Origin of the sequence: Teredinibacter franksiae, assembly GCF_014218805.1 — a bacterium.
GTDB classification, from domain to species: domain Bacteria; phylum Pseudomonadota; class Gammaproteobacteria; order Pseudomonadales; family Cellvibrionaceae; genus Teredinibacter; species Teredinibacter franksiae.
This window is the reverse complement of record NZ_JACJUV010000001.1, coordinates 1,295,343-1,352,169: the sequence shown is the minus strand read 5'-3', so window position 1 is coordinate 1,352,169 and position 56,827 is coordinate 1,295,343. Positions and strand designations below refer to the sequence as shown.

Sequence of the window (56,827 nt, the reverse complement as noted above, 5' to 3'; positions counted from 1 at the left end):
GGGCATTGATCCCGTTAGCCTGATTCGTTTTGATAAGGTTGTGGTGACGGTGTCTGCTGTTAAAAAGCTTGAGGAGGTGCTGGTATGAACCAGGAGCGCCTGTACAAAGTTTTGCTTGGCCCCGTAGTTTCTGAGAAAGCAGCGGTTGCTGCCGATATCGCCAACCAAGTGGTTTTTAAGGTTGTCCCCGATGCAGATAAGGCCGAGATCAAAGCTGCAGTAGAAAAACTGTTTAATGTGAGTGTTGAGGGCGTTCGTGTTCTCAATGTAAAGGGTAAAACCAAGCGCACGCGTTACGGGTTAGGTAAGCGAAGCGATTGGAAAAAAGCCTATGTCTCTCTGGCCGAAGGCTCAGAGATAGACTTCGAAGCGGCAGAATAAGGAGCGGACATATGCCTATCGTAAAACGCAAGCCTACGTCAGCCGGTCGTCGCTTTGTTGTAAGCGTAGTTAACCCTGACTTACACAAAGGTGCGCCATATGCGCCTTTGCTGGAAAAGAAATCTAAGAGTGGTGGTCGCAACAATAACGGTCGTATTACGACTCGTCATATTGGTGGTGGTCACAAGCAGCATTATCGAAAAATCGACTTCAAGCGGAATAAAGATGCTATTCCTGCAAAAGTAGAGCGTCTTGAGTACGATCCAAATCGCAGTGCGTATATTGCGCTGGTTTGTTATGCCGATGGCGAGCGTCGTTACATTATCGCTCCTAAAGGTTTGGCTGCTGGCGACTCGATTGAGTCGGGTGATGCATCGGCGATTAAGCCGGGTAATACCTTGCCGATTCGTAATATTCCAGTGGGTAGTGTTATCCACTGTGTAGAGTTGAAGCCTGGCAAAGGGGCTCAGTTGGCTCGTTCCGCGGGTACTTCTGTGCAGTTGGTTGCTCGTGAAGGCCAATACGCAACTCTACGTCTACGCAGTGGTGAAATGCGTAAAGTTGAGTCTGAGTGTCGTGCGACATTGGGCGAGGTTTCAAACAGTGAGCACAACTTACGTTCTCTGGGTAAAGCTGGAGCTAAGCGCTGGCGTGGTGTTCGCCCGACTGTTCGCGGTGTTGCAATGAACCCGGTAGATCACCCGCATGGTGGTGGTGAAGGTCGTACCTCCGGTGGTCGTCATCCCGTGTCTCCATGGGGTACGCCTACTAAAGGTTATAAGACTCGCAGTAATAAGCGTACTGACAACATGATTATTCGTCGTCGCGACAAGAAATAAGCGCCGGCTTAATAGCTAAAAAGAGGAAAGAACAGTGCCACGTTCACTGAAAAAAGGTCCTTTTGTAGACCATCATCTTCTGAAGAAAGTAGAAGTTGCGGCAGAAAAGAATGATCGTCGTCCTATTAAGACCTGGTCGCGTCGCTCGATGATTTTACCAGACATGGTTGGCTTGACTATCGCCGTACATAACGGCCGTCAGCACGTACCGGTGATGGTTGGTGAAGAAATGGTTGGTCATAAGTTGGGTGAGTTTGCGGCTTCCCGCACTTACCGTGGCCACGTAGCAGATAAGAAAGCGAAGCGCTAAGCGCGCACTTAGCGAGGAATAATGATGGAAGTTGCAGCTAAATTACGCGGTGCAAACATGTCGGCGCAGAAGGCTCGCCTAGTGGCTGATCAGATCCGCGGAAAATCAGTTGAAGAAGCGTTGGAAGTGTTGGCATTCAGCCTAAAGAAAGGCGCTGCTGTCATCAAAAAAGTTTTGGAATCGGCTATCGCGAACGCTGAGCATAATGAAGGTGCTGACGTTGATGAGCTGAAGGTGTCCACAATTTTTGTGGACGAAGGTTTAACGATGAAGCGCATTCGACCACGCGCAAAAGGCCGCGCTGATCGTATCCTTAAGCGTACTTGTCACATCACCGTTAAAGTAGCGGATCAATAAGAGAACAGACTTATGGGTCAGAAAGTACATCCTACAGGTATCCGTCTCGGTATTATTAAAAAGCACACCTCTACTTGGTATGCGAGCAAGGGCGATTACGCGGATAAACTGAACGAAGATTTAAACGTTCGTAAATTTATCAGAAAAACACTGTCTCACGCGTCCGTGAGCCGAATTGATATTGAGCGACCGGCCAATACTGCACGAGTAACAATACATACGGCTCGTCCGGGTATTGTGATCGGTAAAAAAGGCGAAGATGTTGAAAAGCTGCGCACTGCAATCAGTAAGCAGATGGGTGTGCCTGTGCACATCAACATTGAAGAAATTCGTAAGCCTGATTTAGACAGTGTGCTGGCAGCGCAAAGTGTAGCTTCCCAGCTGGAACGTCGAGTAATGTTTCGTCGTGCCATGAAGCGGGCTGTGCAAAACGCCATGCGCCAAGGTGCTCAAGGTGTGAAGATTCAGGTTAGTGGCCGTTTAGGTGGTGCAGAGATCGCTCGTAGAGAGTGGTATCGCGAGGGTCGTGTACCTTTGCATACATTGCGAGCTGATATCGATTACGCAACTGCAGAAGCTGCTACAACTTACGGCATTATTGGCGTAAAAGTATGGATCTTCAAAGGCGAAATAATTGGTGGAATGGAAGAAGCTGAATCCGCTCCAAAGAAAAAAGGCGCTAAATAAGCGCTTGAAGTAAACAGTTTTGACGAATAAGGGTTAGGCAAATGCTGCAACCAAAGCGTACAAAATTCCGTAAGCAAATGAAGGGGCGCAACCGTGGATTGGCACAGCGCGGCTCTAAAGTTAGCTTTGGTGAATTCGGACTTAAGTCGATAGCCCGCGGACGCATTACAGCGCGTCAAATTGAAGCGGCTCGTCGAGCAATGACTCGTCACGTTAAGCGTGGCGGAAAAATTTGGATTCGAGTTTTTCCTGATAAGCCTATTACTGAGAAGCCTTTGGAAGTTCGTCAAGGTAAAGGTAAGGGTAATGTTGAATACTGGGTCGCCCAGATTCAGCCAGGGAAAGTTCTATATGAAATTGAAGGTGTTTCTGAAGAGCTGGCTCGCGAAGCGTTTGCACTTGCTGCTGCGAAACTGCCTTTGGGTACAACCTTTGTTAAGCGGTCGGTGATGTGATGAATGCTACAGAACTTAATGGGAAAACAGCTGAAGAGCTGAGCCAGGAACTGCTTTCACAGTTAGAGGCACAGTTTAAGCTGCGTATGCAAAAGTCTACTGGCCAACTGAATCAGACCCACTTGATGAAGCAAAGCCGTCGCGATATTGCTCGCATTAAGACTGTTTTGCGTCAAAAAGCAGCAACCAAGTAGAGCGTAGGTAAAAGCAATGGCTGAAGCAGAAAAGTTGGTACGTACGTTAACCGGTAAGGTTGTTAGCGACAAAATGGATAAGTCGATCGTTGTTTTGATCGAGCGTCGTGTGAAGCACCCTGTGTACGGTAAGTACATGAGTAAATCTACAAAGATTAAAGCTCACGACGAAGACAACAGTTGTACTCAGGGCGATACAGTAACGATCGCCGAGTCTCGTCCTCTTTCGAAAACCAAGTCATGGACTCTGGTTAAAATCGAAGAGCGGGCAACCAGTATTTAAGTGAATCGCCGCTGACCGGCATTGTGTTTCGGTCACAGGGTTTTGGAGATAGACGATGATTCAAACAGAAAGTTATTTGGATGTAGCTGATAACAGCGGTGCTCGTCGAGTGATGTGTATCAAAGTGTTAGGCGGCTCACATCGTCGCTACGCAAGAGTTGGCGATGTAATTAAAGTTACCGTTAAAGAAGCGATTCCTCGCGGTAAAGTAAAGAAGGGTCAGGTGATGAAAGCTGTTGTGGTTCGCACCAAGAAAGGCGTTCGCCGCCCAGACGGTTCCATTATTCGCTTCGACGATAATGCTGCTGTTTTGCTGAACCAGCAGGAAGCCCCTGTAGGTACACGTATCTTCGGACCAGTAACCCGCGAGCTGCGTGGCGAAAAGTTTATGAAGATTATATCTCTGGCTCCCGAAGTACTTTAATCGGCGGCTGCGAGGTCAAGAGGAATTAGGTTATGCGCAAGATCAAATGTAATGACGAAGTGGTGGTAATCACCGGTCGTGATAAAGGTAAGCGCGGTAAAGTAAACCGTGTACTGCTTGATAATCGAATCATTGTCTCCGGCGTGCAGATGATTAAAAAACATCAGAAGCCAAACCCCCAGCTGAATGTGCCTGGTGGGATTGTTGAGAAAGAAGCTCCGATTCAGATTTCAAATGTTGCAATTTACAATCCGAGCACGCAAAAAGCGGATCGCGTAGGATTTAAAGTGTTGGAAGATGGAAACAAGATTCGTGTTTTCAAATCCAACGGCGAAGCTATAGACGCATAAGCGGACTGAGTGAATAAGATGGCCAGGCTGAAAGAAATTTATCGAGACGAGATCGCTCCAAAGCTCAAAGAAGAGTTGGGGTTGGGTAATGTAATGGAAATTCCACGCATCACCAAAATCACTCTGAATATGGGAGTGGGTGAGGCAATTGGAGATAAAAAGGTATTGGAACACGCTGTTGCTGACCTGGAAAAAATAGCCGGTCAAAAGGTTGTTGTAACCAAGGCGCGTAGATCCATTGCTGGTTTTAAGGTGCGTGAAGATTGGCCTGTAGGTTGTAAGGTTACTTTACGTCAAGAACGTATGTACGAATTCCTTGATCGTCTGATCAGTATTGCAATTCCGCGCGTACGCGATTTCCGTGGTATCAGTCCGAAGCAGTTTGATGGGCGCGGAAACTTTTCAATGGGCGTAAATGAGCAGATCATTTTTCCTGAAATTGAATACGACAAGATAGATAAACTTCGTGGATTGGATATTTGTATTTCCACGACCGCTCGTACAAACGAAGAAGGGCGTGCTTTGTTAAAAGCATTTAACTTCCCGTTCAAGGCTAGGAGTTGATTGAACGATGGCAAAGAAATCAATGATCGCCCGCGAAGCTAAGCGCACAAAGGCAGTAGAAAAGTTCGCCGCCAAACGCGATGCTTTAAAAGCAATTATCAAGAGCACTGAATCTACCGATGACGAGGTTTGGGGCGCGATGATTAAGTTGCAAAAATTACCTCGCGATAGCAGTCCCGTTCGTGGTCAGCTTCGTTGTCGAGTGACTGGCCGTCCGCACGCGGTTTACCGCAAGTTTGGTTTATGTCGTAACAAATTGCGTGAAGCTGCAATGCGTGGCGACGTGCCTGGCCTCGTTAAAGCAAGCTGGTAATCCCGGTTACTAGTAGGAGCAGAATTTTATGAGTATGCAAGACCCTATCGCCGATATGCTCACTCGCATTCGTAATGCGCAGATGGTTGGCAAGACTTCCGTTTCCATGCCTGCTTCCAAGTTGAAGAAGAGCATTGCAGGCGTGCTGAAAAGCGAAGGCTATATTGCCGAGTTCGCCGTCACCGATGACGTTAAGGCTGAGCTAAATATCGAGTTAAAGTATTTTGAAGGTAAGCCCGTAATAGCCGAGCTCGACCGTATTAGTCGTCCCGGCCTGCGTTCTTACGTTGGAAAGGGTGAACTTCCATCCGTTCGGGGTGGTTTAGGTATCGCCATTGTTTCCACCAGTCAAGGTGTTATGACCGATCGTGCTGCCCGTGCAGCCGGTGTTGGTGGTGAAATTATTTGTACGGTGTTCTAAGCGACCTCATTAAGAGCGAGCTTTTAACGGAATAAGATTAGACGGGTAACCAATATGTCACGTGTTGCTAACAGTCCAGTTCAACTACCCAAGGGTGTTGAGGTTAAGCAGAATGGTAGTGACCTCACCGTAAAGGGTGGCAAAGGTACACTGGATCTGCAAATCCACACTGCTGTGGAAGTAAAATTAGAAGATAACGTACTCTCGTTTGCCGCTCGTGATGGAGCCAAGGGCTCTCGTGCACTGGCTGGTACTATGCGCGCCTTAGTAAACAATATGGTTACTGGTGTGAGCGACGGCTTTGAAAAGAAGTTGGTTTTAAACGGTGTTGGTTATCGTGCGAAAGCTTCGGGCAAAACTCTAAATTTGACCCTAGGTTTCTCGCATCCGATTGATTACGATTTGCCAGAAGGTGTTTCTGCTGAGACACCGTCTCAAACTGAAATTGTCCTCAAGAGTGCAGACAAGCAACTGCTAGGTCAGGTTGCAAGTGAAATTCGTGCATTCCGTCCGCCGGAGCCCTATAAAGGTAAAGGTGTTCGTTATGCTGATGAATATGTACGTCGTAAAGAAGCTAAGAAGAAGTAAGTCGTAAAACGACTAACTAAGAGTAGGTTTTGAATATGAACGCTAAGAAGCAATCCAGGATACGTCGTGCTACCCGGTCTCGCTCAAAGATCCGTGAGCTGCGTGAAGTTCGCCTTTGCGTTAACCGAACCCCGCGCCATATTTATGCGCAAATTATCGCTGCAGAAGGTGATAAGGTTCTAGCGACGGCTTCAACATTAGATAAAGATTTACGTGGTGGTAAAACCGGTAACGCCGATGCTGCTATTGAAGTTGGTAAACTAATCGCTGAGCGCGCGAAGGCCGCGGGCGTAACTAAGGTTGCGTTTGATCGAAGCGGTTTTAAATTTCACGGTCGAGTGAAGGCGTTGGCGGATGCTGCTCGAGAAGGCGGATTGGAATTCTAAAGGTTGAATTATGTCGCAGCAAAACAACAAACGTGAAGATAGCAATGCCGAAGGCTTGCAGGAAAAACTGGTTCAAGTTAACCGTGTAGCGAAAACAGTTAAAGGTGGTCGGATTTTCGGTTTTACCGCCTTGACAGTTGTCGGTGACGGTAATGGTAAAGTAGGCTTCGGTCGTGGTAAGGCTCGTGAAGTGCCTATCGCTATCCAAAAAGCTATGGAAGCGGCTCGTCGCAATATGATCCAAGTTGAATTGAATGGAGATACTATTCAATACCCAACTCGCGGTCGCCACGGTGCTTCTAAAGTTTATATGCAACCTGCCTCACAAGGTACGGGTGTAATTGCCGGTGGTGCAATGCGTGCTGTTCTAGAAATTGCTGGCGTACAGAACGTATTGGCCAAATGTTATGGCTCTACTAATCCTGTAAACGTCGTTCGCGCTACTTTTGAAGCGCTTCGTGCTATGGCTTCGCCGGATTCGGTTGCAGCTAAGCGTGGCAAGTCTGTTGAAGACATTCTGAACTAATTAAAACGCCGATTTTAGGTAAAAAAGATCATGGCTAAGAAGACGGTAAAAGTTACTCAAATTAAGAGTTCAAGCGGTCGCCTCGAAGCACATAAAGCGTGCGTGCGCGGTTTGGGTTTGCGTCGTATTCGTCATACTGTGGAAGTAGAAGATACACCTTCTGTACGCGGTATGATAAACAAAGTTAATTACATGGTTAAGGTGGAAGGAGAGTAAGATGCGTTTAAATACTTTAAGTCCTGCTCCTGGTAGTACCACCAATAAAAAACGTGTAGGTCGTGGTATTGGTAGTGGCACAGGTAAAACTGCGGGCCGCGGCCATAAAGGGTTGAAAGCTCGTTCGGGTGGTAGCGTAAAGCCTGGTTTCGAGGGCGGCCAGATGCCATTGCAGAAGCGCTTGCCTAAGTTTGGTTTTACCAGTCGCGTGGGCCGTGTTTCAGCAGAGATTCGTTTGGCCGAGCTAAATAAAGTTGAAGCCGATGTGATTGACATTGAAGCACTACAAAACGCTGATTTGATCGGCCGTAATGTTAAGCGTGCAAAGGTCTTCCTCTCGGGTGAACTAAAGAAAGCTGTTACCCTAAAAGGTCTCGCTGTGACCAAAGGCGCCAAGGCAGCCATTGAAGCTGCTGGCGGAAAAATAGAAGAATAAACGACCTTATATATCAGGTTGAGAGGGGAATAGATGGCAACTCCAGGTAATATGCCTCTGGGAAATCAGAAAGGTTTAGGTGAACTATGGGTTCGCCTAAAATTTTTGTTTTTGGCGATTGTTATTTATCGTCTCGGAACACATATTCCGGTTCCAGGAATTGACCCAGAACAGGTGGCAAAACTGTTCAACCAAAATCAAGGCACGATACTGGGAATGTTTAATATGTTCTCTGGTGGTGCCATGGAGCGCATGAGTATCCTTGCTCTCGGGATTATTCCTTACATCTCCGCATCGATTATTATGCAGATGATGAGTGCGGTTACGCCTTCGCTTGAAGCGCTAAAGAAAGAAGGTGAGTCTGGGCGTCGTAAGATCAGCCAGTACACTCGTTACTTGACTGTTGCCTTGGCGACCGTTCAGGCCTTTGTCATGGTGGCGGGTATGGCGGGGCAAGGCATGGCCTACGCAGGCATGTCTTCCATCAGCTTTTTTGTGATTGCAGTCGCCTCTCTTGTGACGGGTACTGTGTTCATGATGTGGCTAGGTGAGCAAATTACTGAGCGCGGTATTGGCAACGGTATTTCAATGCTGATTTTCGCCGGTATTGTTGCCGGTATGCCGGGCGCCGTTGGTCAAGCTTTTGAAAGTGCACGTCAGGGTGATTTACACCCGCTAATGCTATTGTTTTTGTTGCTAGCCGCTGTAGCTATCGTGTGGTTTGTTGTGCGCATGGAGCGTGGGCAGCGCCGCATCACTATTCAGTACGCTCGACGTCAGGCTGGTGGTAGAGGGGGGCAGGGCCCTGCTCAAACAAGTCACTTGCCTTTGAAAATTAATATGGCGGGTGTAATTCCGGTCATCTTTGCCAGTAGTTTGTTGTTGTTTCCTTCGTCTATTGCTCAGTGGTTCGGTAGTGCGAGCGAAGGTAAGTCTGCAGAAATACTACAGGAAATTGCTTTGGCTATTGGTCCTGGTCAGCCATTAAACTTTGTGTTGTTTGGTACCTTAATCATTGTGTTTTGTTTTGTTTACACGGCGATGATGTACAACCCAAAGGAGGTTGCTGACAACCTGAAGCGTGGTGGCGCCTATATTCCAGGTATTCGCCCAGGTGAACAATCTGCTAAGTATATAGACAACGTATTGACCCGCTTGACCGTAGTTGGCTCCATATATATTGCAGGAGTGGCCTTGTTGCCTCAGTTCTTGATGGTGTCTGCTAATGTTCCATTCTACCTAGGTGGGACGTCGTTATTGATTGTTGTAGTTGTGGTGATGGATTTCATGTCTCAGGTTCAGTCTCATCTGATGTCCCACCAGTACGACTCAGTAATGAAGAAAGCAAATTTACAGAGTTATGGGCGTGGTAGTCGCTAAGCGAATATCAGTTCAGGTTATTTGGAGTAGTTTAAGATGAAAGTTCGTGCTTCAGTCAAGAAAGTATGTCGTAACTGCAAAGTGGTTCGACGTAAAGGCGTTGTCCGCGTTATCTGCAGTGCAGAGCCTCGCCATAAGCAACGTCAAGGCTAATATTCTTTAAGGTTAGGTGTTATCTAAGCCGGTTTAGGCGATGTAGGTAAAACCATTCGGGGTATCAAGCCCTGATAAATCGGAGGTGTTAACTGTCGCGCAGTTGGAAACAGCTGCGCTATTGCTTTTTTGTGGTTTTGTCGCTATCCTTCGCGCCCTTCGCGGTGCCAGGTGGTGATTACCGCTGTTAACACTGTATATCTTATCAAGTTGGAGTAAGTTGAATGGCTCGTATAGCTGGTGTCAATATACCAGACCATAAACATGCCGTTATTTCCCTCACTTACGTGTACGGAATTGGTAAAACTAAAGCCAAAGAAATTTGTGCGGCAACCAGTATCGATGAATCAACGAAGGTTGGTGAGTTGAACGAAGAGCAGATGGATGCTGTCCGTGGTGAAGTTGCAAAGCTTTCCGTGGAAGGTGATCTACGTCGTGAGGTCTCAATGAACATCAAGCGATTGATGGATTTGGGGTGTTACCGTGGTTTGCGCCATCGTCGTAACCTTCCTGTGCGAGGTCAGCGTAGTAAAACTAACGCCCGCACACGAAAAGGTCCCCGAAAGCCAATCAAGAAGTAAGCTTCAGGTTTTAACTCTAACTTATCAGTTTGGGAAATTTTACTATGGCGAAGCCAGGTGGTAAAAGCTCGACGAAGAAGAAGGTCAAAAAGACCGTCGTCGATGGTATAGCGCATATTCATGCCTCTTTTAATAACACTATCGTGACGATCACTGATCGTCAGGGTAATACTCTTTCTTGGGCTACCTCGGGTGGTTCAGGTTTTCGCGGTTCTCGTAAAAGTACACCGTTTGCAGCTCAGGTTGCAGCAGAGCGCGCAGGTCAAGCCGCTCAGGAGTACGGTTTGAAGAATCTCGATGTAGAAGTTAAGGGCCCTGGGCCCGGTCGCGAATCAGCTGTTCGCGCCTTAAATAACGTTGGTTATAAAATTACCAACATTACTGATGTCACGCCGATTCCACACAACGGCTGTCGCCCACCCAAAAAGCGTCGAGTATAAGGAGGAACGAAAGTGGCACGTTATATAGGTCCTACTTGTAAATTATCTCGCCGTGAAGGAACTGATCTGTTCCTGAAAAGTGGCGTAAGACCGCTCGATTCTAAGTGTAAAGCTGAGAATCCACCCGGTATGCACGGTGTTCGTCGTGGTCGATTATCTGATTACGGTGTCCAGCTACGTGAAAAACAGAAAGTTCGTCGTACATACGGTGTTCTTGAAAAACAGTTTCGCAGTTACTACAAAGAAGCTGCACGCCGAAAAGGTGCAACGGGCGAAAACCTGTTGAAGCTCCTTGAGGGTCGGTTGGATAACGTGGTTTACCGCATGGGCTTCGGCTCTACACGCGCAGAGTCTCGCCAGCTGGTATCGCACAAATCTATTTTAGTGAACGGCAAAACCTTGAATATCCCTTCCTACCAAGTACAGGTTGGAGATGTGGTTTCTGTTCGCGAAAAGTCAAAGAACCAACTGCGCATTCAGAACGCAATGGGTATTGCTTCCCAGCGTCCTGACATTGAGTGGGTTGACGTCAACTCTGATAATAAGGAAGGCACTTACAAGCGCGTTCCCGATAGAGCCGATTTGTCAGCCGATATCAATGAAAACCTTATCGTCGAGCTTTACTCTAAGTAAAGTTTCGTCAACAAGGTTTAACTATTAGGGATCACAATCACATACAGGTGCTTATATGCAGAGTGCGGTTAACGAATTTTTGACACCTCGTCACATCGACGTAACAGAATTAGCTCCAACTCGCGCAAAAGTGGTGTTAGAGCCCCTCGAACGTGGTTTTGGGCATACTCTGGGTAACGCATTGCGTCGTATCTTATTGTCGTCCATGCCTGGTTGTGCAGTAACCGAGGTAGAAATTGCTGGTGTACAGCACGAATACAGTGCAATAGAGGGTGTTCAGGAAGATGTAATTGAAATCTTGCTGAACTTAAAAAACGTTGCTGTTGTTATGCATGGTAAAGACCAGGCAACCCTGGTTCTTACCAAGCAGGGGCCCGGTGTGGTTACCGCTGGTGATATCCAGCTCGATCACGAAGTAGAGATCGCAAATCCAGACCTCGTTATTGCTAATATTAGCGCTGACGTAACTTTGGATATGCGTTTGGTTGTCTCTCGCGGTCGTGGATATCAGCCTGTTGATGCACGCCAGTCTGATGAAGACGAAACGCGAGCGATTGGCCGGTTGCCACTAGATGCTTCCTATAGTCCTGTTCGCCGATTGGCCTATACCGTAGAAAGTGCTCGAGTTGAACAGCGAACTGACCTCGACAAACTTGTGTTGGATCTTGAAACCAATGGTACGATAGATCCAGAAGAGGCTATACGTCGAGCTGCTACTATATTACAGCAGCAGCTAGCTGTGTTTGTAGACCTTGAAGGCGAAAAGGAAGTTGAGCCCGAACAGAAAGAGGATCAAATTGATCCAGTACTTCTGCGTCCGGTCGATGATCTGGAACTTACAGTTCGTTCTGCCAACTGCTTGAAAGCCGAAAATATATACTACATCGGTGACCTGATACAGCGCACCGAGGTCGAGTTGTTGAAGACCCCAAATCTGGGTAAGAAATCACTTACTGAGATTAAAGATATTCTTGCTTCTCGCGGTTTATCATTGGGGATGCGTTTGGAAAACTGGCCACCAGCCAGCTTGAAAAACACCGATTAATGTTGAGCGGATTTATCCGCTCTTGAACAAAATTGACTTGCTGCGATAGCAATCAGGTGAAGGGTTAGAGTCATGCGTCATCGTCATAGTGGACGTCAGTTAAATAGAAACAGTTCTCACCGTAAAGCCATGTTCCGTAATATGGTTAGTTCCTTGGTAGAGCACGAATTAATTAAAACAACCTTGCCAAAGGCCAAAGAGCTGCGCCGTTATGCAGAGCCGCTGATTACTCTTTCAAAAGTAGACAGCGTTGCGAACCGTCGTTTGGCTTTCGATCGCCTTCGTAACAAGGAGATTGTAGGTAAGCTCTTTAATGAGGTTGGCCCTCGTTACGAAGCTCGTCCTGGTGGCTACCTGCGGATTTTAAAGTGTGGATACCGCACGGGTGATAAAGCGCCTATGGCTTACGTGGAATTGGTAGATCGCCCCCGGGCTGAAGCACCTGCCGAGCAAGACGCCGAATAGGTCTTTTAGGATTACGATGAGCTTGGCTCACGCGTTTCTAAACAAATGACGCCGACACTGTCGGCGTTTTTTTATATCGGCGGGTTTTGAATACCTAAAAGATCACAGATCATATCTACGGTATCTTTTACGGACTGCTTAAAACCGCTTAATTCGTTGGATTCCGGTAGGGCTCCCCGTTTTAGCGTTTCTTCTAACTTTACCGCATTTGCTGTCAATAGAACGGCGCCAACGGTTCCGGATAGTCCTTTGAGTGCGTGTAGCCGTCTACTTGCATCGTCAATTGCCCGATCATTTATGGCGATATCGAATTCGCGAACAAGCTCTTGGCAGCGTATAACAAACTTCTTTAGCAGGCTTTGATAGAGTTTATTGTTGTCCATACAGTTCTTTAGCCCCTGCTGAACATTTAACACGCCTAGTTCATCATTCACGCCGATACTCGACGCCTCTTTAGTCGGTGTACTATTAGCTATATTTTTAGTCCCTTCATTCACCCACTTCGATAAAGTTTGAAAAAAGCGTTGGGGGTCAATGGGTTTTGATACGAAGTCATTCATGCCTGTACTTATTGCAGCCTCTCTGTCTTCTGGCATTGCCGAAGCGGTAAGCGCGATAATAATTGTATTCGCGCAGTGCCTATTCACTCGTATCATTCTAGTAGCTTCAATACCGTCCATAACGGGCATTTGAATATCCATAAGTACTAGGTCGATGGTATGGGCATCGACCTGTAGTAGAGCTTCTAGGCCGTTATTTGCGGTGTGAAACGTTTTACACTTGTAGCCAACTAATTCTTCGACGATTTGTACATTTATCTCATCGTCATCAACAACCAGGATATTAAGTGTTGAAAGCTGTGTAGCTAGTGGCTCAGGCAGTGTCAATAATGAAGGTGTTTTCACCCCGGATTGGTAATCGAGGCTCTCAAGTAAGCGGCCAAAATAGAAGGGTCGGCGGATCGTACCGTTTACTAAGCGACCAATGCTTTCCTGAACTCGGCCGTTAGAGTTTAACCAATATAAACTTAGATTTTGTAGCTGAATTGCCGTTAGTGAGTGGTGCCAGTTTTCGAATTGTTGGTGGTCAATGTGTTCATCAATGATCAATAAAGTCGTATTTTCATTGGTTGCCGGAAACGGATTTACTAGACTATAGCCGTCGGCGTTCATAGTATTTGCTCTGAGAATATTTAGCGTTGCATTCAATAATTTTTCGTTCGGTGAAACCACAAATACATTGGTGGCGCTAAGCTCTGGGATCTTACGTAGAGAGGAGCATTGGGCTAGCTCAAAGGGAAGTTCAATTTTTACTATAGTACCGCTGCCAAAATTGCTAGTTAAATTTATTTCCCCTAGCATTAGCTTACATAGTTCTTTGCAGATAACCAGCCCTAGCCCAGAGCCACCGTATTTACGTGTGGTGTCAGCGTCTGCTTGTGTAAAGACATTGAAAAGTTTATCAATCACTTCTTGGGGGATACCAATACCGGTATCGGTTATCGTAATATCCAACCATATTTTTTGATTTTCGTTGTCGGTTTTTTCTTTGGAGCGAGAAATGAGTAAATGTATATAGCCGCTTTCAGTAAACTTAAGCGCATTTCCTACGATATTATTAAGTATTTGTATTAGCCTTAGGTTGTCACCAAAAAGGTGTTGGGGTACGTCTGGCTGTGACTCAAAAATCAATTCCACGTCGTTGTGCTCTTTTCTCACAACATCGAGCAATGCGATCTGCCGGAACACATCATCTAAATAGAAGTCATGATCTACGATCGTTAGTTTACCGGATTCAATTTTCGAGAAATCTAATATGTCGTTGACAATATTCAGAAGTAATGACGTCGAACGACGAATTTTTAGTATGTAGTCTTGTTGGCTTTCTGACAAATTCGTTTCTAGACAGAGCTGGCTTAGGTTAAGTATCGCGTTCATTGGCGTACGTATTTCATGACTCATGTTGGCTAGAAAAAGACTTTTACTTTTGTTGGCCTGCTTTTCTCTAGCGGTGGCGAGTTTAGATTTTTCTGTTTGTCGTTTGAGCTGTGATGTTCGTTTTTCTACAAGTTTCGTGGCTCTAAAATTGACAAGACTTAGTGTGGTTAATCTCGTGTGAACAAAGAAGTAGATGGTGAAAACGAATAGGAAGACAAACGTTATAAGCGCGAGTGACATCCATTTAGCTAATTTTTTTGCGTGCTCAAGTAGCTTGCCTTCAGTAAATACTGTAAGAAATACTGACTGATTGATAAGGCCTGCGGACAGCTGTTTACTGATTGCTTTGGTTGGGAGTCCACGATTCACATTATTTTGTATTTTGTTCGTAATCAGGAAGGGATTTCCCGTTTGTTGCCCAAAGCTATCGGTTAGTTTTGAGTTAATGTCGAGGCCTATGACAATAAAGCCTGGTGTTGATGAGGGCGTGGAAGTTATGGCGGATACTGGATGTGTAGTTATTGCGATAATGCCAGAAGCCGTCTCCACCAATCCGGTTTGCGGCGTCCCTTCGCGTATAGAATTTAGAATATCTGTAAATGCCGTGCTGTACGCAGTGGCTTTTGTGGTTATAGTAGTGGTGTCGGTGTGATGGTTGTGATTGGCGTGCCACAAGGGCATTTTGTCGCCGGAGTAGAATGAAATAAAGTCTGCATTTACGTTACCGTGTATATCTTTCCAGTTAAAATATGCGCCTAGATTATCCGTGGGCTGGTTTTGTAGTCTAGGTTTTGCGTATTCGGAGGCAATCCAATAACGGGCAAAAGTCTCTAGACTTGTCAACTGAATATTAATCGCTTGGTGGATCAGTTCGTATTCGCGATTGGAAAGTTCGTCGTCGATATTTTCGTATTGAGGGATCAGGTAGTAGCGACTAAGTGTATATTCGACGAGAAAAAAGGCTGCAATAGCAAGAATCGTTGCAGCTGATATTTGCAGCGTTTTTTCAAGCGTGTTTGGATTCACATTAGATAAGCTTTTTAAGTTTTAATATGATTTCGCCGAATCTTGAGCACACAGCAAGCGCTTCATCAGCCGAGTGGTTGGCCTTTTTTTCAGCATTTTTTAGTGAGCCGATTAACATTGTTTCATGTTCTTCGTCTAGCATCATGTGGTTTATGTCTTGAATAATACTGTCAAATTCACGGTCGGCTATTCCGACAATTTCGCAAATATGTGAGCGAATGTTGGATTCGGCGTGCCTTAGGCTGTCTGCTGTTTCAGTGATTATTTCAAACAGTTTGTCGCGTTCAATCAATTGATTAGCGGTATCAATGTTCTCTGCACGCTTGCTAGTGATCTGAAGTAGGAGTGGTACGTGGTCTAATATTCTGCCGCGTAACATTGGATCGTTGGTGAGTTGCTTAATTAATAGGCTTGCTCTTTTTTCATTAACTTGAATTTTCTGGTCAATCGATACAATTCGGCCTTTTTCGCGCAGCATTGCCACAATATGGACTTCCATAGGCGTGCAGTCACCTTCACTGCCTAGGAAGATGTCTTGTTGGTCCGATTCAATAAAAGCCACGGCATCTTCCACCGAAAGCTGCTTAAGTGTACTTGTGAGTTCGCGGGCTAGACGGCTATGGTCAAATATGTCTAGCACAGCAATGGCATATTGAATTACCAGCCCGAGCTCGCCAGCGCTCATAATGGAATTCATTACGGCGCTGTTGAGTTCTATATTTTGTTGGGCGAGTTGGCTGGTCTTAGATTTTTGATCGATGATAAACGCAATTTTCGCGAGTAATTCAGTCGGGTTAACGGGCTTAACAATGTAGTCGTAGGCGCCAGCATCAAAACCGGCCATTCGCTCGTCATCGGTATCGAGTGCGGATATAAACACTACGGGTATTTTCGGTGATGTGGCTAACAGCTGTTTGCAGAGTTCAAGCCCGCTAATGTCCGGAAGGTTAACGTCCAGTAACACAATATCTATAGGGTGTTGCCTAAATTGGTCAAGGCATTGTGCTGCGGTCATTGCACAGTGTGTATCGTATGTAGGTGTAAGTATCGTCTGGATCAACTCAAGTGCGATTTCTTCATCGTCGACGATAAGAATAGTGGGTTTACTGCCATGATTGGTCATGAAGCCTCGCTGATTCTTACGTGGGTCTTAGTGCCTGTAAAAAATTATAGACTTCATTTATGGGGGCGGGTGTACGAATGGCACGCTAATCGTTTAAATGTGCGATATGCTGTAGTTTAATCGAGCGTAATTATTCACTCGTAAATGAATTTGGCGCGTGGTTGTATCTTGGCCCAGTTTGATTTTCCTAGGGTAAACGAAAAGTGAGAAACACTGCGTTTAAGCGCCATATGCATGGTGGGTTTTTTGGTGAATGTTGTGGCATTGAAATCAACCCGGCAGGAAGGGGCCAATGATGGTGTTGAGCTGGTTTTCTAGACAATACTGTCGCTTAAAGCTCTGATGTTGCTCGTGCTTTAACCTAAATAGAAGTACGTAAGAAAAAATCTGGGTGTGGTAAAGAATAGTGCACGAATTCGGGCTATGATTTAGGAAGTGATACCTAATAAAACGTGATACAAAGCCGTCCCGTGTCTTACTCAAAGGTTCTTTAGAGCTAGAGCAATTGAATTAATCATTTGAATCGTGTCCATTCATGCACAACATGTTTCCCATATTGTGCATGAATGTCAATTGTATGGCGTAATTTCAAACAACTGGCAGTTTGTTTGCAGGTGTAAATGTTATTTGTAAATTTATGGAAACACTATGAGCGATCTTGATCGGCTGATGTATTGGCGCGGAATTGCTGAGGAATACCAGAATTACAGGGGTGAGTCAGTCAGGGTTCCAATTGAAAATAGGTTGACGCTATTGGAAGCGATGCATGTAGATGTTTCCAGCCCTGAAGCTGTTGCTTTGGCGGCTAACGAGCTTGACGTAGAGCCTTGGCGGCATTTTTTCCCTCCCATGCAGACCTGCAGAATATCTGCGGGAGAAACCGCTCATTTTTACATCAATCTCCATCCGGCTCGGTTAGCTCGGCACATGGGCTGGGAGCTGCAAAATGCTAAGGGAGAGGTAGTCGATAGTGGTGCGCTTGTACCCGAGGGGGCCCCAGAAGTAGGCGATTATATTTTTGAAGGTGAGCGTTTTTCTCGTCGACGGGTTTCAACCCACATCGTTACGCCGGGCTACTATCAATTGACAATAATTTTCGATGAAAACCCATTCCCTGTTATTAATGGGTACATTGACCCCCGGAATATAGTCTCCATTGAATCTACATTGGCCGTGGCGCCGCATACTGTGTTTCAGCCCGCTTGGCAGGATAAAGCCAAGCCTTGGGGTTTTATAGTTCAGTTGTACACGCTTCGAACAGAAAGTGATTGGGGTATAGGTGATTTCAGTGATTTACAATTGCTTATAAGAAAGTCAGCGGCAATGGGGGCCGATCTTATTGGGCTTAATCCTGTGCATGCGCTATTGCCCGATGTAGAAACCTATAACAGCCCCTACAGCCCATCCGACCGTCGATTTATTAACGCGTTATACATAGACCCTGTTTCAGAACAAGATTATATTCGCGCCGCTAGCCTGCACACCGAAATAGCGGTGGAGTCTCGGTTGAAGGCGCTAACATCGCTCCGTGAAAAATCATTGGTAGATTACACGGCGGTTAAAGACTTGAAGTATCCAGTTTTTGAAGCGATGTACAGACATTTTTGTAGCGAAGAGCTGGATAGCGGTAGCGAGCGTGAAGCGGCATTTTTAGCGTTTCTAAATGAAGGTGGGATTGCCTTACAGCAGTATGCGCTTTATGAAACAGCACGAAACCGCTGGCAGCAAGCGCACTTTTTTGCCGATATTGATGATCAGGTGTTGTCGGCCGAACCCGATTCAGCTAGCTATAAAGCGGCTTTGGGGAAGTATCACGAACCGGTCTTGTTTCACTGCTATATGCAGTGGGTTGCCCATTGCCAGCTAGGTGCATGCCAGAAGCTTGCAGAAGATAGCGGTATGCGTGTAGGGCTAATACGAGATCTTGCTGTGGGTGCCGATGGCGGTGGTGCTGAGGCGTTCTCCAACCCGCAGCAGTTCTGTCGCGGTGTCTCGATAGGGGCACCGCCAGATCCCTTGGCGGAGCAGGGGCAAAATTGGGGGTTGCCTCCCATGGACCCAGCGTACCTGCGTACATCGGGATATGCGCACTTTATTCAAGTGCTGAAAGAAAATATGTCACATTGTGGTGCGCTGCGTATCGATCATGCGATGAGTTTGATGCGATTGTGGTGGTGTCCACCAGGTATGACGGCCAATCATGGAGCATACGTTTACTACCCTTTTGAGGATATGCTGGCTCTTCTATGCCTCGAAAGCCACCTAAATGGCTGTGCTATTATCGGTGAAGATTTGGGCGTAGTACCACACGAATTTCGCCAAGCAATTTCAGCAGCCGGGATCTTCAGCAATCGTGTCTTTTACTTTGAAAAAGAAAATTACAGCACCTTCAAGCATCCCGAGAACTACGATGTGCATGCGCTAGCCATGGTGAACAATCACGACGTGCCAACATTGAAAAGTTGGTGGGATGGTAGCGACCTTGTGCTTCGAGATCGTCTCGATATTTTTGAAGAAGGTGTAGATTACGCCTCCATGGTAGAGCAGAGAGCCCGCGATAAGAAAGAGGTGTTTAACTTTTTGTCAGGCCAGAAGCTGTTGCCAGAAAGCTGGCAAGCACTTGATGTAGAGCAAATCGCCGACGATAGTTTAATCTATGCAATATTGATTGCTGTGAGTAATGTGGCTTCAAAATTGTATGTTATTCAGCTGGAGGATGTTTTGTTAATGGAAGATCCTGTGAATGTGCCCGGCACGTTTAAAGAACACCCAAACTGGCAGCGAAAGCTGAATCGTACAATCGAAGATATATTTGATTCCGCCGCGACGATTGAGCTGCTTAGTGCTATAGACTCTATTCGTAGAAATCATTAACCCAAAACAATTAACATGAGAAATGGAATTATATGGACACCCTAGCAACTGAAGTTATCCAGTCTATCGTTGACTCCAATTGCGAGGATATATTTGCTTACTTGGGCTGCCATGAAATAGACGATGGTCAGTGGGCGTTTCGAGTGTATCTACCAGAAGCAGAAGATGCCGAAATTTTTGATTATGATTCAAAAAAGCTGTTGCTTAAGCTCACAAAAGTACACGGTGGCGGGTTCTTTTCTGGGGTACTCAAGGCTGAGCGTGTGCCGAAGTATTTGATTAACGGTTGCTTTCAGGGGCAGTGGCTACTGCAAGAAGACCCCTATCGTTTCGCTTCAACGCTAGGTGAGCAAGATTTATATCTATTTGGTGAAGGTACGCACGAGAATGCCTATAACTTTATGGGCGCACAATTAAAAACTATCGATGGCGTAGGCGGGTGTAGCTTTGCGGTTTGGGCGCCGAATGCGAAACGTGTATCGGTTGTTGGAGACTTTAATTTTTGGGATGGTCGAAAGCATGGAATGCGTAAACACGTACCCAGCGGTATATGGGAAATTTTTATTCCCGGTGTTGATGAAGGCGCACACTATAAATTTGAGCTGAAAGCTTCTGACGGTAGTTTGTTGCCGCACAAAGCGGACCCCTACGGTTTTTACGCCCAGAATCCACCGGAGCAGGCCTCCAAGGTTTACAACAACCGGCGTTACCAGTGGAAGGACGATACCTGGAACCAGCGCAAGTACCAGTACACGAAGTGCGATAAACCTATATCAATATATGAAGTTCATCTCGGTTCCTGGCGGCGTGTTCCTGAGGAAAATAATCGATATCTCAGTTACCGGGAGTTAGCGGAGCAGCTTATCCCGTATGTAAAAGAGCTGGGTTTTACGCATCTGCAGCTAATGCCGGTAAGCGAATACCCGTTCGATGGTTCCTGGGGGTATCAACCGATAGGTCTTTTTGCGCCCACTAGTCGTTATGGTACGCCCGATGACTTCAAATATTTTGTTGACCAATGTCACCAGGCTGAAATTGCCGTATTAATTGACTGGGTGCCGGGCCATTTCCCAACGGATCAACATGGGCTAGGCCAGTTTGATGGTACTCCCCTGTACGAGCATGCGGATTCTAGGCAAGGATTTCACCCAGACTGGAATACCTTTATATACAATTACGGCCGGAAAGAAGTTAGCAATTACCTCATGGCAAATGCCCTTTTTTGGCTGGATGTGTTTCATATCGATGGCTTACGAGTAGATGCGGTGGCTTCGATGCTGTACCTAGACTACAGTCGAAATGACGGCGAATGGGTACCCAATTGTTACGGCGGTCGTGAAAATTTAGAAGCCATTGATTTTCTCCGGCATGTAAACGTGCGGGTCTATAAGAATTTTCCCGATGCGATGATGGTAGCTGAAGAATCCACTGCTTGGCCTGGCGTATCTAAACCGGTTGAATTTGGAGGACTCGGTTTTGGCTTCAAGTGGAATATGGGCTGGATGAACGATAGCCTGGATTACATCTCAAAGCAGCCGGTGCATCGTCAGTTTCATCATCATGATATGACGTTCAGCCTTTACTACGCGTTTAGTGAAAATTTTATTTTGCCATTGAGTCACGATGAAGTGGTACACGGTAAAGGTTCAATTTTAACGAGAATGCCTGGTGATACCTGGCAAAAATTTGCCAATATGCGCGCGTACTATACCTTTATGTGGGCGCATCCAGGTAAAAAGCTATTATTTATGGGGTGTGAATTTGGCCAGGGCCCGGAATGGGATCATGACAATAGTTTGTGCTGGCACCAGCTAGCACTCACAGAGCATCAGGGGTTACAGAGACTCGTTCGCGATTTAAATCACTTGTACAAATCAACGCCTGCACTTTACGAAGCGGATGGTGAAGAGCAAGGTTTTGAGTGGGTGGAAGCCGATGATCGGCACAACTCCGTGTTTGCCTTTTACCGCAAAGCAAAAAGTGCTTCTAGCAAAGTACTCGTTATTTGTAATTTCACACCGGTGGTGCGTGAAAACTACCGCGTTGGCGTTAGTGAACAGGGGGTTTACAGTGAAGTTTTAAATACTGATAAATCTGATTACGGTGGCGAAAACGTGATAAACCCCGAACCTAAGTGTTCGGAGCCTGTGCCTTGGCATTATCGGGATCAATCAATTCAAGTAACTTTGCCGCCTTTAGGGGCTGTTATATTAATGTGCGAATAAAAATTATGAACATAGGCCTTCGAGAAAATCAGTTGTAATGAATAACTTTACTGCTAGCAAAAACTTTGAGACAAGAGATGGATACGCCCACACTATGGGCGCTACCTGTGAAGCCAGCGGCGTGAATTTTGCTCTATTCTCTGCTCATGCTACCCGCGTAGAGCTCTGCTTGTTTGATGAGATTGGTCGTGTAGAAGTGGCACGAATCGAAATGCCTGTTTGTACAGATCAAGTTTGGCATGTTTTTGTTGAAGGTGTTGGTTCGGGCACCCTGTACGGATATCGTGTGTATGGTGCGTATGATCCAAATCGAGGTCATCGATTTAACCCCGCAAAATTATTACTCGATCCGTATGCTCGATATATAGATGGTGAATTTCGCTGGTCATCGGGTGTATATGGGTATGATACCGAAAGCCCCGCGCAGGATTTGGAAATCGACACTCGAGATAACGTCGCAGAGGTTCCAAAGTGTGTTGTTGTTTCCGATGCAGACATGACCTTAGACGATTTACCCGAGCCGAACACCAATAGGCCTGAAATTCCGCCGAATAAAACCGTTATTTATGAAACCCATGTAAAAGGCTTTACACAATTAAATTTGGATGTTCCTGCGGGGGATCGCGGTAGTTTTGCTGGTTTCTGTCACCCTGATGTACTGAAATACATTCGTGACTTAGGGGTGACAACAATCGAATTGTTACCTATACATGGTTTTATCGATGAGTCATTTATACAGAATCATGGCTTATCGAATTACTGGGGTTACAACACGCTCCATTTTTTTTCCCCTCATACCGGGTATACGGTGAGCGGTCATCCTAGAGAATTTAAGCGCATGGTCAGCGCCATTCATGAAGCCGGCCTAGAGGTTGTACTTGATGTGGTCTATAACCATACGGCAGAAGGTAATCACTTAGGGCCAACACTCAGTTTTCGGGGTATCGACAATGTGTCCTATTATTGCCTGCAAAACCAAGATCAACGCCTTTATGTAAACGATACCGGTTGTGGTAATACGCTGAATGTTCGCCATCCTCGGGTATTGCAAATGGTGATGGATAGTTTACGTTATTGGGCCGATAACATGGGAGTAGATGGTTTCAGGTTTGACCTCGCCACAGTTCTTGGTCGAGAGTCATATGGCTTTGACCCAGGGGGTGGGTTTTTCGATGCGGTACGGCAAGATCCTGTGTTGGCAAAAGTAAAACTTATTGCAGAGCCTTGGGATATAGGTCCGGGGGGTTATCAGTTAGGTAATTACCCTAGCGGTTGGAGTGAGTGGAACGATCGTTATCGCGACACCTGCCGACGCTTTTGGAAAGGTGACCCAGGGGTGCTACCAGAGTTTGCTCGACGCATCCATGGTTCAAGCGATTTGTTTGAGCATTCGGGGCGCGCACCATCCTCTAGTATTAATTTTATGACCAGCCACGATGGGTTTACGTTGCACGATCTAGTTACTTACAACGATAAACACAACGAAGCAAATAAGGAGCACAATCGCGACGGACATCATGCGAACTTTAGTGCAAATTACGGCGTAGAAGGTGAGACAGACGATATAAATGTAAATGCGACACGCCAGCGGCAGCAAAGAAATATATTCGCTACCCTGATTTTTTCACAGGGAACGCCCATGCTATTGGCGGGTGATGAACTAAGCCGAACACAGGGTGGCAACAATAACGCTTATTGCCAGGATAATGAAATTAATTGGCTTGAATGGCGCGACAAGGAAAAAAATGGGGATCTGCATTCCTTTGTTCGAAATGTTTTGGCGTTGAGGAAGCGGTTGCCCCTGCTTACTTCTACCCATTATATTCATCGGCCGGACGAACCTGAGAGCGAGATTAAAAGTGTTGTACGGTGGGTTAGTGCGGCCGGTGAAGATATGCGAGAAACACATTGGACCGAGCAGAATGTCCATACCTTAGGCTGGGTGCTTGAGCAGTACCCCGTCATTTGTCCCATCCCAGAGGAAGGGCAGTCGGTGAAAAGATTGACAGGATTAAAGTCGCGCATACTTTTATTATTTAATGCAGGGAAAACCGACGTGGAGTTTTGCTTGCCGGTTGGTACGCCCGATCTCGACGGTGTTGAAGCCCTTTATTGGCACGAAGAACTCGACACCTTTGAGCCTGACGGTATCCCAAAAATTAATCGTCAGGCGAAAGGTGCTACGGTGCATTTGCGCGCACAGTCTATGCAAGTGCTCGTAGCAAAATTTGATAATTAGCTGAAGCTCATGAAGTAGTGAGGAACGTCGTTATGGATAAAAAATTGTCAGAGTTTGTGCTCAGCAATGATCACAGCCAGGTAGCAGAAGACTTACATCGCCATTTTAATTTTACCCTTGGTCGGTTTAATACAGACGACCTCAGTGGCTACATGATGACCGCGCTCGCACTTACCGTTCGTGACCGGTTGATGGAACGCTGGCGCGTAACCAAAGCACACGAAGATGGTGCGAAAATCCGAAAAGTCTATTACCTTTCTTTGGAGTATTTATTAGGTCGAAGCCTTGGAAATGCAATTTTAAATCTCAATATGCAAGACTCTGTTCGTCAGGCTCTGTCTGAATTCAGTGCAAACTTAGAAGATATTGAGATGGAAGAAAAAGATGCCGGATTAGGGAATGGCGGTTTGGGGCGGTTAGCCGCCTGCTTTATGGATAGCTGTGCAACGCTGGGTTTACCGGTAATTGGCTATGGTATTCGCTATGAATATGGCATGTTTCAGCAAAAATTTCTGGAAGGAAAGCAAATTGAGCAGCCCGATCACTGGCTAATTGCGGGTAACCCATGGGAAATTGAGCGAAATAGGCATACGCGGCGTGTAAAGTTTTACGGTTATTCAGAATACTATACTAATGACGCTGGAAAACTTTGTGCTCGCTGGACCAATACCCAAGATGTGTTGGCTGTGCCCTACGATATGCCCATTCCTGGATACAAAAACGACAAGGTCAATACGCTTCGATTGTGGAAAGCGGCTGCGACTGAAGAATTCAATTTGCAGGAATTCAACGAAGGTGATTATGCCGATGCTGTGGCCCAAAAAAATCTGGCTGAGCAAATCACCATGGTGCTTTATCCTAATGATGCTAGCGAAAACGGAAAGGAATTACGGCTGCGGCAGCAGTATTTTTTGGCGTCCGCTAGCCTTCAGGATGTCTTAGACGATTGGGTATTGGAACAAGGGGATGGCTTTTCCCAGTTTGCCGAGTACAACTGCTTTCAATTGAATGATACTCACCCCACATTGGCTGTTGCCGAGCTTATGCGCCTGCTAATGGATGAAAGAGGCTTGGGTTGGGATGAGGCCTGGTCTATCACAACCAAAACCATGGCGTATACCAACCACACACTGTTACCTGAAGCACTGGAAAGGTGGTCGGTACGTTTACTAAAAGAGTTGTTGCCTCGCCTTTTGGATATTATTTACGAGATTAATGCACGCTTTCTCGCGGTAGTGGCCCATCGTTGGCCCGGAGATGTATCGCGTCAACAGCGTATGTCAATAATTGAAGAAGGTACCGACCCTCAGGTGCGTATGGCGTATCTTGCCATTGTGGGAAGCTACTCAGTTAATGGTGTAGCAGAATTACATTCCAAGTTGCTTACTACGGGTTTGTTTCGAGATTTTTACGAGCTGTGGCCAGAAAAGTTTAATAATAAAACTAACGGCGTGACGCCTAGGCGCTGGCTGGCCCATTGTAATCGTGGTCTGGGTGATTTGGTTACCGAAGCTATTGGCCCTGGATGGAAAACAAACTTACAAGAGCTTGAGAAGCTTCGGCCATTGGCTGAAGATTCGACCTTCCGGCAGAGATGGGCCGACGTTAAGCGCATGAATAAAGAGCGATTGCGTGAGCGAGTTATACAGAAGTGTAATGTGAAATTTGAGCTGGATAGCATTTTTGATGTTCAGGTTAAGCGTATTCACGAGTACAAACGACAGCTGCTGAATATCCTACATGTTATACATTTGTACGACCGCATTACCCGCGGTGATACAGAGGGTATCGTTCCTAGAAGTGTTTTGTTGGGAGGAAAGGCTGCGCCGGGTTATACCATTGCTAAATTACTTATTAAATTTGCGAACAATGTTTCAACGGTCATAAATTCGGACAAAACTGTAAATCCTTGGCTGAAGCTGGCATTTCTACCGAACTATCGTGTTAAGTCGATGGAAATAATTTGCCCTGGTACAGATTTGTCAGAGCAAATTTCAACGGCAGGTAAGGAAGCATCGGGCACCGGAAATATGAAGTTCATGATGAATGGTGCTTTGACTATTGGTACCTACGACGGCGCCAATATAGAAATTTTGGATGCTGTGGGCGATGACCACTTTTTTCTTTTCGGCTTGCGAGTGGAAGATATTGCAGAGTATGGTCTGCATAATCAGCCCAACATGATTATTGAACAAGATGAAGATTTAAAGCGTGTATTGCGATTGATTGAATGTGGTCATTTTAGTTTATTTGAACCGGGCATTTTTGAACCTATCTTACAGACGATTCGAAATCCCCATGACCCGTGGATGGTTGCTGCGGATTTTCGTAGTTATATCGATGCACAGGAACGTGCCGCGCAAGCATACAGCGATGAAGACAGCTGGTTCCGTTCAAGTATATTGAATACGGCCGCCAGTGGCTATTTTTCCAGTGACAGAACAATAGCGGATTACGCTCGAGAAATTTGGAAGCTTTAATTTAATTGGCTGCCGGTCGTGAGCCTGATTTAAAAAGTGTACGGTGCAAAAACAGTACACTTATCTTTTCGGACAATGGAGGAAACTGATGTTAGATCCGAACTCTCGTTATGTGAGCCGTTTGACTAGAGACACCATGGCTTTAATATTGGCTGGTGGTCGTGGTAGTCGATTACATGAATTAACGGACTGGCGGGCTAAACCAGCGCTGCACTTTGGCGGAAAGTTTCGTATTATCGACTTTCCCCTGTCGAATTGCGTAAATTCGGGTATCCGAAAAATTGGTGTGCTTACACAGTACAAGGCGCATTCACTTATTCGACATTTGGTGCGTGGGTGGAGCCACTTTAAAAAAGAACTGGGTGAATATGTTGAAATTTTGCCAGCATCTCAGCGCTATTCACCTAACTGGTACCAGGGTACTGCAGACGCAATTTACCAAAATTTAGATATTATTATAGAGGAAGCACCGAAGTACGTTATCGTACTTTCTGGCGACCATGTATATCAAATGGATTACGGTTCAATGCTGGCGTATCACGTCGATAAAGGAGCGGACCTCACCGTATCTTGCATCGAAGTGCCCCTGGATGAGGCTGCGGGTGCCTTTGGTGTTATGACTGTCAATAATGACAACCGAATTGTCCAGTTTGATGAAAAGCCGAATAATCCCACCGAGCTTGAAGATTTACCCGGTATGACTTTGGCATCTATGGGTAACTACATTTTTAATACTGAGTTTTTGTGTGAACAGCTAAGAAAAGACGCGGAAGACCCAGACTCTGAGCATGACTTTGGCAAGAATATTATTCCGTCTATTATAGATAGCTGTAATGTGCGTGCGTACCGATTCCGTGACCACGATACCGATGAAGCGTCTTACTGGCGAGATGTAGGTACATTAGATTCTTTCTGGGAGGCCAATATGGAGTTGGTTTCTCCATCGCCACAGCTGAATTTGTACAACCATGATTGGCCAATATGGACCTACCAAACACACTTACCCCCTGCGAAATTTGTCTTCGATGACGATGATCGTCGTGGCTATGCCGTTGATTCTATGGTTTCTGGTGGTTGCGTGATCTCCGGTGGGCGGGTTCAAAAGTCGTTGTTGTTTTCTGATGTGCATGTCCACTCTTTTACAAGTATCGAAGAGTCGGTATTGTTACCTGAGGTGGAAGTTCATCGTCACGCAAAAATAAGGCGTGCAATTATTGATACTGGCTGTGTCATTCCTGAGGGAATGGTTATTGGGCATGATCATGAGCATGATGCTGCGCGCGGCTTCCGGGTTACTAAAAAAGGTGTTGTATTGGTGACGCGTGAAATGCTGAGCCAAAAACTAGCCGTTCGATAAATTTAGACTATATGACAGATAAGAAACACATTTTGATGGTTGCTGCGGAGAATGACTTTCTTCCCGGTGCCAAAGTAGGGGGGGTGGCGGACGTGTTGCGCGATCTACCTCCCGCTCTGGTTAAGCAAGGGCAGAGCGTGGACGTTGTTGTTCCTTCTTATGGATTTCTAGCACGCTTACCGGGTTTGCGCACAGTGGCTGAGTTCGACGTCCATTTTGCGGGCTTTGGTCAGCGGGTAATGCTACTTAAAACTGAGCAGAGTAACGGTGGGGCGGTTAACTATATAATGCATAGTCCGGCGCTTGCACCTAAAGGTGAAACGGTATATTGCAACGATAGTTACGGGCCTTTTGCGACGGATGCAACTAAGTTTGCTTTCTTCTGTGCTTGTATTGCTAAAGCCTTGAGTGAGGGAATTTTTCCGCGCCCAGATGTGATTCACTGTCATGATTGGCACAGTGCTTTTTTATTAATACTACTTCGGTTTTTACCCGAGCTGGAAGCCTTCGGCAATATTCGCAGTGTATACACCATCCATAATTTGGCTATGCAAGGGGTTCGTCCGTTTCGAGATGACGATTCTTCCTTTGAGAGCTGGTATCCCAGCCTTCATTATAACGGCCAGCTAATCTGCGACCTTCATAATCCGCACTGTGTAAACCCGATGCGAGCGGCCATTCTATTAGCCGATAAGATTCATACTGTGTCGGCGACATATGCCGATGAAATATTGCAAACGTCGGATCACGCAAACGGAATATTTGGCGGCGAAGGTTTGGAAAGCGACCTGTGTGTACGAGCGCAGCAGGGCGATTTACTAGGCATTATAAATGGTAGCGAATACCCCAAAGGTGCTCGTTATGCTGCCCCGGCAAAAAAGAAAGTTTTGAGTTTGGCTCAGAATGCGTTGGTGCTATGGGCGAGTAAGCAGTCGCACATGTCGAGTGCGCATTTTGTAGCCGAAAAACGCCTTCAGCATTGGGCTTTGAAAAAAACACGGGGGTTTACACTTACCTCGGTGGGGAGAGTAACGGACCAAAAAGTAAGGCTGTTGGCTACTTTTGTTGCGCCGGGTAAAACAGCGTTGGAGGCAATGCTGGATAGCCTTGGCGATAAAGGGCAATTTATTTTACTTGGCAGTGGAGAGCAGCACTACGAAGAATTTTTACTCGGGGTGAGTGGTCGCCATGAAAATCTTATATTTCTTAATGGTTACTCTCACGAGCTGTCATTAAATCTGTATCGCTACGGGGATCTGTTTGTTATGCCCAGCTCCTTTGAACCTTGCGGCATTAGCCAAATGCTATCGATGCGCGCGGGGCAGCCTTGCCTGGCAAATCAGGTTGGAGGTTTAAAAGATACTATTAAGTCGAATGTAACAGGCTTTTGTTTTGCTGGAGAAAATGCCGTAGCTCAAGCCAAGGCACTGGTAGAAGCGTTTAATCAAGCGAAGACTTTATATGAAACCAAACCTGAACAGTGGAAAAAAATAGCCACTGCTGCTGCAGATGTACGCTTTACCTGGGAGCAAAGCGCCCGTCAATATGTGGAGCAACTCTACGCTTAATCAGAGGTTTAATGACCCTTTTCAAGCATCGGTTTCAAAAAGGTGCCCGTATGCGATTTTTTACTGCGGGCAACTTTTTCTGGTGTTCCTTCAGCAATAATTTGTCCGCCGCCGCTGCCGCCTTCGGGCCCTAGGTCAACAATCCAATCGGCTGTTTTAATTACATCCAAATTGTGTTCGATTACAATAATCGTATTGCCGTGATCGCGCAGGCGATGCAGTACGTTGAGTAACTGTTGAATGTCGTGAAAGTGTAAACCGGTTGTAGGCTCATCGAGAATGTAGAGTGTTTTTCCAGTATCTCGTTTGGATAATTCTCGACTGAGCTTTACCCGCTGTGCTTCACCACCGGATAGTGTGGTGGCTGCTTGCCCTAGTCGAATGTAAGACAGGCCCACATCCATGAGTGTTTGCAGCTTTTTTGCAATTGACGGTATTGCATCGAAAAATTCTCGCGCATCTTCTACTGTCATGTCCAAGCACTGGTGAATATTTTTGCCTTTGTATTTTATCTCCAGTGTTTCTCGATTATAGCGTTTACTTTTGCATACGTCGCAGGGAACGTAAACGTCCGGTAAAAAGTGCATTTCTACTTTTACTAAACCATCGCCCTGACAGGCTTCGCAGCGACCACCTTTTACGTTGAAACTGAAACGACCTGGCTTATAGCCGCGTGAGCGTGCTTCTTGCGTGCCAGCGAATAGTTCGCGCATGGGCGTGAAAATACCAGTGTAGGTAGCGGGATTGGAACGTGGGGTGCGGCCAATGGGGCTCTGGTCTATATCGACACATTTATCGAGTTGATCGAGGCCTTCTACGGCTTCATGGGCAGCCGGTGTAAGCGTGGTCGCGCCGTTTAGGGCCGTTGCCGCCAGCGGGTAAAGGGTTCTATTGATTAGGGTGGACTTTCCGGAACCAGAGACACCGGTAATGCAGGTCATTAGGCCTATGGGAATCTGCAATGTTACATTTTGTAAGTTGTTACCCGTTGCTCCTGAAAGCACCAAAGATTTTTCGGTATTCGGTTTATGACGAATTTTGGGCACTTCGATTTTTTTCCTACCGGAAAGGTAGTCGGCGGTAATGGAGTTTTTTGCTTTGATAATCTGTTTATAGGTTCCCGCTGCAATAACTTCTCCGCCGTGTACTCCGGCTCCTGGGCCGATATCGACAATATAGTCTGCGGCGCGAATAGCTTCTTCGTCGTGCTCTACCACAATAACGGTATTGCCTAGGTCTCGAAGATGGGTGAGGGTGTGCAGCAGGCGATCATTATCTCGCTGGTGTAGGCCAATGGAAGGTTCATCGAGAATATACATAACACCTACAAGGCCCGCGCCAATTTGACTGGCCAGTCGAATACGCTGTGCTTCACCGCCGGAGAGTGTTTCAGCGCTGCGATTTAACGAAAGGTAATTTAGCCCCACATCAACTAAAAAACGGAAGCGGTCGCGGAGTTCTTTTAGGATTTTTTCTGCAATTTCTTGGCGGGCGCCGGTAAATTGCAGATTTAAAAAGTACTCGTGTGCATCTCCAACGGGGAATTCGGTAATTTCTGGTAGCGTTTTATTGTCCACAAACACATGGCGAGCGTCTTTTTTTAGTCGGGCCCCGTCGCAGTCGGGGCATTTCATGGTACAAAGATATTTAGAAAGTTCGTCGCGTACCGAGCTGGATTCAGTTTCACGGTAACGGCGCTCGAGGTTGGGGATTACGCCTTCAAAAGTATGGTTACGGTGGTAAGTGTCACCGCGATCATTGGCATAACTAAAATCAATACTTTCACCGTTGGAACCATGCAAGATAACTTCTCGATGTTTTTTTGCTAGTTTGCCCCAGGGCTTATCGATATCAAATCCATAGTGTTCTGCGAGCGAGGTGAGCATGTGAAAATAATAAAGGTTACGTTTGTCCCAGCCCCTAATGGCCCCTTCAGAGAGTGAAGATTCTGAAAACTGAACAAGCTTTGTTTCGGCAAAAAACTGTTTTACACCTAAACCGTCACAGCCGGTACAGGCCCCGGCGGGGCTGTTAAACGAAAACAGGCGAGGTTCCAGCTCTGCGAGGGAGTAATCACATATGGGGCAGGAGTGCTTGGCCGAAAATACCTGGTCGTTTTTGTCGCCTTCCATGTCGGCAATAATGGCAATGCCATCGGCTAGGGCAATGGCAGTTTCGAACGACTCAGCTAATCGTGTTTGTATGTCATCGCGAATTTTAAAGCGATCTACAACTACTTCAATTGTGTGCTTTTTACGTTTATCGAGGTCGGGTAAATCGTCCAAGTCGACAACGATGCCATCGATTCTTGCGCGAATGAACCCGTCTCGCCTCAAACCATCGAAAACGTGAAGATGCTCTCCCTTGCGCTCACGAATGATGGGTGCAAGAAGCATAGTTTTACTGCCCTCGGGAAAGGCCATTACCTGATCGACCATTTCAGAAACCGTTTGTGCTGCTAGAGGCTCTGCGTGTTCTGGGCAGCGGGGCTCGCCTACACGGGCGAACAGCAAGCGCAGATAGTCGTATATTTCGGTAATGGTACCAACGGTGGACCTAGGGTTGTGCGAGGTGGATTTCTGTTCTATTGAAATTGCCGGGCTAAGCCCTTCGATATGGTCAACATCAGGCTTTTCCATCATCGATAAAAATTGGCGGGCATAAGTCGAAAGAGACTCAACGTAGCGGCGTTGGCCTTCAGCGTAAAGCGTGTCGAAGGCGAGCGAGGATTTACCCGAGCCGGAAAGGCCGGTTATCACGATCAGCTTGTCTCGGGGTAAATCGATATCGACATTTTTGAGGTTGTGGGTGCGCGCACCACGTACAACGATGGTATCCACGTTTATATAATCCGAATTGGTTGGCCAGCGAGCCGGAAATTATACGCGTAACGGGTGAAGAAAGCTTAGCGGTGTTGGACGGCGAGTTGTGTCAGTGTTGGACGTGCCGGTTTTTCACGGCATAGAGCATATGTACTGGCGTTTTTGGTATTAGTGCATCTGTTTACATCGCCGTTTTCGGGCATTGGTGGCCTTCATGGCATTAGTACATCTGTGTACATCGCCGTTTTCGGGCATTCGTGGCCTTTGCGGCATTGGTGCATTTGTGTACATCGCCGTTCTCGGCCTTTGCGGCATTGGTGCATTTGTGTACATCGCCGTTCTCGGCCATCCATGGCCTTCACGCCATTAGTACATCCATGTACATAAAAAAACCCGGGTCGCGATGCGAGCCGGGTTTGATTTTTTATTGTGATTTACTTAGTCCTCGAGATCGTCCATATCACGAACCCAATTGCTCGCTTCAAGACGGTTTCGAACACCAATTTTTTTGTAAACATTATAAAGATGGCTTTTAACCGTATGTTCACTTACTGATAGCGCTTCAGAGATGTCGGCGTTGGTAGCGCCGTCTTTAATCAATTTTAAGATTTGTTTCTCTCGCTTGGTCAGTTTGACATTTGGACGTTTAATATTGCTGGGGGCTTTGCGGTTTTTGTCCAAGAAAGTATGGAGCAAACGGCGAGGCACCCAGAAATCACCCTCAAGAAGGCATTTTAGTCCGCGGATGAGCTGTTCCTGCTCGGAATCAACATAGAACAAACCGGAGACGCAGGGCCAGTCTAGGAGTGTTTCCTGTTCGCTCTCGTACTCGGCGTTGAGTAGGGCGGCTGTTACATTGTCAAAGGAATTCTGGGTTTTGCGAACGGAATCGCTTAGGGCTTCGAGGTCCTGGCCGTTGCAATCGATCAGAAGGATATCGATATTGCTGGGAACTGAATCTATTTCTCGATGAACACTGCATTCCAATTTCAGTTCTTCGCCAATTAATTTGGCCAGCAGGCCGGTTTGCAAGCTGCTGTTGGCTGAAAAGAGAACGATATGTTGACCTTGTTCCGCGGTGTCTGACTCTAATATAGACACATCATTACCTGATTTTTTGTTAACTGGACTTCCGTTCAAGCACTGCTCGGAAGCGCTGACTTATTGTTGTTATCATCCCCTGTCTCGGAGATTCATCGATCATTGTAACTCAAAACCGATAGATGCAGTACCAAAAAGACTTATTAAATAGGTGCCAGCACCCGTGTAAACCCAACCTTTAGTGCGGGAAATGCGATTGCTCGAGGGGTTTTTTGCTCTAAAAGCGGTAAATACATCGTTTTTAAATTCATACTTACTTGTACATAAAACGATCTGTGCTGGCCGGGAGTGTTTATTTGCGTACATGAGAATGTGTATCGCTCGACATTGGCTGCTAGAATCGCCCTCTTTTTTCAAACCAGAGGAAAATCTACATTGCATTCGCAAGTTAGAACCGTGGTGTCGCTGGCATTGTTGTATGCGTTCCGAATGTTGGGCCTGTTTATGGTTCTGCCGGTGCTCATGCTCTACGGCACGGGCTATGGTGGTTCTTCGCCGTTCCTTCTGGGCATGGCGTTGGGCATATACGGGTTAACGCAGGCTATTTTGCAAATTCCCCTTGGTTTATTGTCTGATATTTGGGGTCGTAAGCCCGTAATCTTTATTGGGCTCGCGGTGTTTGCCTTGGGCAGTTTGGTGGCGGCAACGGCCAGTTCGATTGAAGGGTTGATTGTTGGTCGAGCCCTGCAGGGGAGTGGTGCGATAGCAAGTGCAGTAATGGCGATGGTCGCCGACCTTACTTCTGAAGAAAATCGCACCAAAGCTATGGCGGCCATCGGCGCGTCTATTGGCCTGTCTTTTTCTGTTGCCATGATTATAGGGCCCGGTATTGCTTCGCTGTGGGGGCTGTCGGGAGTCTTCTCTCTGTCGTCTGTGCTAGCTCTGGCCGGTATGCTTATATTGTTATTCCTCGTTCCCAGGCCTCCCAAGGCTCCTGCGTCCCATAGAGATAGCGGCGCAGTGCCGGCGTTAATATCCAATTGCCTGCGTAATGGCGAGCTTTTGCGATTGAACTTGGGGATATTTGCTTTGCACTTTGTGCTAATGGCAGCTTTCGTTGTGGTTCCCCGACTGCTTGAGCAGACGTATGGCGTGGCGCGAGGTCATCACTGGCTGGTGTATCTGTTGCTTTTGGGTATCGCTTTTATAGTGATGTTGCCAATTGTTATTTTTTCTGAGAAGCGGCGAAAAATTAAACCCGTGTTTATTGGTGCGGTTGCGGCACTCGTGCTGAGCTTGCTAATGCTTGGGGGAACTGAGCTGGGTATGGTTACTTGGTTCCTCACGTTGCTGTTGTTTTTTACGGCGTTCAATCTATTGGAGGCAAGCCTGCCGTCGCTGGTAAGCAAGCTTGCCCCGGCCGGGGGGAAGGGCACGGCGATGGGGGTATATTCCACTTGCCAATTCCTTGGTGCCTTTGCCGGTGCGGCTAGCAGTGGTTGGATGTTGCAAAGTTATGGTGCGGCGCAGGTGTATATGCTGGCAGCGGCTGTGGTTGGGGTTTGGCTGTTATTTGCTGTGTCGATGAAACCGCCCAAATACCTCAGTAGTTTAAGTGTTGGTGTGGTTGGTGAATTCAATGCCACGGCGGATATTCTGGCTGTTGCTGGCGTGGAAGAAGCCTTGCTTGTGCAAGAGGACGAGCTGCTTTACCTTAAAGTGGATAAGCGTGTGTTCAATGAGGCAGAATTAAAGCAGGTTCTGCAGGCGCATGGTCAATCGCCGGATGAATAGCGTGAGCCAATCCGTTAGAATCGACGACCAGATTTGAGATTAAAAATACAGGAGAAATATCGTGGCCAGCAGAGGCGTGAATAAAGTAATAATAGTGGGCAATTGTGGTCAGGATCCAGAAACAAAATATATGCCTTCTGGTGGCGCGGTCACTAATATCAGTGTTGCAACATCGGAAGCTTGGAAAGACAAGCAAACAGGCCAGCCGCAAGAGCGTACAGAGTGGCATCGTGTTGTATTTTTCAATCGTCTTGCAGAAATAGCCGGTGAATACTTGCGTAAGGGCAGTAAAGTGTATGTAGAAGGTGCGCTGCGTACACGTAAGTGGCAGGGCCAAGATGGGCAGGACCGCTACACAACTGAAATAGTCGCCAGCGAGATGCAAATGCTCGATACCCGTGCTTCAGGCGATAGCCAAGCATACGGTGGCGGCTACCAGCAGGCTGCTCCAGGGCAAGCACCATCGGCTCCTCCCCAGGCGGCTGCGCAACAACCGATGCAGCAGCCGGCTCACCAGCCTACGCAACAAGCTGCTCAACAACAAGGGCATCAACCTCCCGCCGCAGCCCCGCAGCCTTCTACGGCTTCACATGCGGCGCCACCGCCCGCCATGGATAGTTTCGATGATGACATCCCGTTCTAGAGGTCACCTAGGGCTAGTTTTGGTCCATTGGAATAATAAGGGGCGTCATTGAGTTACCGTATTCTCGTTAAAGGGGCGGAGTTTGATTTCGCCAATATGTTTTTGGGGGTAATGGAAGATTACCCTTTCGTGCTGCTTACGCCTTCGGCCGAGAGTTTGGATTGGTCTGACAATACCGCTGTGCTGGGTTACTTTAACGAGAAATCCCCTAGTTTAGTTATCCAATTTCCGTTCAAGTGTAATACGGCCAGTGAGGACGACATTGCAGCAGCGGAAGCACTTGCAGAGGCTTGCGCTTCTAAATCTGTACCCTTTATTCAGCTCTCTTCGTTCTGCGTTTTTGGTGAGGCCTATAGCTCAGCCGGAGTCGGAGAAACGGCAGAGCCTGCGCCTGAAGACGGGGTCGGCTTGCGGCTGTTACGTATGGAGCGCGCGGCGTTGCTATGCCCCGTTGCAATCGTGTTGCGCCTGCCTTGGGTTACGGACCTCGTCAAAGGCTGTCTATTTGACCGACTAATGCCACAACTACTGGAAAATAGTCTGCCGCCTGTTTCAGATCATCATCGTTTTAACCTTGTGTCTGCAGGCTTTGTTGTGAGAACGCTTATTGCGCTTATTCACCAGGTTTTCTGTGGTGCAGAGAACTGGGGGGTTTTCCACCTTCGCAGTTCGGATATGAGCTCAGAGGCTGAGTTTGTCGATGCCACAATACGAATATTGCACTCGGAGGCTGGTTTGAAGCTGGATATGCCGCAAGTGATTTCAGGCAAGGAGGAGGGGCGTTTATTGGTGGGTAGTGGCAACCTTAACGGTTGTCGCTGTACCGACGATTTCGGTGTTCAGTTTCCTTCCTGGCGACACGGATTCAAGTCCCATGTACGCCGCTGGCTGCACGATCACAAGCTAGTACCGGATTTACGTCAAGTCGCGCGTTGAATAGGGTTTAGCGCCATAGTTAAAAATATTTGAATAAGCAGTAGACATAAAAAAAGCGCCGCAAGGGCGCTTTTTTGCCTTCTATGGCTTTTAGCCTTCGAACTTCTTAAATATTAGTGTGGCGTTGGTGCCGCCGAAACCGAAGCTGTTGGACATTGCGATGTCAATATTGGCTTCTTTCATTTCCTGAGCGATATTTAGCCCTTCTGCATCCGCATCAAGTTGCTCAATATTGGCAGAACCGGAGACGAAGCTGTGTTGCATCATCAGCAGTGTGTATATCGCCTCTTGAACACCTGTGGCGCCTAGGGAGTGGCCAGTAAGTGACTTGGTTGAGCTGATGTGTGGTGTGTTGTCGCCAAAAGTCTCTCTAACTGCACGTAGTTCCGCTAGGTCACCCACAGGAGTACTGGTGCCGTGTGAGTTAATGTAGTCGATTGAGCCGTCGACGGTGGCGAGGGCTTGCTTCATACAGCGTACAGCACCTTCGCCGGAAGGGGCGACCATGTCATAGCCGTCTGACGTTGCGCCATAGCCAATGAGTTCGGCGTAAATTTTTGCTCCGCGAGCCTGCGCGTGCTCTAGTGATTCAACAACCAGACAGCCGCCACCGCCGCCAATAACAAAGCCATCACGACTGGCGTCGTAAGGGCGAGAGGCCGTTTCTGGTGTGTCGTTGTACTTGGTCGAAAGGGCTCCCATAGCGTCGAACAGGCCGGTAAGTGTCCAGTGCTCTTCTTCGCCGCCACCGGCGAAAACGATATCCTGTTTCCCCAGTTGGATCAGCTCCATCGCATGACCTATACAGTGGGCGCTGGTGGCGCACGCAGACGAAATGGAGTAGTTAACGCCTTTGATTTTGAAGGGTGTTGCCAGGCATGCGGAGGTGGTACTGCCCATCGTTTGGGTTACGCGATAAGGGCCTGCGCGTTTTACGCCGCGGCTGCGAATGGTATCAGCTGCATCCACCACGCTAGAGGTTGTTGCGCCACCGGAGCCAACAACAAGGCCGGTGCGCTCGTTAGAGACCTGATTGGCCTCAAGGCCCGAATCGGCAATTGCCTGCTCCATGGACAGGTAGGCGAAGCCAGCGGCGTCGCCCATAAAGCGCAGTACTTTCCGGTCGATATAGTCGCTGAGGTTAATATCGACGCTACCACTGACTAGGCTGCGAAAGCCATGCTCCTGATAGCTTTCATTAAAACGAATACCTGACTTGCCTGCTTTCAGTGAAGCCAGTACGGTTTTGATATCGGTACCTATGCATGACGCAATGCCCATGCCGGTAATAACCACGCGTTTCATATTCATCCTCGTATTCTGTTTGGAAGCCGCTGTTCTATGTCAAGCTGCGGCGTAGCAGGGCTCTGTTTTAGCGCCCGTTAAAAAGTGTCGGTATTACTGAATAGGCCAACGCGTAGATCTTTTGCGAAGTAAATTTCTTTGCCGTCGACAGCAACGCGTCCATCGGCGATGCCCATAATCAGTTTACGCTCGATAACGCGTTTAAGGTGAATATGGTAGGTAACCTTGCTCGCAGTGGGTAAAATTTGCCCAGTAAACTTTACTTCGCCAGCACCAAGCGCGCGGCCTCTTCCAGGGTTGCCTTTCCATGCCAAAAAGAAGCCGACTAGCTGCCACATAGCATCCAAGCCTAAGCAGCCTGGCATTACCGGGTCTCCGGGGAAGTGGCAGTCGAAGAACCACAGGTCTTCCTTAATATCCAGTTCGGCAATTATTTCGCCTTTGCCGTATTCACCGCCTGTTTGGCTGATCAGTTTAATGCGATCAAGCATCAGCATATTGGGAACGGGTAATTGTGCGTTGCCCGGCCCGAACATCCGGCCGTGCCCGCAATCAAGCAATTCTTCCAGAGAGTAGGACGATTTTGGTTCAAAAGAGTTCATGGCAATGCAGTTTCCATAGGCTGTTGAGGTGAATAAGCGGGATTCTCCGCTTCCCGAAAAAGGCGCCATTCTACCCTCTGTATAGTGCATGTCCAGTAACCTAGCGAGCAGATTGTCGATTCCTTGTGCCAGAAGCCTATCCTGGCAGCGTTTGGAACATGAAAGTCACAGGGAGTGTGGTATATTTCGTGCTGCTATTTTTGAGGGCGCTTACAAAGGGTGGCCCAATATTTCACACGATGTTCATAAGTTACACAAGGTAGAGTTTACTATGATCCGCAAATGTTTATTCCCTGTCGCAGGCTATGGCACGCGATTCCTGCCCGCAACTAAATCCATGCCAAAAGAAATGTTGCCCGTGGTTAATAAGCCATTGGTGCAGTATGGCGTAGAGGAAGCGCTGGAAGCAGGGTTGACTGAAATTGGGTTTGTTACTGGCCGTGGTAAGCGCGCCATTGCCGATCACTTCGATGTTAGCTACGAACTGGAACATCAGATCGCAGGTTCCTCCAAGGAGCAGTATTTGTCGTCGATTCGCGATGTAATGGCTCATGGATCTTTCTCGTTTACCCGTCAAAGCGAAATGCGTGGCCTGGGAGATGCCATTTTGAATGGTCGCCGGCTGATTGGCGATGAGCCCTTTGGTGTTGTGCTGTCAGACGATCTTTGCGTTGCCGACGAGGGTGTACTCTCTCAAATGGTGAAACTCTACAACCAATTTCGTTGCAGTATCGTTGCGGTGCAGGAAGTGCCGGAAGCTGATATCAGCAAATTTGGTGTGATCGCGGGCGAACAAATAAAAGACGGTATCTATCAGGTTAATGAAATGGTGGAAAAGCCCGCGCCGGAAGATGCACCGAGTAATCTTGCGATAATTGGCCGCTATATTTTAACGCCAGATATTTTTGAAATTATCAAAAATACGCCGCCGGGGAAAAATAATGAAGTTCAGCTTACCGATGCATTAATGACGCAGGCCAAAAACGGTTGTGTGCTTGCATATAAGTTTAAGGGGCAGCGATTTGACTGCGGTTCTGTTTCAGGGTTTGTCGATGCGACGAACTTTGTGTATCAAAATATTTATTCTGAAATATAAGGGCGGGTAGTAGCTAAATGAAAATTGATATTACGTGTTTTAAAGCCTACGACATTCGTGGCCGTGTCCCGGAAGAGTTGAATAATGATGTGGCCTACCGCGTAGGGCGGGCATTCGTAGAGTTTTTAGATGCTAAGAGCGTCGTGGTTGGTCACGATATTCGTCTCACCAGCGCCGAGCTGACCGACGCCTTGGTTAAAGGCATTACCGAAGCCGGTGCGGATGTCATTCATATTGGGCAAGTGGGTACGGAGGAGGTGTATTTTGGCACTTTCCACCTGGGCGTAGACGGCGGTATTTGCGTGACGGCTAGCCACAACCCTATGGACTACAACGGTATGAAGCTGGTCCGCAATGGTTCTAGGCCTATTTCCGGCGATACCGGCCTTGTCGATATTCGAGCAATGGCAGAGAAAGGCGATTTCAAAGCGTCAGCCAAAGTGGGCAGCGTAGAAAAGCGTGATATTCGCGCAGACTATATTGAGCACCTGCTTGGCTATGTCGATACCACTCAACTGAAACCGTTGAAAATAGTGTGTAATGCCGGTAATGGCGGTGCAGGTGCCGTTTTAGATGGTTTGGAACCGCACCTGCCGTTCGAATTTATTAAAGTACATCACAACCCTGACGGTTCTTTCCCTAATGGTATTCCCAACCCCATTCTTCCAGAGAAGCGTGGGGCGACGATTGATGCGGTGAAAGAAAGTGGCGCGAATCTTGGGTTTGCCTGGGATGGAGATTTTGATCGATGCTTCTTCTTCGATGAAGATGGCACCTTCATCGAGGGCTACTATGTCGTTGGCTTGCTAGCGGATGCGTATCTCAAGAAAAATCCGGGAGCCAAGGTTGTTCACGATCCGCGCTTAACCTGGAATACCATAGATTTGGCTGAAGCTGGCGGTGGTAAAGCCATTGAAAGTAAAACGGGTCATGCCTTTATCAAAGAAAAAATGCGCGAAGAGGATGCTGTATACGGTGGTGAAATGAGCGCGCATCACTATTTTCGTGACTTTGCCTACTGTGATAACGGCAACATTCCTTGGTTATTGGTAACCGAACTTATGTCCCGAACAGGTATGAAATTGTCGGAGCTGGTCAATGACCGCATCGCCAAATTCCCCTGCAGTGGTGAGCGCAATAATACCGTAAATGATGCAGCAAAAATTATTGCGTCTATTGAGGAACACTACAAACCCACAGTTAAAGTACTGAAAAAGGTCGATGGTTTATCGATGGAGTTTGATCAATGGCGTTTCAATATTCGTTCTTCCAGCACCGAGCCGGTATTGCGTTTGAATATTGAGAGTCGTGGCGATCAGTCGCTTATGGAAGCAAAAACGGAAGAGCTTTTGCGGTTGGTGAAAGAGTTTGACGCCTAAGGCTTTAAGCTGCAATACGACTAACAATAATTAAAAAACCGGCGCAAGCCGGTTTTTTTTGGATGAAGATTATTGCGGCCAAATAGATTTTTGGGCGCCGATTTTTTAGAGTTGAGTTAGGAGCGATTCAATAGTAGGCGATCAATAGACACTTCACCTCCGCCTTTCTTCAGCAGGTAAAGCAGTGGTGCCAGCCATAACAGGTGAGTGGCCCATAAATCTGGATAGACAAAAATTTGAATGACCAGTGTCATAAGTATCAACGCAAGTGCGCTAAAGCGTGTAAGCATCCCAATCAATAGGAGTATCGAAACAAAAAATTCTGCGAGGGTTGCCAGGTAGGCTGCAAATTCGACCGGTAGCAGCGGTAGCGCGTACTCGTGTTCAAATAGCATGAAAGTGCTCGGGCTCAATTCCCAGAAGGCCCATTTTTGTCCGAATAGGCTATCACCTTCCAGTTTTAGCTGCACTGACGTCCAGAAAATCATAAATATAGAAATACGTGCAGCGAGATTGACGAAAAATTCGGGTACCAGGTCGCCAAGGGATTTCGCTAATTTATCGAGGGACTTTAGGGGCTTCATGTCGTTTTCTCTAGGTTTATGATCAGGCCGCTGGTGATTATAAAATTGACGGCTTCACCGGGGTCAAATTCAACTTGGTTTGTATCGGCCTGACTTGTGGCAGTCTCCAGTGCTCCAAGTAATGGTTTGCCAGACATTAACGCTTGCATTAATGTCCGCATGGGCAGGCTCAATTGATATGTTTTAACTTCTACATCAGGTCTGACAATTAGAACGCTCTGCGGTTCTGAGTAATTAACGGTTTCCCCCTGCTGGTTATCTAACGCGGTTTGCCAAATGCTAAAAATCGCAAAGTCAGAGGAAATTAAACGGACGCTTGGGTGCAAAATAAAACGTGATTCTGCAAGGTGGGCGTTATCTTGCGTGGCAAAATAATTTGGCGTGAGTGGCGTTGCGTCCTTGGCAAAGTAGGCCGTGTGCTGGGCCCAGTCGAATCGCGCGATGTCGGCGAGGTACGGAAGGCTTTGTGTGTGCTCAAAGCGGCGAATAAATTGCGGGAAATCATGCCCCAGAAAAATCATCGCTGGTTGCTTTGGGGGGTGTTGCTGAATGTAGGCGCTAGCCAGAGCCCGAAAAAAATCCTCGCCTACCAGTTTTTCAATGGTACTGAATGTTTCTTTGAGTACGTCGCTAGTGGAAGCAAAAAAATTATTGCGGTAAATACTGATTCGCTCCTTAAACTCGGCATTACTGTACTGCTTGAAATGTTGAACGAGTGCATGAGGGCTTTTCTTAGCCATAACGCTATGCGCAAATGCTTGCTGAAACGCATCCAGTTTCATCGGTATTTAGCCTGCTTTTTTTCCGCTTTTTCCGCCTCGCCAACGAGATTGATTAACGGTGGGATATCGCCATCCCATTCTATCAGTACAGGCGCAGGAACTTGGGTGATGCTGAGGAAGTATTCAAAGAGCTGCCATACTTCGGTTTTTACTTCGGAGCTATGGTCGTCGATACGCAGAGTTTTTCCATTATTTAGCGGTGTGATTGAATGACCGGCTAGGTGTATTTCGCCAATACAATTTTTGTTTATGGTGTCTATGTAATGGCTTGGATTGAAATCGTTGTTCCAGGCTGAAACAAATACATTATTTATGTCTAGTAATAAGCCTGCACCACTTCGTTTACATACTAGATTTATAAAGTCTTCTTCGAGGAATTCGTTTTCAGGAAAGCTAATGTAGGTGGACGGGTTTTCGATAAGGATTCGTCGCCCCAGCTGAGTTTGTACCTTTTCTATATTGTCACACAGTATTTCGAGGCTTTCTTTGGTGTAGGGCAAGGGCAATAAATCGTTGCTGTATTGCTGGTTCCAGTGGCTCCAGGCAATGTGCTCGGAAACCTGTGCGGGTTGATAGCGCTGGACAAGTTTTTGAAGGGCGTTTAAGTGTGATTCAGTAACACCGTTTGTGCTGCCCAGAGACAGGCCTACGCCATGCATCGATAATGGGTAGTACTCACATATTTTTTCCAGATATCGATGAGGTGGTCCACCCGCACAAAAATAATTTTCAGGATGAATTTCGACCCAGCCAATATCGGGTTGGGTCTTAATAATATCAGTGTAATGTTGCGGTTTTAAGCTAATGCCGCTGTGGGGGGGAAGGGAGTTCAGCATGAATCACGAGGCTGTTATATGGCCCGCTTAGCAGGCCATTGGGTTGTTACTATTTGTCTGTTTTTGGGGTGAGGCTACCGCCTACAATTGCGTCACATTTTCCTTTTGGCAGGTAAACCCATGCGTCGGAAATGGCGTCTTTTTTCGCTTGGCCCATACAGCTCGTGCCCTGACTTTTAATGGCGCAGTCATTTTTGCCTGCTTTAACAATGCCGTAGCATTTTTCCATTTTCGCTTTATCGCCTGCCATAGCATCGCCGGCTGCGGCCATCAGAACACCGGTGGCAATAGCGCTGGAGAGAGCAACAGCTTTAGACATTTTCTTCATTGGAAACTCCTGTTTCGAGTGGGATTTTGGATCTTTAAGTATTGTTTTCAGTGGTTAACTGTAACTGATCTGACTTGAGGGTTTAGCAAAAGTTCAGCTAAAGAGAAAAATAGTTAGTAAATTTGCGGGTGATTTAGTCAGCATAAAAAACGCGGCCTTAACCGCGTTGTTTAGTATAGCCGCAGATGTGTAGAGGCTTATAAGCTTTTATTACGCTCGTTGAACTTTCTCACTAGGGTTTGGGTTGATGAATCCCAGTCTCCGGGAATATCGGTAGTATCGATGGCCGTCGCAATGTGAGTGCCCAGTAATTTGCCCAATTCTACACCCCATTGATCGTAGGAGTTGATTGCCCAGAGTGTACCAAGGGTATACACCTTGTGCTCGTAAGCGGCTATCAACGCGCCTAGTGTTTCCGGTGTCAGCTTCTCCATTAGCATAGTGCTGCTGGGGCGGTTGCCCGGGTGTACTTTGTGTTCTGCTAGTTTACGGATGTCATCTTCACTTACACCTGAAGCACGTAGTTCTGCTTCGGTGGTTTCCAGGTTGCGGCCAGACATAAGAGCCTGACTTTGGGCTACGCAGTTGGCAAAAAGGTACTTGTGCTGGTGATCGATGGGGTGGTGAGCTGTCAGTGTGGCAATAAAGTCGATGGGAACCATAGTGGTTCCCTGATGCAGTAGCTGGTGAAATGAGTGCTGACCGTTAGTGCCTTCGGTTCCCCATACAATGGAGCCTGTTTTGTAGTCTACTCGAACACCGTCTTTCGTTACGCTTTTGCCGTTGCTTTCCATTTCAAGCTGCTGCAAATAGGCTGGCAGTAGTTGCAGGTGGTAGGCGTAGGGCAGAATGGCCTGGGTGTCTGTGCCGAGGAAGTTGCTGTACCAGAACATCAGTAAGCCCATCAGCACGGGGATATTTTTCTCGAGCGGTGCTTCGGCGAAATGGTTGTCCATTGCGGCGGCGCCATGGCGAAGTTTGTTGAAGTTGTCCATGCCTACGGCGAAGGCGATGGGCATACCAATGGCGGACCATAGAGAGTAGCGTCCGCCTACCCAATCCCAGAGTGGGTATACGTTTTCTGCGTCAATACCGAACTCCACAGCCTTATCAACTTTGGAAGAAATGGCAACGAAGTGATGGCAAAGCTGATCTTGAGCGCAGCCGCTATCCAGCATCCACTTGCGTGCACTTAAGGAGTTTTCGAGAGTTTCCAGGGTGGAAAATGATTTTGAGGCAATTAAAAACAGGGTGCTTGCTGGGTCTAGTTTTTGCGTGAGGTCATAAATTTCGGCACCGTCAACATTGGCCACAAAATGTACATTAACGTGACCGGTGTGGAAGGGGGTGAGTGCTTTGGTGACCATCCTCGGGCCGAGGTCTGAGCCACCGATACCAATATTGACAACATCGGTGATCTTGTCGCCTTTGTGGCCTTTCCAGTCACCGCTATGTACCGAATCTATTAACTTCGCCATTTTTTTTAGTGTTTCGGCAACACATTTTTGCTCGTCAGTTTTGGCGGCGCCGATAAAGCGCAGAGAGGTGTGTAGGGCGGGGCGGTTTTCGGTGTTATTAACATGATCGCCACGCATTAATTTTTTAATGGCGCCCTGCAAGTCTGCCTGGTTGGCCGCGTCAATTAGCTGCGCGAGGGTTTTTTCATCGATATGGTTTTTAGAGAAATCGAACTGCAGGCCGGTGGCGGCTACGGTATAACGGGCGGCGCGATTACTATCCTCTGAAAATAATTGTTTCAGCGTGCGCCCTTCCCAAGAGCTGGCGGTGGCAACTAGGTCGTTCCAGTTGGTGTAAAGGTCGGCAAGTGTTTTCTTTTGCATTGATGGGCCTCTTTGGCAGGTAGGTCGTTAGTATTTTCCCGCGCTACCGTGCGAAACGTGTGCGTTTAGGTGGTTCGTTCAACCGAAAAGCGCGTGAGATCTGCCAGTGCAGATCGGTAAGCGGTAGCCGACAGCGCTTCTATTAACGTGAGCGCTTTGTCAGCGTGTGCGCGAGCACACTGCTTGGTGTAATCCAGTCCACCGTACTGCTGCACGATAGAAACTATTTGTTGCAGTTTATCGATATCGCCGTCGCGAATGGCCTGTTTGATCAGTTCAGACTCGTGGCTAGGTGCATGCTTTATGGCGTGTATGAGGGGCAGTGTGGGTTTACCTTCGGCGAGATCGTCGCCCACATTTTTACCCAGCGCTTCAGCATCACCCTCGTAGTCTAGGGCATCATCAATCAATTGAAAGGCAACGCCCAAGTGGTAGCCGATTTGACGGCACGCATCCTGTTGGGCGGGGTTGGCATCAGCAATAACGGCCCCAATTTCACAGGCCGCCTCGAACAGTGCGGCTGTTTTTTTGTGGATAACGGTCAGGTAGTTGGCTTCTGTCACACCCGGGTCTTTGGCGTTTACTAATTGTTGGACTTCACCTTCGGAAATGACATTTGTTGTGTTGGATAGAATGCTCATTACATTCATATTGCCAATGGCAACCATCATCTGAAACGACCGGGAATAAAGGAAGTCGCCAACCAGTACGCTGGGTGCATTGCCCCATTCAGCGTTGGCGGTAGGTCGTCCGCGGCGCAGAGAGGAAACATCGACAACATCATCGTGGAGCAAGGTGGCTGTATGAATAAACTCAATGATTGCGGCTAGGTTTATGTGCTGTTTGCCCTGATAGCCCAGCGCATTAGCAATAAGCAAAACCAGCAATGGTCGCAATCGCTTACCACCGGCATCGACAATGTAATGGCCGATGTTTTCCACTAGATCCACATCGGAATGGAGCTGTTCAATAATAAGCTGATTGACCGCTTCGAAATCGGATTGGGCAACCTTGTGGAATGACAGCATTGGGGGTAGCTACCTATTGTTTTGCTGGGAGTGTGTGCCGGAGGCAAACCTTTCGGCGGGCCCTAAAAAAAGCCCGTTTTTAAACGGGCTTTTTTTGCTATGGCGATACAGTGTTTAAAGTACGTCTATGGCATTCAGGTCTGCAAAGGCCTGCTCAAGGCGAGCAACCATAGTGTCCTGCCCTTTGCGCAGCCATACGCGAGGGTCGTAATATTTTTTGTTTGGCTTGTCATCACCGTCAGGGTTGCCGATCTGAGCTTGCAGGTAACCTTCGTTGGCGATGTAATACTCACGAATGCCGTTCCAAGTGGCCCACTGGGTGTCGGTGTCGATATTCATTTTAATCACGCCGTAACCAATAGATTCCTGAATTTCTTCCTGAGAAGAACCGGAGCCCCCGTGGAAGACAAAATCCAGCGAGTTTTCGGGTAGGGAGAATTTCTCGGAACAATACTTTTGGGAGTTGGCGAGAATTTTAGGTGTAAGTTGAACGTTACCAGGCTTGTATACTCCGTGAACGTTGCCGAATGCCGCAGCTATGGTAAAGCGCGGAGAAATTGCAATTAGCTTTTCGTATGAGTAGGCAACATCTTCTGGTTGGGTGTATAGCTCCGAACTGTCCATGCCGGTATTGTCTACGCCGTCTTCTTCACCGCCGGTGCAGCCCAGTTCAATTTCAAGGGTCATGCCCATTTTGCTCATGCGCTCTAGGTATTTGGCGCAAATTTCAACATTTTCTTCTAGGCTCTCTTCAGAGAGGTCGATCATATGTGAGCTGAACAGTGGTTTGCCGGTTTCTTCGAAGTGCTTTTCGCCCGCGTCCAGCAGGCCGTCGATCCAAGGCAGCAGTTTTTTGGCTGCGTGGTCGGTGTGGAGAATGACCGGCACGCCGTAGGTTTCGGCCATTTGGTGGACGTGCTTTGCGCCAGATACTGCACCGAGTATCTGAGCCTGTTGGCCTTCGGCTTTCAGGCCCTTACCGGCGAAGAACGCTGCACCGCCGTTGGAGAATTGAATAACAACAGGAGACTTTACCTTGGCGGCTGCTTCCAATACGGCATTTACGGAGTCGGTGCCGACACAGTTCACTGCGGGGAGGGCGAAGGCATTTGCCTTTGCAATCTCAAATACTTTTTGAACATCGTCGCCGGTTAGAACACCGGGTTTTACTGCATCTAATATCTTGGACATATATAGGATTCCTGTGGTTCTCAATACGTGGGACGGGCGGAGGTATTCCTGTCGATGCACCAAGCCGGCAGTTGGTGACGGCCCTTCTTGGTAACGGCTCTTTTGGAGCGACTGAGCGACTTCCCGTTCGGGGCCGCATTATACGGCAATGCCACTGATTTTGTAGTCTTGAAGGTGTTCACGCGCCTGCTTAGGGAGAAAAAGCCCCAAAGCTTTGATTTAATAGGGGCCGCAGCTATTTTTACGGTGCTTAAAAGCCGCGTGTAATTGACTTGTTTTTGGGGTTTGCTTTGGTGTAGGGGTTCGAGTACAATTCGCGCCCCTGTAACCCTTGGTAACAGGGGTTTTGTATTAAACGACGCAAGCTTTGCGGCCAACATCAATTTGGGTGGTGGTTTAAAAGGGAGCGAGCTCTCTGCTTCGTGTCGTCCATTTTTAACTGGAGCGCACAATATGTACGCAGTTATAGCTGCCGGTGGTAAACAGCACCGCGTGGAAGAAGGCGAAGTACTTCGCTTGGAAAAAATTGAAGTCGCTACTGGCGAGAACGTAGATTTCGATCAGGTTCTGTTGGTAGGTAGCGGAGACGATGTAAAAATCGGTACTCCTGTTGTTGAAGGTGCCAAAGTCACTGCCGAGGTTCTTAGCCACGGTCGTGCAGACAAGGTAACTATTATCAAGTTCCGTCGTCGTAAGCACTCTATGAAGCGTCAGGGGCATCGTCAGTGGTACACAGAAGTTAAAATCACTGGCATTACAGGTTAATTAGGAGAGAATCATGGCTCACAAAAAAGCAGGCGGTAGTACGCGCAATGGTCGCGATTCCGAAAGTAAACGCTTAGGTGTTAAATTGTTTGGCGGTCAAGTTGTTAAGGCCGGAAACATTTTGGTACGTCAGCGTGGTACTCAGTTCCACGGCGGTGAGAATGTTGGTATGGGTAAAGACCATACCCTGTTCGCAAAATCAGCTGGAACAGTCAAGTTTGATGTTAAAGGCCCGAAAAACCGTAGAGTAGTTAGTATTATTGTAGCGGCTTAATCACGGTTTACTAAGCTTACGAAAAAGCCTCGCTACACCGTGTAGTGAGGCTTTTTTTATGCACAGGATGTGCGGTATGCCGCGGAGGCCAAGGATGGTTGGTAGCGGCGATGCACAGGATGTGCGGTATGCCGCGGAGGTCAAGGATGGTTGGTAGCGGCGATGCACAAGGATGTGCAGGCAGAGAATTGCTTCGAGTAGAAGATATGGGCGGTCGGGAAATTGTAGGCTTACCCGGCGAGCGTCCACCCAAAAGTCACAGGCAGAAAGAAAATGAAATTCGTAGACGAAGCTCCAATTATTGTTCAGGCAGGTAAAGGCGGTAACGGCTGCCTGAGTTTTCGTCGTGAAAAGTTTATTGAGCGGGGTGGCCCTGACGGTGGTGATGGTGGCGACGGTGGCAGTGTTTATCTGCAGGCTGACGAAAACCTTAATACCCTTATCGACTACCGCTACCAGCGAATTTACAACGCACAAAGTGGTGAAGGTGGTCGTGGTCAAAATTGCACCGGCAGAAAAGGTGACGATTTGGTGCTGAAAGTGCCTGTGGGTACATCGGTGCTCAACGAAGAAACCGGTGAGCAAGTTGGCGACCTTACCGCCCATGGAGACAAGTTTTTGGTTGCGCAGGGAGGCTTTCACGGTCTGGGGAATGCGCGCTTTAAGTCCAGCGTTAATCGCGCACCTAGGCAAACATCAAATGGTTCGGAAGGCGATTTAAAGCAGCTTAAGCTGGAAATGAAGATGTTGGCCGATGTTGGTATGTTGGGCTTGCCTAATGCGGGGAAGTCCACGTTTATTACCGTCGTATCGGCGGCAAAGCCTAAGGTGGCTGATTATCCGTTTACTACACTAGTGCCTAGTCTTGGTGTGGTAAAAGTGCAAAGGCATCGCAGTTTTGTTGTGGCTGATATTCCCGGTTTGATTGAGGGTGCTGCAGAGGGGGCGGGGCTGGGTATTCGTTTCCTTAAGCATTTAACGCGCTGCCGCATTTTACTTCACTTAGTGGATATCTGTCCTATCGATGGATCCGACCCTATCGAAAATGCACGGTCAATTGTTCGGGAGTTGGAAAGTTTTAGTCCAACGCTGGCAAAGCGTGACAGATGGTTGGTTTTGAACAAAACCGATTTGCTGCTAGATGACGAGGTGGAAGAAAAAAAGCAGGCGCTTGTTAAGGCTTTGAACTGGCAGGGCCCGGTGTACGCGGTATCGTCCATTGGAAGAATGGGGACCGAGAGTTTGTGTGAGCAGTTGCTGGGTCATTTGGAGGTTCTCTGGGCGCAGGAAAAAGAAGACCCTGACTATGCCGAGCAAGAGCTACAGACTCAGTTGCAAATGCAGGCTGAGGCGCGTGAGCGTATAGATGCGTTACGTGCAAGACATAAGTCAAAGAAGGCTCAGAAGGGTAACGATGACGACGACGATGACCATGATGTGGAAGTAGAATACGTTGAGTAAACGAGTGAGTATCGCTCCACTATATTGACTCCTTTGGGAAAAGAACGAATCGCACAATGAGCAAAAGAGATCTGGTAAAGCAGAGTCGGCGTTGGGTTATTAAAATTGGCAGCGCCTTGCTTACCAATAATGGTAAGGGGCTCGACCAAGAGGCAATGGCGCTTTGGGTCGAGCAGATAGCGGCGTTGTCCAAAAAGGGTTACGAGGTTGTGTTGGTCTCCTCGGGTGCAGTCGCCGCAGGCATGACCCGGCTAGGCTGGAAAAGCCGGCCTAAAGCTATTCACGAGCAGCAGGCCGCTGCCGCTGTTGGTCAGTCGAGCTTGATTCAAGCCTACGAGCAAGAGTTTCAAAAGTTCAGTAAGAAAACCGCGCAGGTTTTATTGGACCACGATGATTTATCCAGTCGTCAACGCTACCTGAATGCCCGCTCAACGTTACGCACCTTAATTGACATGGGTATTATCCCTATCATCAACGAAAACGATACTGTTGTTACCGATGAAATTCGATTTGGCGATAACGATACCCTTGCCGCGCTTGTGGCTAATTTAATTGAAGCTGATGTGTTGTGCATTTTGACTGATCAGCAGGGCATGTACGATAGCGACCCACGCAAAAACTCTATGGCGCAAATTTTATTTGAATGCTCGGCGCTCTCAACGCAATTGGATGAGATGGCAAGTTCAGGTGGTGCGTTAGGTAGAGGTGGTATGGTGAGCAAGGTGCGTGCGGCTCGGCTTGCTGCGCGTTCCGGTGCCAGCACTATTATTGTGGGTGGGAAAATACACAATGTTGTGCCGCGTGTTGCGAATGGAGAAATTGTGGGTACCCTACTGTATGCCAGTCAGCAGCCTATTGCTGCGCGCAAGCAATGGTTGGCGGGTCACATGCAGTCTCGTGGTGACCTGATATTGGATGATGGCGCCGTAAAAGCGTTGCGGCAGAAAGGTCGGAGTTTGCTTCCGGTGGGGGTGAAAGAGATTAAAGGCCATTTTGCTCGAGGTGAAATGGTGGTTTGCTTGGATTTAAACGGCAATGAAGTTGCGCGTGGGTTGGTGAATTACAGCTCCGACGATGCGCGTAAAATATTGGGGCAGCTGAGCAGTAGAATAGAGGTTTTATTGGGTTATAGAGATTACGATGAGCTGATTCATCGAGACAATCTAGTGCTCGAATAGGGCTTGCTGTATGTGACGAATTGAATGTAATCTTGAAGCCCGGCAATGCCGGGTTTTTTATGTGACGACGCCGCGCTTTTGATAATTGTTGAGTAAATGCTATGTCCATTTTTAAAGATCATATAGATCGAATGAGTGCTTACAAGCCACCTTTGGATGGTCGTGATCCAAAGCAGCATTTACTGCTCGATTTTAATGAGCGCACTTTGCCGGTAGGCGAGGCTGTGCGGAAGGCGTTGGTCGATTTTATTAATGATGGGCGTCTGCAGATGTACCCGTCTTACGGTGATATTGTTGAACGTATCGCCGGGTATGCCCGTGTGCCTGCGGAGCAGGTGATGATCACTAATGGTTCGGATCAGGGGATCGAGCTTATCTTTCGTTCGGCGTGTAGAGAAGGTGATGAGGCGATTATTCCCGGCCCCAGCTTTGCGATGTACAGCCAATGTGCCCGAATCGAAAATATGGTGATTCACGAGCCAGCGTATAGTCGCGAGAAAGGTTTTCCGTTGGCAGATGTTATGGCAACTATTTCGGAGAAAACCCGTGTAATTACCATCGCTAACCCTAACAACCCTAGCGGCACATTAGTTTCGCGTGAAGAAATCATTACACTGGCTAAGGCTGCGCCGCAGGCCGTTATTCTGGTGGATGAATGCTATTTTGAGTATGCGTCTTTAACAGTGGCCGATTTGGTAGGCTTGTACCCTAATATCGTAATTACCCGCACCTTTTCAAAAACTTGGGGCATACCTTCTTTGCGCTTGGGTTATATCATTGCTGCACGGGAGAATATTGATGCATTGTTGAATGTGCGTGGCCCCTATGATGTAAATCAGCTGGCAATTGTTGCGATTCGGGCGGCGCTAGATAACCTCGATTCTGTGCAGGAATATGTAGAGGAGGTGATGCAGGTTTCGAAGCCTCTGTTGGAGTGTTTTTTAGATAAACGGAATGTTGTGTACTGGCCTAGTGGGGGTAATTTTGTGTGGGCGTTTTTTGCTAACCCGGAGGTGGTGGAGAGGGGGTTACAGGAGGCCGGTATTCTGGTTCGACCTAAGGTTGATCACCAGGGCAACTTAGGTTTGCGCATTACACTGGGTAACAAGGCTCAAACTGAGCGACTTGTGGCCGAGCTGGAAAAGTGTGTGTAATTGTTGGGGGTGATGTGATTCGCGGGTGATACGCGTGCGCGAGGTCATAGCATAAAGGGGAAATAAAAAAGCCGGCTAAAAGCCGGCTTTTTTTGAATACTGAAAAATCAATTAAGCCGCAAGTGCTTTGATTTGAGCATTCAGGCGGCTCTTGTGGCGAGCGGCCTTGTTCTTGTGGATGATGCCTTTGTCAGCCATGCGGTCGACTACGGGCACTGCTTCCACGTAAGCTGCTTGTGCTGCTTTAGCGTCGCCTGCTTCAATCGCCGCAATCACTTTCTTAAGATAAGTGCGAACCATGGAGCGCAGGCCAGCATTGTGAGCGCGACGCTTGTCGTTCTGACGGGCACGCTTTTTTGCTTGAGGTGAATTTGCCACCGCGTTGCTCCTGTATAAATCTGTTAAATGATTAAAATTCTGTAACCACGCCGCCGGAGGGGCGGTTTGAGGACGCGGTATTATCCGTGTTTGCCGATTAAAGTCAAGGGCGCCGCATATAATAGTTCTTAGGCTGTGTGCGGCCCAAAAGCGTTAATGCGAGAGGGGTGTGCAGCATGCGCTTGTCTGTCCTCGTTAATCTACCGGCAGACTAACTTCAAAGATTACGCCACTGTGGTCGGGTACGTTGTAGCACTGTACCTCTCCCCGGTGAAAATCGGCGATTAGGCGCACAATATAAAGCCCCAGCCCTAGATGTTGTCCGCCTTCTGGCCCGCTGGGCTTTTCTCGCACAGACACCATGGAGTCAAACAGCTGACCATGCATATGACGGGGCAGCGGCGGCCCCTGATTGTGGACAGTGAATATCAGGCGGTCATTTCGTCGGTAGAGCCCTAGCTCAATTTTTCCCTCTTTGGGGCAGAAGTCAGCGGCGTTATCTACAAGCTTGTCGAACATCTGCACCAGCAGCTCGCCCGAGCCCTGCAGTTTCAGTGGGCCTTCATCTCGGCGAATATTGAGTGTAAAAGTGGCATTTTGATAGACATCTTGATAGGCGCCTTTAAGGTTTGTTAGTAGCTCGTCGCAGGGAATGGTTTCAACTTCGGCGGCGCCAATGGCTTGTTCGACGCGGCTGGCGGCACTCATAGCGTTGAGAATGTTGGATAGCCGAGAGGTGCCCTCCATTGCCCGGTGGGCATAGGTTCGGGCCTTATCCGATAGGGCTTCATGCTCCAGGTTTTCCAATGACGACTTAACGATAGCCAGCGGTGTTCGCAGCTCGTGAGAAAGCTTGCTGGACAGGGAGCGGAGGTAGTTAGTGTATTCGCGCAAGCGGGTAAGCAGTTGAGCGTAGTTGCGCGAGAGGTCGCCTATTTCGTCCTGGCTGGTGAATACAGGAAAGTCGTCGGCGACTTTACCACTGTCGGAAATGGCGCTGGCAGCAGCGCGGCTTAGGCGGCGAATACGCAGCGACAACCAGGAGGCGTAAGTTATAAGGCTGATACTAGCCGCAAGCGTTACCACCATCGAATAGAATAGCATTTTGTAAAAAGCAGAGCTGGTGATGGTAGATAGTGTGTCAGTACTCTGATCGGCAACGACCACTGCAATAGGCTCGGCAGGGGCTTTTGCGTGTAAGTCGAATACGGGTATCGCAACGCGTGTGAGCTTATTACTTCCCTGTTGGTAGCGGCCATGGTGAACAATGCCGTTGTCGGCAGGGCTGGCTGATAGGGCATGAGAAATTTCTGGTGTGTCGAGGCTGCCTGTGTGCCAGCTGTCGTCCAGTATTGGCACTGTTTGTGTCCCAATGGCGAGGCGATAAAACCAATTGAGGAACGAGTGGCGCTGCTCATGTGCTTGGCTTTCTGTGGAGGTGAGCATACCGGCTTGGGCTATGGGGCGACCGCCTCGGTTGGCAATCTGAAATCGAACGCCGCTGCGTTGGAACACCTGAAGCTCGTCGCTGAGGCTGGAGGACGCCCTAATAAGCGGCGGAATTTTACCTTCCCGGCCGAGGTTGTGGCTGCTGGGAAGTGAGTGGGAGGTGTCAGTGATTTCAATCCCTAGGCCCGCCTCGGCCCACTCTATCGGCAGGCTCATTTCCATGAGGTAGCCTGATTTGGTTTCATTGGAGACGCCCGTGACTTGGTAGTTAGGGGTTACTACGCCGTTGGTATCCAGCCATGCGGTTTTGAGGTCACCAGCACCGGTTGCGTAGACCAAAAGCTTATTGGCACCGTCTTCTTTGTTCAGGCGGATAAGTAAGTGGTCACTTTCTCCCGGAGATTGTTGTGTGGGTTTGAAATACTGCAGGCTGTCATCGGCAACACGGAGGTAGAGGTACAGCCGCTTATCGGCGGCCTGTGGTACGTAAGCCGCTGCGATGCGAGTACGTAGCTGCCCTTGGCTATCCCTGAGGGTTTGCAGGCTGTGTTGCTGCCAGTCTTCGCCGTAGCCGTCGATCAGTGGCGGGCTTGCGCGGGTATGGGCAAATAAAGGAACGCTGCCCGGCGGAGGGTTGAGTCGGTTTAATTCGCTGGTCGTTAGTGTGTCACTTCCCAATCGAGCCGCTACAGCCTTTGCGGTTGCGCCCAAGGCGTCGGTGTGGCCCTGACGCATAGTGGATTCTACTTCACGAATATATTGGCAGCCCACCCAAGGCAAGGTGAGAGTGATAAGGCTTACCAGTAGCAGTTGTTTACGTAATTTCATCGCCGCGCCGTTTTGGCCTTAGTGCCCCGATGTCTCATTTAGCCAGCGATAGCCCATGCCGTAGGCGGTTTGAATACAGTCAAAGTTGTCGTCGAGTTCTTTGAATTTTTTTCGAACACGCTTGATGTGTGAGGTAATGGTGTTGTCATCGAGCACAACGTTGGCGGCATCCATTAGTTGCTGGCGATTTTTAACATGTCCGGGGTGTTGTGCTAGCGAGTGCACAATCCATAGCTCAGTCACCGTAAGGTCGACAATTTGGTTTTGCCACTGCGCTGTCATGCGGTCCATGTTCATTTTAAGTTTGCCTCTTTCTATTTCTTCCTCCGGCGCGGGTGGTTTTTGCAGGGCGTCGATGCGGCGGAAAAGCGCGGTAATGCGTGCGAGCATATGGGGTTGACTGATATCTTTGGTCAAATAATCATCAGCGCCCAAGCGCAACCCCGATACAACGTCAAACTCACTGTCGCGAGCGGTAAGGAAAATTATGGGTAACTCGGGGGCCTTCGTGCGTAGTTCTCGGCACAGCTCGAAACCGCCTTCTATGTCGTCCCCGAGCCCTACATCGATTATCGCTAGGTCTGGCAATCGGTTGTTAAATGCCTCTGATGCTTCTGGTCGGCTTCGGTAGTGGCTCACCTTAAAACCTTGGCGACGCAGGGCATCACAGTAATTTTGGGCAATGGCTTCTTCGTCTTCTACTATCGCGATATGGCGGGACATTAGCTTTTTCTTGAGGTTGATCTAAAGGCCCAAGCTTACCAGTGAGTTGGCGGCGGCAACAACTCCTGCAGCGCAGTGTGCGGCAAGTTTGATGTGGCGGAGACAGTGTGGGCCGAGTACGCGGCTTGTAAATCTACTTCCCTTATTTGTCTGATCGCTTATATTTAGGTGGATTTGCAGATCAATCGTTTGGTGAAACCATAGCGGGCAGTGATCGCAACAGCCACACTTACTTAGAAACGCAGCTGGGCTATCGTATTATCGAGAATTTCTATCTGGTAACTGAATACCGATACAGCCAATATAACAATGAAAACCCTGAAGATCTTGCGGTTGGCTTTGAATATAAAGTTAATTGGTGAACGTCTATCGTAGCGTTTTACCGGGTATTTTTGGTTAGTCTACTTAGATTTCAGATGTTAGAAGCGGTTGTTGATTTATTTTAACGCGGATTGTGGGTTTTGTTTTTCGGCGTTGTTCTGGGTGTCGGTGTTATTACTACCGGTGAGTAATTCCGTGTATTCAAATATCAGTTCCACTAGCCCAGGCTTCATTCCGTCAGAAAAAATGTGCGTTTTTACAATTTTCCAGCCAGGGATAAGCTTCATTATTCCCGATGTTGTAATGGCGCTGTGGTCGCGCGTACGTTTACCGGCTTCTTTTGCATGGTATTTTCCATTCCCCTGTAGGTTAAAGCTTTGGGGTTGTGGGGGAATGAAGTTTCCCAGATAAGAAAATATGAGAATCTGGGTGTGCTTGTTGCAGTGTTTTTTTAGCCGATCACCGATGGCCTTTAGCTGAATTTGGTTGCAATAATTCGGTATATCCCACAGGACAATAACATCGAAGAGAAGATCGTGATTAAAGTTCAGCGCCTCTTCGCTGAGTGAAATGTCATCCGCTTGAATGGTGAGGTCTGCGGTGGTTGTATGCCAACGAATAGACGAAGCCAAATCTTCTGAATGTACCTCACTAAAGTGTTTGCGCCAAAACTCAAGGTTGCGAGTAGATTTTCGCCCCAAATCTAATATTCGTTTTCGAATGTTACCGTGTAATATTTGCTCTATTGCGGGCGATTTATACAGTTTTAACTGTTGTGAAAGCGAAGAATCTAGTGGCTTTTCTCGCTCATCACCGGGTATGACGTTGTTAA

Annotated in this window: 61 protein-coding genes (2 of these 61 only partly in view); 44 read left to right on the top strand and 17 right to left on the bottom strand. The window is 47.7% G+C overall.

Annotated features, from left to right (window positions below):
• The 26 genes from rplD to rplQ form a co-directional block, all read left to right on the top strand.
• On the top strand, positions 1-88 hold the final stretch of the coding sequence (gene rplD, locus H5336_RS05495; protein ID WP_185232166.1) for a 50S ribosomal protein L4. It extends 527 nt beyond the left edge of the window; 88 of the gene's 615 nt are visible here — the last part of the coding sequence; its start codon lies off the left edge, out of view; its stop codon occupies positions 86-88.
• Entirely contained in the window at positions 85-381 is a 297-nt protein-coding gene (gene rplW / locus H5336_RS05490; RefSeq protein ID WP_185232164.1) for a 50S ribosomal protein L23, read from the top strand. Before rplD ends, rplW begins: the two co-directional genes overlap by 4 nt.
• A gap of 11 nt (positions 382-392) precedes the next feature.
• Positions 393-1,220 (top strand): 50S ribosomal protein L2, encoded by an 828-nt coding sequence (gene rplB, locus H5336_RS05485; protein ID WP_185232162.1) that lies wholly within the window; start codon positions 393-395, stop codon positions 1,218-1,220.
• A gap of 34 nt (positions 1,221-1,254) precedes the next feature.
• Positions 1,255-1,530 carry a 30S ribosomal protein S19 gene (gene rpsS, locus H5336_RS05480; protein WP_185232160.1) on the top strand — a complete coding sequence of 92 codons (276 nt, stop codon included), beginning with the start codon at positions 1,255-1,257 and terminating at the stop codon, positions 1,528-1,530.
• Positions 1,531-1,554: 24 nt separating this feature from the next.
• Entirely contained in the window at positions 1,555-1,887 is a 333-nt protein-coding gene (rplV, locus tag H5336_RS05475; RefSeq protein ID WP_185235649.1) for a 50S ribosomal protein L22, read from the top strand.
• Positions 1,888-1,899: 12 nt separating this feature from the next.
• Positions 1,900-2,574 (top strand): 30S ribosomal protein S3, encoded by a 675-nt coding sequence (rpsC, locus tag H5336_RS05470; protein WP_185232158.1) that lies wholly within the window; start codon positions 1,900-1,902, stop codon positions 2,572-2,574.
• Positions 2,575-2,615: 41 nt separating this feature from the next.
• Entirely contained in the window at positions 2,616-3,029 is a 414-nt protein-coding gene (gene rplP / locus H5336_RS05465; RefSeq protein ID WP_185232156.1) for a 50S ribosomal protein L16, read from the top strand.
• Positions 3,029-3,223, top strand: a complete 195-nt coding sequence (gene rpmC / locus H5336_RS05460; RefSeq protein WP_185232154.1) for a 50S ribosomal protein L29 — start codon at positions 3,029-3,031, stop codon at positions 3,221-3,223. Before rplP ends, rpmC begins: the two co-directional genes overlap by 1 nt.
• A 16-nt stretch (positions 3,224-3,239) precedes the next feature.
• Positions 3,240-3,506, top strand: coding sequence for a 30S ribosomal protein S17 (gene rpsQ, locus H5336_RS05455; protein ID WP_185232152.1), 267 nt, complete (start codon positions 3,240-3,242; stop codon positions 3,504-3,506).
• A 55-nt stretch (positions 3,507-3,561) separates the two neighbouring features.
• The gene (gene rplN, locus H5336_RS05450) at positions 3,562-3,930 is read left to right on the top strand and encodes a 50S ribosomal protein L14 (protein WP_185232150.1); all 369 of its coding nucleotides are present in this window, start codon (positions 3,562-3,564) and stop codon (positions 3,928-3,930) included.
• Between the two features lie 32 nt (positions 3,931-3,962).
• On the top strand, positions 3,963-4,280 hold the full coding sequence (rplX, locus tag H5336_RS05445; RefSeq protein ID WP_185232148.1) for a 50S ribosomal protein L24: 318 nt from the start codon (positions 3,963-3,965) through the stop codon (positions 4,278-4,280).
• Positions 4,281-4,298: 18 nt separating this feature from the next.
• Entirely contained in the window at positions 4,299-4,844 is a 546-nt protein-coding gene (gene rplE, locus H5336_RS05440) for a 50S ribosomal protein L5 (RefSeq protein WP_185235648.1), read from the top strand.
• Between the two features lie 7 nt (positions 4,845-4,851).
• Positions 4,852-5,157, top strand: a complete 306-nt coding sequence (gene rpsN / locus H5336_RS05435) for a 30S ribosomal protein S14 (protein ID WP_185232146.1) — start codon at positions 4,852-4,854, stop codon at positions 5,155-5,157.
• 28 nt (positions 5,158-5,185) lie between these two features.
• Positions 5,186-5,578: a 30S ribosomal protein S8 gene (gene rpsH / locus H5336_RS05430; RefSeq protein ID WP_185232144.1), complete on the top strand. Its 393-nt coding sequence runs from the start codon at positions 5,186-5,188 to the stop codon at positions 5,576-5,578.
• 54 nt (positions 5,579-5,632) lie between these two features.
• Positions 5,633-6,166, top strand: a complete 534-nt coding sequence (gene rplF, locus H5336_RS05425) for a 50S ribosomal protein L6 (RefSeq protein ID WP_185232142.1) — start codon at positions 5,633-5,635, stop codon at positions 6,164-6,166.
• Positions 6,167-6,201: 35 nt separating this feature from the next.
• On the top strand, positions 6,202-6,552 hold the full coding sequence (rplR, locus tag H5336_RS05420) for a 50S ribosomal protein L18 (RefSeq protein WP_185232140.1): 351 nt from the start codon (positions 6,202-6,204) through the stop codon (positions 6,550-6,552).
• Positions 6,553-6,562: 10 nt separating this feature from the next.
• A complete protein-coding gene (rpsE, locus tag H5336_RS05415) occupies positions 6,563-7,078 on the top strand; it encodes a 30S ribosomal protein S5 (RefSeq protein WP_185232138.1) in 516 nt (171 codons plus the stop codon).
• 30 nt (positions 7,079-7,108) lie between these two features.
• Positions 7,109-7,294, top strand: a complete 186-nt coding sequence (gene rpmD / locus H5336_RS05410) for a 50S ribosomal protein L30 (protein ID WP_185232136.1) — start codon at positions 7,109-7,111, stop codon at positions 7,292-7,294.
• Between the two features lies 1 nt (position 7,295).
• The gene (gene rplO / locus H5336_RS05405; protein ID WP_185232134.1) at positions 7,296-7,730 is read left to right on the top strand and encodes a 50S ribosomal protein L15; all 435 of its coding nucleotides are present in this window, start codon (positions 7,296-7,298) and stop codon (positions 7,728-7,730) included.
• Between the two features lie 33 nt (positions 7,731-7,763).
• Positions 7,764-9,110 (top strand): preprotein translocase subunit SecY, encoded by a 1,347-nt coding sequence (gene secY / locus H5336_RS05400; protein ID WP_185232132.1) that lies wholly within the window; start codon positions 7,764-7,766, stop codon positions 9,108-9,110.
• Positions 9,111-9,146: 36 nt separating this feature from the next.
• Positions 9,147-9,263: a 50S ribosomal protein L36 gene (gene rpmJ, locus H5336_RS05395; protein ID WP_086933165.1), complete on the top strand. Its 117-nt coding sequence runs from the start codon at positions 9,147-9,149 to the stop codon at positions 9,261-9,263.
• A gap of 224 nt (positions 9,264-9,487) precedes the next feature.
• Positions 9,488-9,844 (top strand): 30S ribosomal protein S13, encoded by a 357-nt coding sequence (rpsM, locus tag H5336_RS05390; RefSeq protein ID WP_185232130.1) that lies wholly within the window; start codon positions 9,488-9,490, stop codon positions 9,842-9,844.
• A gap of 44 nt (positions 9,845-9,888) precedes the next feature.
• Positions 9,889-10,284, top strand: coding sequence for a 30S ribosomal protein S11 (gene rpsK / locus H5336_RS05385; RefSeq protein WP_185232128.1), 396 nt, complete (start codon positions 9,889-9,891; stop codon positions 10,282-10,284).
• A gap of 12 nt (positions 10,285-10,296) precedes the next feature.
• Positions 10,297-10,917 carry a 30S ribosomal protein S4 gene (gene rpsD / locus H5336_RS05380; protein ID WP_185232126.1) on the top strand — a complete coding sequence of 207 codons (621 nt, stop codon included), beginning with the start codon at positions 10,297-10,299 and terminating at the stop codon, positions 10,915-10,917.
• A 55-nt stretch (positions 10,918-10,972) separates the two neighbouring features.
• A complete protein-coding gene (locus H5336_RS05375; protein WP_185232124.1) occupies positions 10,973-11,962 on the top strand; it encodes a DNA-directed RNA polymerase subunit alpha in 990 nt (329 codons plus the stop codon).
• A 72-nt stretch (positions 11,963-12,034) separates the two neighbouring features.
• Positions 12,035-12,427: a 50S ribosomal protein L17 gene (rplQ, locus tag H5336_RS05370; RefSeq protein WP_185232122.1), complete on the top strand. Its 393-nt coding sequence runs from the start codon at positions 12,035-12,037 to the stop codon at positions 12,425-12,427.
• A 71-nt stretch (positions 12,428-12,498) separates the two neighbouring features.
• Here the strand turns inward: rplQ and H5336_RS22895 are convergent, their stop codons facing one another.
• On the bottom strand, positions 12,499-15,390 hold the full coding sequence (locus H5336_RS22895; protein ID WP_185232121.1) for a response regulator: 2,892 nt from the start codon (positions 15,388-15,390) through the stop codon (positions 12,499-12,501).
• Between the two features lies 1 nt (position 15,391).
• Positions 15,392-16,513 carry a response regulator transcription factor gene (locus tag H5336_RS05360; protein ID WP_185232119.1) on the bottom strand — a complete coding sequence of 374 codons (1,122 nt, stop codon included), beginning with the start codon at positions 16,511-16,513 and terminating at the stop codon, positions 15,392-15,394.
• A 648-nt stretch (positions 16,514-17,161) separates the two neighbouring features.
• Here H5336_RS05360 and malQ point away from each other — a divergent pair.
• From malQ to H5336_RS05330, 6 genes are all read left to right on the top strand, one after another.
• Entirely contained in the window at positions 17,162-19,387 is a 2,226-nt protein-coding gene (malQ, locus tag H5336_RS05355; protein ID WP_185232117.1) for a 4-alpha-glucanotransferase, read from the top strand.
• Positions 19,388-19,419: 32 nt separating this feature from the next.
• Entirely contained in the window at positions 19,420-21,612 is a 2,193-nt protein-coding gene (glgB, locus tag H5336_RS05350) for a 1,4-alpha-glucan branching protein GlgB (protein ID WP_185232116.1), read from the top strand.
• 37 nt (positions 21,613-21,649) lie between these two features.
• Positions 21,650-23,851 carry a glycogen debranching protein GlgX gene (gene glgX / locus H5336_RS05345; RefSeq protein ID WP_185232114.1) on the top strand — a complete coding sequence of 734 codons (2,202 nt, stop codon included), beginning with the start codon at positions 21,650-21,652 and terminating at the stop codon, positions 23,849-23,851.
• 32 nt (positions 23,852-23,883) lie between these two features.
• Entirely contained in the window at positions 23,884-26,331 is a 2,448-nt protein-coding gene (locus tag H5336_RS05340) for a glycogen/starch/alpha-glucan phosphorylase (protein ID WP_185232112.1), read from the top strand.
• 88 nt (positions 26,332-26,419) lie between these two features.
• Positions 26,420-27,688 (top strand): glucose-1-phosphate adenylyltransferase, encoded by a 1,269-nt coding sequence (gene glgC / locus H5336_RS05335; protein WP_185232110.1) that lies wholly within the window; start codon positions 26,420-26,422, stop codon positions 27,686-27,688.
• An 11-nt stretch (positions 27,689-27,699) separates the two neighbouring features.
• Positions 27,700-29,256: a glycogen synthase gene (locus H5336_RS05330; RefSeq protein WP_246439036.1), complete on the top strand. Its 1,557-nt coding sequence runs from the start codon at positions 27,700-27,702 to the stop codon at positions 29,254-29,256.
• A gap of 8 nt (positions 29,257-29,264) precedes the next feature.
• On the opposite strand, the gene uvrA is transcribed toward H5336_RS05330, so the two are convergent.
• Positions 29,265-32,096, bottom strand: a complete 2,832-nt coding sequence (gene uvrA / locus H5336_RS05325; RefSeq protein ID WP_185232108.1) for an excinuclease ABC subunit UvrA — start codon at positions 32,094-32,096, stop codon at positions 29,265-29,267.
• A gap of 196 nt (positions 32,097-32,292) precedes the next feature.
• Between uvrA and H5336_RS05320 the strand changes: the two genes are divergently transcribed.
• Positions 32,293-32,448, top strand: a complete 156-nt coding sequence (locus H5336_RS05320; RefSeq protein ID WP_185232106.1) for a hypothetical protein — start codon at positions 32,293-32,295, stop codon at positions 32,446-32,448.
• A 68-nt stretch (positions 32,449-32,516) separates the two neighbouring features.
• On the opposite strand, the gene H5336_RS05315 is transcribed toward H5336_RS05320, so the two are convergent.
• Positions 32,517-33,179 (bottom strand): LuxR C-terminal-related transcriptional regulator, encoded by a 663-nt coding sequence (locus tag H5336_RS05315; protein ID WP_185232104.1) that lies wholly within the window; start codon positions 33,177-33,179, stop codon positions 32,517-32,519.
• Positions 33,180-33,554: 375 nt separating this feature from the next.
• Here H5336_RS05315 and H5336_RS05310 point away from each other — a divergent pair, with 375 nt between their 5' ends.
• The 3 genes from H5336_RS05310 to H5336_RS05300 all read left to right on the top strand — a co-directional run bounded on the left by H5336_RS05310 (position 33,555) and on the right by H5336_RS05300 (position 36,492).
• Positions 33,555-34,913 (top strand): MFS transporter, encoded by a 1,359-nt coding sequence (locus tag H5336_RS05310; protein ID WP_185232102.1) that lies wholly within the window; start codon positions 33,555-33,557, stop codon positions 34,911-34,913.
• 61 nt (positions 34,914-34,974) lie between these two features.
• The gene (gene ssb / locus H5336_RS05305) at positions 34,975-35,556 is read left to right on the top strand and encodes a single-stranded DNA-binding protein (protein WP_185232100.1); all 582 of its coding nucleotides are present in this window, start codon (positions 34,975-34,977) and stop codon (positions 35,554-35,556) included.
• A 48-nt stretch (positions 35,557-35,604) separates the two neighbouring features.
• A complete protein-coding gene (locus tag H5336_RS05300; protein WP_185232098.1) occupies positions 35,605-36,492 on the top strand; it encodes a sugar nucleotide-binding protein in 888 nt (295 codons plus the stop codon).
• A gap of 90 nt (positions 36,493-36,582) precedes the next feature.
• Here the strand turns inward: H5336_RS05300 and fabB are convergent, their stop codons facing one another.
• Complete coding sequence (fabB, locus tag H5336_RS05295) at positions 36,583-37,797, bottom strand: beta-ketoacyl-ACP synthase I (protein ID WP_185235646.1); 1,215 nt, start codon at positions 37,795-37,797, stop codon at positions 36,583-36,585.
• A gap of 77 nt (positions 37,798-37,874) precedes the next feature.
• Positions 37,875-38,399 (bottom strand): 3-hydroxyacyl-[acyl-carrier-protein] dehydratase FabA, encoded by a 525-nt coding sequence (gene fabA / locus H5336_RS05290; RefSeq protein WP_185235645.1) that lies wholly within the window; start codon positions 38,397-38,399, stop codon positions 37,875-37,877.
• Between the two features lie 271 nt (positions 38,400-38,670).
• On the opposite strand from fabA, the gene galU reads away from it, so the two are divergent.
• Complete coding sequence (gene galU, locus H5336_RS05285) at positions 38,671-39,495, top strand: UTP--glucose-1-phosphate uridylyltransferase GalU (RefSeq protein WP_185232096.1); 825 nt, start codon at positions 38,671-38,673, stop codon at positions 39,493-39,495.
• A 17-nt stretch (positions 39,496-39,512) separates the two neighbouring features.
• A complete protein-coding gene (locus H5336_RS05280; protein ID WP_185232094.1) occupies positions 39,513-40,874 on the top strand; it encodes a phosphohexomutase domain-containing protein in 1,362 nt (453 codons plus the stop codon).
• Between the two features lie 116 nt (positions 40,875-40,990).
• Here the strand turns inward: H5336_RS05280 and H5336_RS05275 are convergent, their stop codons facing one another.
• The 7 genes from H5336_RS05275 to fbaA all read right to left on the bottom strand — a co-directional run bounded on the left by H5336_RS05275 (position 40,991) and on the right by fbaA (position 47,464).
• Positions 40,991-41,458: a DoxX family protein gene (locus tag H5336_RS05275; RefSeq protein WP_185232092.1), complete on the bottom strand. Its 468-nt coding sequence runs from the start codon at positions 41,456-41,458 to the stop codon at positions 40,991-40,993.
• A complete protein-coding gene (locus H5336_RS05270) occupies positions 41,455-42,240 on the bottom strand; it encodes an HvfC/BufC N-terminal domain-containing protein (RefSeq protein ID WP_185232090.1) in 786 nt (261 codons plus the stop codon). Before H5336_RS05270 ends, H5336_RS05275 begins: the two co-directional genes overlap by 4 nt.
• Complete coding sequence (gene bufB / locus H5336_RS05265; RefSeq protein WP_185232088.1) at positions 42,237-43,076, bottom strand: MNIO family bufferin maturase; 840 nt, start codon at positions 43,074-43,076, stop codon at positions 42,237-42,239. Before bufB ends, H5336_RS05270 begins: the two co-directional genes overlap by 4 nt.
• A 49-nt stretch (positions 43,077-43,125) precedes the next feature.
• Positions 43,126-43,404 (bottom strand): BufA1 family periplasmic bufferin-type metallophore, encoded by a 279-nt coding sequence (locus tag H5336_RS05260; protein WP_185232086.1) that lies wholly within the window; start codon positions 43,402-43,404, stop codon positions 43,126-43,128.
• A 197-nt stretch (positions 43,405-43,601) separates the two neighbouring features.
• Positions 43,602-45,245, bottom strand: coding sequence for a glucose-6-phosphate isomerase (pgi, locus tag H5336_RS05255; RefSeq protein ID WP_185232084.1), 1,644 nt, complete (start codon positions 45,243-45,245; stop codon positions 43,602-43,604).
• Positions 45,246-45,310: 65 nt separating this feature from the next.
• Positions 45,311-46,273, bottom strand: a complete 963-nt coding sequence (locus H5336_RS05250; protein ID WP_185232082.1) for a polyprenyl synthetase family protein — start codon at positions 46,271-46,273, stop codon at positions 45,311-45,313.
• 114 nt (positions 46,274-46,387) lie between these two features.
• On the bottom strand, positions 46,388-47,464 hold the full coding sequence (gene fbaA / locus H5336_RS05245; protein WP_185232080.1) for a class II fructose-bisphosphate aldolase: 1,077 nt from the start codon (positions 47,462-47,464) through the stop codon (positions 46,388-46,390).
• Between the two features lie 453 nt (positions 47,465-47,917).
• Here fbaA and rplU point away from each other — a divergent pair, with 453 nt between their 5' ends.
• The 5 genes from rplU (at position 47,918) to H5336_RS05220 (ending at position 52,296) form a co-directional block, all read left to right on the top strand.
• Complete coding sequence (rplU, locus tag H5336_RS05240; RefSeq protein WP_185232078.1) at positions 47,918-48,229, top strand: 50S ribosomal protein L21; 312 nt, start codon at positions 47,918-47,920, stop codon at positions 48,227-48,229.
• 13 nt (positions 48,230-48,242) lie between these two features.
• Positions 48,243-48,503 carry a 50S ribosomal protein L27 gene (rpmA, locus tag H5336_RS05235; RefSeq protein ID WP_185232076.1) on the top strand — a complete coding sequence of 87 codons (261 nt, stop codon included), beginning with the start codon at positions 48,243-48,245 and terminating at the stop codon, positions 48,501-48,503.
• 273 nt (positions 48,504-48,776) lie between these two features.
• Positions 48,777-49,964, top strand: coding sequence for an Obg family GTPase CgtA (gene cgtA / locus H5336_RS05230; protein ID WP_185232074.1), 1,188 nt, complete (start codon positions 48,777-48,779; stop codon positions 49,962-49,964).
• 56 nt (positions 49,965-50,020) lie between these two features.
• Entirely contained in the window at positions 50,021-51,142 is a 1,122-nt protein-coding gene (proB, locus tag H5336_RS05225) for a glutamate 5-kinase (protein WP_185232072.1), read from the top strand.
• Between the two features lie 101 nt (positions 51,143-51,243).
• Positions 51,244-52,296: a pyridoxal phosphate-dependent aminotransferase gene (locus H5336_RS05220; RefSeq protein WP_185232070.1), complete on the top strand. Its 1,053-nt coding sequence runs from the start codon at positions 51,244-51,246 to the stop codon at positions 52,294-52,296.
• A 111-nt stretch (positions 52,297-52,407) separates the two neighbouring features.
• Here H5336_RS05220 and rpsT read toward each other — a convergent pair whose 3' ends face one another.
• The 3 genes from rpsT to pdsR all read right to left on the bottom strand — a co-directional run bounded on the left by rpsT (position 52,408) and on the right by pdsR (position 55,674).
• Positions 52,408-52,674: a 30S ribosomal protein S20 gene (gene rpsT, locus H5336_RS05215; RefSeq protein WP_185232068.1), complete on the bottom strand. Its 267-nt coding sequence runs from the start codon at positions 52,672-52,674 to the stop codon at positions 52,408-52,410.
• Positions 52,675-52,869: 195 nt separating this feature from the next.
• On the bottom strand, positions 52,870-54,951 hold the full coding sequence (pdsS, locus tag H5336_RS05210) for a proteobacterial dedicated sortase system histidine kinase (protein ID WP_185232066.1): 2,082 nt from the start codon (positions 54,949-54,951) through the stop codon (positions 52,870-52,872).
• Positions 54,952-54,969: 18 nt separating this feature from the next.
• Entirely contained in the window at positions 54,970-55,674 is a 705-nt protein-coding gene (pdsR, locus tag H5336_RS05205; protein WP_185232064.1) for a proteobacterial dedicated sortase system response regulator, read from the bottom strand.
• Positions 55,675-55,820: 146 nt separating this feature from the next.
• Between pdsR and H5336_RS05200 the strand changes: the two genes are divergently transcribed.
• Positions 55,821-56,036 (top strand): hypothetical protein, encoded by a 216-nt coding sequence (locus tag H5336_RS05200; protein ID WP_185232062.1) that lies wholly within the window; start codon positions 55,821-55,823, stop codon positions 56,034-56,036.
• Positions 56,037-56,111: 75 nt separating this feature from the next.
• Here the strand turns inward: H5336_RS05200 and H5336_RS05195 are convergent, their stop codons facing one another.
• On the bottom strand, positions 56,112-56,827 hold the 3' portion of the coding sequence (locus tag H5336_RS05195) for a hypothetical protein (RefSeq protein ID WP_185232060.1). Its footprint extends 616 nt past the window's final position; only the last 716 of its 1,332 coding nucleotides appear in the window; the start codon falls outside the window, past its right edge — the gene reads right to left on this strand; it ends in the stop codon at positions 56,112-56,114.

Coding starts and splice junctions, on each gene's coding strand:
- rplO (WP_185232134.1), top strand. CDS start 7,296: ATGCGTTTAAATACTTTAAGTCCTGCTCCTGGTAGTACCACCAATAAA.
- malQ (WP_185232117.1), top strand. CDS start 17,162: ATGAGCGATCTTGATCGGCTGATGTATTGGCGCGGAATTGCTGAGGAA.
- rpmD (WP_185232136.1), top strand. CDS start 7,109: ATGGCTAAGAAGACGGTAAAAGTTACTCAAATTAAGAGTTCAAGCGGT.
- rplU (WP_185232078.1), top strand. CDS start 47,918: ATGTACGCAGTTATAGCTGCCGGTGGTAAACAGCACCGCGTGGAAGAA.
- H5336_RS05250 (WP_185232082.1), bottom strand. CDS start 46,273: ATGCTGTCATTCCACAAGGTTGCCCAATCCGATTTCGAAGCGGTCAAT.
- H5336_RS05270 (WP_185232090.1), bottom strand. CDS start 42,240: ATGAAACTGGATGCGTTTCAGCAAGCATTTGCGCATAGCGTTATGGCT.
- rplF (WP_185232142.1), top strand. CDS start 5,633: ATGTCACGTGTTGCTAACAGTCCAGTTCAACTACCCAAGGGTGTTGAG.
- glgC (WP_185232110.1), top strand. CDS start 26,420: ATGTTAGATCCGAACTCTCGTTATGTGAGCCGTTTGACTAGAGACACC.
- fabB (WP_185235646.1), bottom strand. CDS start 37,797: ATGAAACGCGTGGTTATTACCGGCATGGGCATTGCGTCATGCATAGGT.
- rplE (WP_185235648.1), top strand. CDS start 4,299: ATGGCCAGGCTGAAAGAAATTTATCGAGACGAGATCGCTCCAAAGCTC.
- H5336_RS05280 (WP_185232094.1), top strand. CDS start 39,513: ATGAAAATTGATATTACGTGTTTTAAAGCCTACGACATTCGTGGCCGT.
- cgtA (WP_185232074.1), top strand. CDS start 48,777: ATGAAATTCGTAGACGAAGCTCCAATTATTGTTCAGGCAGGTAAAGGC.
- rplV (WP_185235649.1), top strand. CDS start 1,555: ATGGAAGTTGCAGCTAAATTACGCGGTGCAAACATGTCGGCGCAGAAG.
- rplW (WP_185232164.1), top strand. CDS start 85: ATGAACCAGGAGCGCCTGTACAAAGTTTTGCTTGGCCCCGTAGTTTCT.
- H5336_RS05220 (WP_185232070.1), top strand. CDS start 51,244: ATGTCCATTTTTAAAGATCATATAGATCGAATGAGTGCTTACAAGCCA.
- rpmJ (WP_086933165.1), top strand. CDS start 9,147: ATGAAAGTTCGTGCTTCAGTCAAGAAAGTATGTCGTAACTGCAAAGTG.
- glgX (WP_185232114.1), top strand. CDS start 21,650: ATGAATAACTTTACTGCTAGCAAAAACTTTGAGACAAGAGATGGATAC.
- rplB (WP_185232162.1), top strand. CDS start 393: ATGCCTATCGTAAAACGCAAGCCTACGTCAGCCGGTCGTCGCTTTGTT.
- rpsQ (WP_185232152.1), top strand. CDS start 3,240: ATGGCTGAAGCAGAAAAGTTGGTACGTACGTTAACCGGTAAGGTTGTT.
- fabA (WP_185235645.1), bottom strand. CDS start 38,399: ATGAACTCTTTTGAACCAAAATCGTCCTACTCTCTGGAAGAATTGCTT.
- pdsR (WP_185232064.1), bottom strand. CDS start 55,674: ATGTCCCGCCATATCGCGATAGTAGAAGACGAAGAAGCCATTGCCCAA.
- rpsE (WP_185232138.1), top strand. CDS start 6,563: ATGTCGCAGCAAAACAACAAACGTGAAGATAGCAATGCCGAAGGCTTG.
- galU (WP_185232096.1), top strand. CDS start 38,671: ATGATCCGCAAATGTTTATTCCCTGTCGCAGGCTATGGCACGCGATTC.
- proB (WP_185232072.1), top strand. CDS start 50,021: ATGAGCAAAAGAGATCTGGTAAAGCAGAGTCGGCGTTGGGTTATTAAA.
- H5336_RS05375 (WP_185232124.1), top strand. CDS start 10,973: ATGCAGAGTGCGGTTAACGAATTTTTGACACCTCGTCACATCGACGTA.
- H5336_RS05330 (WP_246439036.1), top strand. CDS start 27,700: ATGACAGATAAGAAACACATTTTGATGGTTGCTGCGGAGAATGACTTT.
- rplN (WP_185232150.1), top strand. CDS start 3,562: ATGATTCAAACAGAAAGTTATTTGGATGTAGCTGATAACAGCGGTGCT.
- H5336_RS05320 (WP_185232106.1), top strand. CDS start 32,293: ATGGCATTAGTACATCTGTGTACATCGCCGTTTTCGGGCATTCGTGGC.
- rplX (WP_185232148.1), top strand. CDS start 3,963: ATGCGCAAGATCAAATGTAATGACGAAGTGGTGGTAATCACCGGTCGT.
- rpsM (WP_185232130.1), top strand. CDS start 9,488: ATGGCTCGTATAGCTGGTGTCAATATACCAGACCATAAACATGCCGTT.
- H5336_RS05275 (WP_185232092.1), bottom strand. CDS start 41,458: ATGAAGCCCCTAAAGTCCCTCGATAAATTAGCGAAATCCCTTGGCGAC.
- H5336_RS05340 (WP_185232112.1), top strand. CDS start 23,884: ATGGATAAAAAATTGTCAGAGTTTGTGCTCAGCAATGATCACAGCCAG.
- rpsH (WP_185232144.1), top strand. CDS start 5,186: ATGAGTATGCAAGACCCTATCGCCGATATGCTCACTCGCATTCGTAAT.
- rpsN (WP_185232146.1), top strand. CDS start 4,852: ATGGCAAAGAAATCAATGATCGCCCGCGAAGCTAAGCGCACAAAGGCA.
- pdsS (WP_185232066.1), bottom strand. CDS start 54,951: ATGAAATTACGTAAACAACTGCTACTGGTAAGCCTTATCACTCTCACC.
- rplR (WP_185232140.1), top strand. CDS start 6,202: ATGAACGCTAAGAAGCAATCCAGGATACGTCGTGCTACCCGGTCTCGC.
- bufB (WP_185232088.1), bottom strand. CDS start 43,076: ATGCTGAACTCCCTTCCCCCCCACAGCGGCATTAGCTTAAAACCGCAA.
- pgi (WP_185232084.1), bottom strand. CDS start 45,245: ATGCAAAAGAAAACACTTGCCGACCTTTACACCAACTGGAACGACCTA.
- fbaA (WP_185232080.1), bottom strand. CDS start 47,464: ATGTCCAAGATATTAGATGCAGTAAAACCCGGTGTTCTAACCGGCGAC.
- secY (WP_185232132.1), top strand. CDS start 7,764: ATGGCAACTCCAGGTAATATGCCTCTGGGAAATCAGAAAGGTTTAGGT.
- rpsC (WP_185232158.1), top strand. CDS start 1,900: ATGGGTCAGAAAGTACATCCTACAGGTATCCGTCTCGGTATTATTAAA.
- rpmA (WP_185232076.1), top strand. CDS start 48,243: ATGGCTCACAAAAAAGCAGGCGGTAGTACGCGCAATGGTCGCGATTCC.
- rplP (WP_185232156.1), top strand. CDS start 2,616: ATGCTGCAACCAAAGCGTACAAAATTCCGTAAGCAAATGAAGGGGCGC.
- rplQ (WP_185232122.1), top strand. CDS start 12,035: ATGCGTCATCGTCATAGTGGACGTCAGTTAAATAGAAACAGTTCTCAC.
- H5336_RS05360 (WP_185232119.1), bottom strand. CDS start 16,513: ATGACCAATCATGGCAGTAAACCCACTATTCTTATCGTCGACGATGAA.
- rpsK (WP_185232128.1), top strand. CDS start 9,889: ATGGCGAAGCCAGGTGGTAAAAGCTCGACGAAGAAGAAGGTCAAAAAG.
- rpmC (WP_185232154.1), top strand. CDS start 3,029: ATGAATGCTACAGAACTTAATGGGAAAACAGCTGAAGAGCTGAGCCAG.
- glgB (WP_185232116.1), top strand. CDS start 19,420: ATGGACACCCTAGCAACTGAAGTTATCCAGTCTATCGTTGACTCCAAT.
- H5336_RS05260 (WP_185232086.1), bottom strand. CDS start 43,404: ATGAAGAAAATGTCTAAAGCTGTTGCTCTCTCCAGCGCTATTGCCACC.